The 54,892-nt window shown below is 57.7% G+C and carries 45 protein-coding genes, 2 rRNA genes, 1 pseudogene and 1 riboswitch; of the genes and pseudogenes, 19 read left to right on the plus strand and 29 right to left on the minus strand.

The window, feature by feature from the left end; genetic code table 11:
• A pseudogene (locus CKF42_RS21190) lies at positions 1–206 on the plus strand (hypothetical protein); the annotation flags it as partial.
• 924 nt (positions 207–1,130) lie between these two features.
• On the opposite strand, the gene CKF42_RS18375 reads toward CKF42_RS21190, so the two are convergent.
• Positions 1,131–2,090, minus strand: coding sequence for a DMT family transporter (locus tag CKF42_RS18375; protein WP_111208868.1), 960 nt, complete (start codon positions 2,088–2,090; stop codon positions 1,131–1,133).
• A gap of 76 nt (positions 2,091–2,166) precedes the next feature.
• Positions 2,167–2,994 (minus strand): AraC family transcriptional regulator, encoded by an 828-nt coding sequence (locus CKF42_RS18380; protein ID WP_111208869.1) that lies wholly within the window; start codon positions 2,992–2,994, stop codon positions 2,167–2,169.
• 122 nt (positions 2,995–3,116) lie between these two features.
• Between CKF42_RS18380 and CKF42_RS18385 the strand changes: the two genes are divergently transcribed.
• Complete coding sequence (locus CKF42_RS18385) at positions 3,117–3,638, plus strand: isochorismatase family protein (protein WP_111208870.1); 522 nt, start codon at positions 3,117–3,119, stop codon at positions 3,636–3,638.
• Between the two features lie 71 nt (positions 3,639–3,709).
• Here CKF42_RS18385 and ssb1 read toward each other — a convergent pair whose 3' ends face one another.
• Positions 3,710–4,252: a single-stranded DNA-binding protein SSB1 gene (gene ssb1 / locus CKF42_RS18390; RefSeq protein ID WP_009092599.1), complete on the minus strand. Its 543-nt coding sequence runs from the start codon at positions 4,250–4,252 to the stop codon at positions 3,710–3,712.
• A 224-nt stretch (positions 4,253–4,476) separates the two neighbouring features.
• On the opposite strand from ssb1, the gene uvrA reads away from it, so the two are divergent.
• Both uvrA and CKF42_RS18400 read left to right on the plus strand, forming a co-directional pair.
• Positions 4,477–7,305 (plus strand): excinuclease ABC subunit UvrA, encoded by a 2,829-nt coding sequence (gene uvrA / locus CKF42_RS18395; protein WP_046101018.1) that lies wholly within the window; start codon positions 4,477–4,479, stop codon positions 7,303–7,305.
• 233 nt (positions 7,306–7,538) lie between these two features.
• A complete protein-coding gene (locus CKF42_RS18400) occupies positions 7,539–8,603 on the plus strand; it encodes an NAD(P)-dependent alcohol dehydrogenase (protein WP_009092601.1) in 1,065 nt (354 codons plus the stop codon).
• A 38-nt stretch (positions 8,604–8,641) separates the two neighbouring features.
• On the opposite strand, the gene CKF42_RS18405 is transcribed toward CKF42_RS18400, so the two are convergent.
• The 6 genes from CKF42_RS18405 to dnaB form a co-directional block, all read right to left on the minus strand.
• Positions 8,642–8,977, minus strand: a complete 336-nt coding sequence (locus CKF42_RS18405; protein WP_009092602.1) for an MmcQ/YjbR family DNA-binding protein — start codon at positions 8,975–8,977, stop codon at positions 8,642–8,644.
• The gene (locus CKF42_RS18410) at positions 8,977–9,396 is read right to left on the minus strand and encodes a secondary thiamine-phosphate synthase enzyme YjbQ (protein WP_111208871.1); all 420 of its coding nucleotides are present in this window, start codon (positions 9,394–9,396) and stop codon (positions 8,977–8,979) included. Before CKF42_RS18410 ends, CKF42_RS18405 begins: the two co-directional genes overlap by 1 nt.
• Before the next feature lie 119 nt (positions 9,397–9,515).
• Positions 9,516–10,709 carry an amino acid aminotransferase gene (locus tag CKF42_RS18415; RefSeq protein WP_111208889.1) on the minus strand — a complete coding sequence of 398 codons (1,194 nt, stop codon included), beginning with the start codon at positions 10,707–10,709 and terminating at the stop codon, positions 9,516–9,518.
• A 38-nt stretch (positions 10,710–10,747) separates the two neighbouring features.
• Positions 10,748–11,362, minus strand: coding sequence for a YitT family protein (locus CKF42_RS18420; RefSeq protein ID WP_009092605.1), 615 nt, complete (start codon positions 11,360–11,362; stop codon positions 10,748–10,750).
• Positions 11,363–11,603: 241 nt separating this feature from the next.
• Positions 11,604–12,083, minus strand: coding sequence for an Lrp/AsnC family transcriptional regulator (locus CKF42_RS18425; RefSeq protein WP_111208872.1), 480 nt, complete (start codon positions 12,081–12,083; stop codon positions 11,604–11,606).
• A 129-nt stretch (positions 12,084–12,212) separates the two neighbouring features.
• Entirely contained in the window at positions 12,213–13,619 is a 1,407-nt protein-coding gene (dnaB, locus tag CKF42_RS18430) for a replicative DNA helicase (protein WP_009092607.1), read from the minus strand.
• Positions 13,620–13,715: 96 nt separating this feature from the next.
• Between dnaB and CKF42_RS18435 the strand changes: the two genes are divergently transcribed.
• Positions 13,716–14,699, plus strand: a complete 984-nt coding sequence (locus CKF42_RS18435; RefSeq protein WP_009092608.1) for a quinone oxidoreductase — start codon at positions 13,716–13,718, stop codon at positions 14,697–14,699.
• Positions 14,700–14,908: 209 nt separating this feature from the next.
• On the opposite strand, the gene pspG is transcribed toward CKF42_RS18435, so the two are convergent.
• The 3 genes from pspG to CKF42_RS18450 all read right to left on the minus strand — a co-directional run bounded on the left by pspG (position 14,909) and on the right by CKF42_RS18450 (position 17,698).
• The gene (gene pspG, locus CKF42_RS18440) at positions 14,909–15,175 is read right to left on the minus strand and encodes an envelope stress response protein PspG (protein WP_009092609.1); all 267 of its coding nucleotides are present in this window, start codon (positions 15,173–15,175) and stop codon (positions 14,909–14,911) included.
• A gap of 176 nt (positions 15,176–15,351) precedes the next feature.
• A complete protein-coding gene (gene dusA, locus CKF42_RS18445) occupies positions 15,352–16,344 on the minus strand; it encodes a tRNA dihydrouridine(20/20a) synthase DusA (RefSeq protein WP_111208873.1) in 993 nt (330 codons plus the stop codon).
• A gap of 106 nt (positions 16,345–16,450) precedes the next feature.
• Positions 16,451–17,698: a conjugal transfer protein TraF gene (locus CKF42_RS18450; RefSeq protein ID WP_111208874.1), complete on the minus strand. Its 1,248-nt coding sequence runs from the start codon at positions 17,696–17,698 to the stop codon at positions 16,451–16,453.
• A 450-nt stretch (positions 17,699–18,148) separates the two neighbouring features.
• Between CKF42_RS18450 and zur the strand changes: the two genes are divergently transcribed.
• Positions 18,149–18,670 carry a zinc uptake transcriptional repressor Zur gene (gene zur / locus CKF42_RS18455; protein WP_009092612.1) on the plus strand — a complete coding sequence of 174 codons (522 nt, stop codon included), beginning with the start codon at positions 18,149–18,151 and terminating at the stop codon, positions 18,668–18,670.
• 42 nt (positions 18,671–18,712) lie between these two features.
• On the opposite strand, the gene dinF is transcribed toward zur, so the two are convergent.
• The 3 genes from dinF to CKF42_RS18470 all read right to left on the minus strand — a co-directional run bounded on the left by dinF (position 18,713) and on the right by CKF42_RS18470 (position 21,224).
• Complete coding sequence (gene dinF, locus CKF42_RS18460; protein ID WP_111208875.1) at positions 18,713–20,035, minus strand: MATE family efflux transporter DinF; 1,323 nt, start codon at positions 20,033–20,035, stop codon at positions 18,713–18,715.
• 100 nt (positions 20,036–20,135) lie between these two features.
• Positions 20,136–20,750, minus strand: a complete 615-nt coding sequence (lexA, locus tag CKF42_RS18465; protein ID WP_009092614.1) for a transcriptional repressor LexA — start codon at positions 20,748–20,750, stop codon at positions 20,136–20,138.
• 105 nt (positions 20,751–20,855) lie between these two features.
• A complete protein-coding gene (locus CKF42_RS18470) occupies positions 20,856–21,224 on the minus strand; it encodes a diacylglycerol kinase (RefSeq protein WP_111208876.1) in 369 nt (122 codons plus the stop codon).
• A gap of 127 nt (positions 21,225–21,351) precedes the next feature.
• Between CKF42_RS18470 and plsB the strand changes: the two genes are divergently transcribed.
• Positions 21,352–23,775 carry a glycerol-3-phosphate 1-O-acyltransferase PlsB gene (gene plsB / locus CKF42_RS18475; RefSeq protein ID WP_009092616.1) on the plus strand — a complete coding sequence of 808 codons (2,424 nt, stop codon included), beginning with the start codon at positions 21,352–21,354 and terminating at the stop codon, positions 23,773–23,775.
• Positions 23,776–24,020: 245 nt separating this feature from the next.
• Here plsB and ubiA read toward each other — a convergent pair whose 3' ends face one another.
• The 4 genes from ubiA to CKF42_RS18495 all read right to left on the minus strand — a co-directional run bounded on the left by ubiA (position 24,021) and on the right by CKF42_RS18495 (position 26,703).
• Entirely contained in the window at positions 24,021–24,887 is an 867-nt protein-coding gene (ubiA, locus tag CKF42_RS18480) for a 4-hydroxybenzoate octaprenyltransferase (protein WP_369974609.1), read from the minus strand.
• Between the two features lie 28 nt (positions 24,888–24,915).
• On the minus strand, positions 24,916–25,428 hold the full coding sequence (ubiC, locus tag CKF42_RS18485) for a chorismate lyase (protein ID WP_058956993.1): 513 nt from the start codon (positions 25,426–25,428) through the stop codon (positions 24,916–24,918).
• A gap of 86 nt (positions 25,429–25,514) precedes the next feature.
• A complete protein-coding gene (gene psiE / locus CKF42_RS18490) occupies positions 25,515–25,925 on the minus strand; it encodes a phosphate-starvation-inducible protein PsiE (RefSeq protein ID WP_009092619.1) in 411 nt (136 codons plus the stop codon).
• Between the two features lie 70 nt (positions 25,926–25,995).
• The gene (locus tag CKF42_RS18495; protein WP_009092620.1) at positions 25,996–26,703 is read right to left on the minus strand and encodes a UTRA domain-containing protein; all 708 of its coding nucleotides are present in this window, start codon (positions 26,701–26,703) and stop codon (positions 25,996–25,998) included.
• Between the two features lie 206 nt (positions 26,704–26,909).
• Between CKF42_RS18495 and CKF42_RS18500 the strand changes: the two genes are divergently transcribed.
• The 6 genes from CKF42_RS18500 to CKF42_RS18525 all read left to right on the plus strand — a co-directional run bounded on the left by CKF42_RS18500 (position 26,910) and on the right by CKF42_RS18525 (position 33,170).
• Complete coding sequence (locus tag CKF42_RS18500; RefSeq protein WP_111208878.1) at positions 26,910–27,971, plus strand: ABC transporter substrate-binding protein; 1,062 nt, start codon at positions 26,910–26,912, stop codon at positions 27,969–27,971.
• A 19-nt stretch (positions 27,972–27,990) separates the two neighbouring features.
• Positions 27,991–28,803, plus strand: coding sequence for an alkaline phosphatase family protein (locus CKF42_RS18505; protein WP_111208879.1), 813 nt, complete (start codon positions 27,991–27,993; stop codon positions 28,801–28,803).
• Positions 28,800–29,645, plus strand: coding sequence for an ABC transporter permease subunit (locus tag CKF42_RS18510; protein ID WP_111208880.1), 846 nt, complete (start codon positions 28,800–28,802; stop codon positions 29,643–29,645). Before CKF42_RS18505 ends, CKF42_RS18510 begins: the two co-directional genes overlap by 4 nt.
• Before the next feature lie 10 nt (positions 29,646–29,655).
• Complete coding sequence (locus CKF42_RS18515; protein WP_111208881.1) at positions 29,656–30,441, plus strand: ABC transporter permease; 786 nt, start codon at positions 29,656–29,658, stop codon at positions 30,439–30,441.
• A 2-nt stretch (positions 30,442–30,443) separates the two neighbouring features.
• Positions 30,444–31,436 carry an ABC transporter ATP-binding protein gene (locus tag CKF42_RS18520; protein WP_111208882.1) on the plus strand — a complete coding sequence of 331 codons (993 nt, stop codon included), beginning with the start codon at positions 30,444–30,446 and terminating at the stop codon, positions 31,434–31,436.
• 108 nt (positions 31,437–31,544) lie between these two features.
• A complete protein-coding gene (locus CKF42_RS18525) occupies positions 31,545–33,170 on the plus strand; it encodes a Na/Pi cotransporter family protein (RefSeq protein ID WP_111208883.1) in 1,626 nt (541 codons plus the stop codon).
• Positions 33,171–33,207: 37 nt separating this feature from the next.
• Here the strand turns inward: CKF42_RS18525 and panS are convergent, their stop codons facing one another.
• The 3 genes from panS to lysC all read right to left on the minus strand — a co-directional run bounded on the left by panS (position 33,208) and on the right by lysC (position 36,594).
• On the minus strand, positions 33,208–34,125 hold the full coding sequence (gene panS / locus CKF42_RS18530; RefSeq protein ID WP_009092628.1) for a ketopantoate/pantoate/pantothenate transporter PanS: 918 nt from the start codon (positions 34,123–34,125) through the stop codon (positions 33,208–33,210).
• A gap of 181 nt (positions 34,126–34,306) precedes the next feature.
• Positions 34,307–34,999 carry an aquaporin Z gene (aqpZ, locus tag CKF42_RS18535; protein WP_111208884.1) on the minus strand — a complete coding sequence of 231 codons (693 nt, stop codon included), beginning with the start codon at positions 34,997–34,999 and terminating at the stop codon, positions 34,307–34,309.
• A gap of 242 nt (positions 35,000–35,241) precedes the next feature.
• Positions 35,242–36,594, minus strand: a complete 1,353-nt coding sequence (gene lysC, locus CKF42_RS18540; RefSeq protein WP_009092631.1) for a lysine-sensitive aspartokinase 3 — start codon at positions 36,592–36,594, stop codon at positions 35,242–35,244.
• Positions 36,595–36,713: 119 nt separating this feature from the next.
• Positions 36,714–36,904: riboswitch (Lysine riboswitch) on the minus strand.
• Positions 36,905–37,333: 429 nt separating this feature from the next.
• On the opposite strand from lysC, the gene pgi reads away from it, so the two are divergent.
• The 5 genes from pgi (at position 37,334) to CKF42_RS18570 (ending at position 43,448) form a co-directional block, all read left to right on the plus strand.
• A complete protein-coding gene (gene pgi, locus CKF42_RS18545; RefSeq protein ID WP_009092632.1) occupies positions 37,334–38,980 on the plus strand; it encodes a glucose-6-phosphate isomerase in 1,647 nt (548 codons plus the stop codon).
• Between the two features lie 565 nt (positions 38,981–39,545).
• On the plus strand, positions 39,546–39,794 hold the full coding sequence (yjbE, locus tag CKF42_RS18555; RefSeq protein WP_009092634.1) for an exopolysaccharide production protein YjbE: 249 nt from the start codon (positions 39,546–39,548) through the stop codon (positions 39,792–39,794).
• A 176-nt stretch (positions 39,795–39,970) separates the two neighbouring features.
• Positions 39,971–40,618 carry a YjbF family lipoprotein gene (locus CKF42_RS18560; protein ID WP_009092635.1) on the plus strand — a complete coding sequence of 216 codons (648 nt, stop codon included), beginning with the start codon at positions 39,971–39,973 and terminating at the stop codon, positions 40,616–40,618.
• Positions 40,615–41,358, plus strand: coding sequence for a capsule biosynthesis GfcC family protein (locus CKF42_RS18565; protein ID WP_111208886.1), 744 nt, complete (start codon positions 40,615–40,617; stop codon positions 41,356–41,358). Before CKF42_RS18560 ends, CKF42_RS18565 begins: the two co-directional genes overlap by 4 nt.
• The gene (locus CKF42_RS18570; protein WP_046100999.1) at positions 41,358–43,448 is read left to right on the plus strand and encodes a YjbH domain-containing protein; all 2,091 of its coding nucleotides are present in this window, start codon (positions 41,358–41,360) and stop codon (positions 43,446–43,448) included. Before CKF42_RS18565 ends, CKF42_RS18570 begins: the two co-directional genes overlap by 1 nt.
• Before the next feature lie 360 nt (positions 43,449–43,808).
• Here the strand turns inward: CKF42_RS18570 and metH are convergent, their stop codons facing one another.
• Complete coding sequence (gene metH / locus CKF42_RS18575) at positions 43,809–47,492, minus strand: methionine synthase (RefSeq protein ID WP_111208890.1); 3,684 nt, start codon at positions 47,490–47,492, stop codon at positions 43,809–43,811.
• A 194-nt stretch (positions 47,493–47,686) separates the two neighbouring features.
• On the opposite strand from metH, the gene iclR reads away from it, so the two are divergent.
• The gene (gene iclR / locus CKF42_RS18580) at positions 47,687–48,514 is read left to right on the plus strand and encodes a glyoxylate bypass operon transcriptional repressor IclR (protein WP_046100998.1); all 828 of its coding nucleotides are present in this window, start codon (positions 47,687–47,689) and stop codon (positions 48,512–48,514) included.
• Here iclR and aceK read toward each other — a convergent pair.
• The 6 genes from aceK to CKF42_RS18610 all read right to left on the minus strand — a co-directional run.
• A complete protein-coding gene (gene aceK, locus CKF42_RS18585) occupies positions 48,489–50,237 on the minus strand; it encodes a bifunctional isocitrate dehydrogenase kinase/phosphatase (RefSeq protein WP_111208887.1) in 1,749 nt (582 codons plus the stop codon). The two genes, iclR and aceK, sit on opposite strands and share 26 nt — an antisense overlap.
• Positions 50,238–50,298: 61 nt before the next feature.
• Positions 50,299–51,600 (minus strand): isocitrate lyase, encoded by a 1,302-nt coding sequence (gene aceA / locus CKF42_RS18590; RefSeq protein ID WP_009092641.1) that lies wholly within the window; start codon positions 51,598–51,600, stop codon positions 50,299–50,301.
• Positions 51,601–51,617: 17 nt separating this feature from the next.
• On the minus strand, positions 51,618–53,216 hold the full coding sequence (gene aceB, locus CKF42_RS18595; RefSeq protein ID WP_111208888.1) for a malate synthase A: 1,599 nt from the start codon (positions 53,214–53,216) through the stop codon (positions 51,618–51,620).
• A 263-nt stretch (positions 53,217–53,479) separates the two neighbouring features.
• A complete protein-coding gene (metA, locus tag CKF42_RS18600; protein ID WP_009092644.1) occupies positions 53,480–54,409 on the minus strand; it encodes a homoserine O-succinyltransferase in 930 nt (309 codons plus the stop codon).
• A gap of 179 nt (positions 54,410–54,588) precedes the next feature.
• Positions 54,589–54,704: ribosomal RNA gene (rrf, locus tag CKF42_RS18605) — 5S ribosomal RNA — on the minus strand.
• 99 nt (positions 54,705–54,803) lie between these two features.
• Positions 54,804–54,892: ribosomal RNA gene (locus tag CKF42_RS18610) — 23S ribosomal RNA — on the minus strand; the annotation flags it as partial.

Below are 54,892 nucleotides of genomic sequence, written 5' to 3' on the forward strand. Positions count from 1 at the left end.
AGAATGCGACGCGTGAGCTGCACACCCTCAACTCGGATAAAGAGATGCTGCAGAGCGTGCTTAAGCACTTCTTTACCACGAATGAAAAGCGTCAGGCTGTAGACTTCCTGCAGACCACGTTTGACATCGGCACCCGCCGCAGCTGCCGCTTACTGGATATCAGCCGCAGCGTTTACCATTATCCGTCAGGCACGGAGAACCGATAACCCCCATGCTACCGCGCTTACCAGACTTAACGCTGAGATTTGTTCTTACCAGAAGAGATGAAGATCATTTAACAGGACAATTGCGGCACCCCTTTCCGCTCCATTTATAACTAATGAATGGCTTCACGGCTAAGCTTCTTTTTTTGCGGTAAAATTGATTCACAACAGCAAAAGTCTCGCATTCTACGCCGATTCTTCCCCTCCCAATCTCGTTTTAGCGGGATTGGGCCTCCTCTTTTTTTGTTAAGTGCTGCTAAACCCCACTACCAAAGCGTCTGGATAACATTAAGACGCTTTAAACTTAGAACGAAAAATAATCACACTTCTTTTAAGTTAATCCTGGCCCTAACCCAAACTTTTTGCGGTTACGCTTTAATTCCTTTGCGTGCCTTTTCCGCAATAGTTTCTCCAGGATTAATCCGGCATAAATAGTTTATTGCTCCTTATCACTAACGTTATGTGGCTATCTTTTCACTCTCTTCATTGCGCATCATTGATGCCACAGATTAATCTTTAATTAAAAACGCAGCGGCGGAATTTTCTTACTCATTGAATGTGGAATGAAGTTAATAGTGGTTTTTAGCGGGCATAACTCAGGGTCACAATCCAATAAAATGCGGCAGAGAAAAGCGTAACGTCCATAATGCTGCGCTTTTTTTCCTGATTTATGGGCGCTATCTGTGCAGGAAATTGCATCCCGGCGGTAAACGATCTGCCTTCAGCGGGTGAAAAGTGCCGTTTTTTTGCTGACCGGGGGTGGATGGCAGGGGTAAACCCGACGAGATTTTCCCCCTTTGCATCGCATGAAATCGATTTCGCGGCAAAAATCTGTCGGACAGGGTGCAAATCGGGATAGGGTTTTGTCTTAAAAAGCCGGGCAAAGCGGGCTTCGCACGGCCAGTTTATTCCAGAGAACGGTGTGGGTTATCCGCTGAGAGCGACCACCCGCGGCTGTGGTTTGATACGCATTGCCCACAGCACGCCAGCCATCAGACAGGCAATGCCGATAACGGTGAGCAGGGGTGGCCAGCGTTGATGCCAGAGAAAAGTCCATAACAGACCGAACAGGATCTCAAAAACAATCAGCGGCCCCATCAGTACCGTGGGCAGACGCTGGCTGGCTGCGTTCCAGCACAGGCTGCCGAGCCAGGAGCAGAGCAGGCCAATCGCCAGCATCAGAGAGATAAAGAGTGACGGATGTGGCCCGAACGGCAGCGGGAAGTCAGGCTGTTGCCAGGCGATCTGAACGCTGACCAGCGCATACAGGGTCAGCGCCATCGGCAGCGTCACCAGCCCCTGCGCCGTCGCCCAGGTCGAGGGTCGCAGTGCGGGATGAGTGCGCAGCCAGCGGGCATTGCGCAGCGGATACCAGGTCCAGCAGAACACCGCCAGCAGTGCCAGCACGATGCCGGTCAGGTAACGACTAAGATCCAGCGTTGCGCCCTGGCTCCGCAACTCCGCCGCATTGACGCAGAGCAACCCGGCCGCCATCATCACCAGCGCCGGAAAGAGCCGCCGCCAGGGCAGACGTCCTTCAAGATGGCCGTAACAGAGATTGGCGGTAACGGCGATCACCACCGGCAGTGTGCCGATAATCATGGTGGAGACCGGCGCGCCGGTGCGCTGAATGGCATTGGCCAGAAACGCATAATAGAAGAGGTTACCCACCAGCGAGAGTTTCACTGCCTCGCGCCAGTCGGCCCGCCCCAGCTGGCGCAGCCGGCGGCGATCGTGCCAGGCCAGCGGCAGCGCAATCAGCCCGAACGCCACATAACGTCCCGCCGACTGCAGTGCACCAGGGTAGTCAGGCACCAGCAGCGGCCCGACAAAGATCAGCCCCCACATCAGCCCCGCGGTAACGGCAAACATAACACCAGCAAACATGACTTTTTCCCGTATAGCTTTTTTTCACAGTGTGGCGGGAGTGAAGGAGGAAGGCTTGTAGCAGATTGCGGTTGTGTCAGGGCTGGCGCACCTGTTTCTGATAGCGGCCAGGCGTAATGCCATAGCGGTTAGCAAAGGCGCGGGTCAGATGAGCCTGATCGGTTAATCCGACGGCCGCTGCGACACTGGCAGCGGCTTCGCCCTGTGCCAGTCGCTGTTTGGCATCATAGAGGCGGAAAGCCATCAGCATCTGATGCGGCGTGACGTGATAGTGCTGGCGGAAAGCGCGTAAAAAGTGCCACGGCGACAGCGAGGCCAGCGCCGCCAGCTCCTCCAGCCGCACCGGTTCCGCCAGATTTGCCCGCAGAAAATCACGCACCTGATCAAAGCGATGCCGTCCCTCGGGCCTGCCTGGTGACGACATCCGCGCCAGCGGGCGAATCTGCAACAGCAGTTCGGAAAGCAGACTCTGGCGCGCCAGTCCGGACTCCGCCTGCCAGAGTGCGGCCAGTGTGCGGGAGAGCGGCTGCGCGATGCGCGGATCGGTCAGCAGCGCCTCGTTAAACCACCAGCCGCGATCGCCGGTCAGTTCATCCATCAGCTGCGGCTGAATGTAGATCATCTGATAGCGCCAGCCCTCGTCACAGGCTGACTCACCGGTATGCAGCTCATCCGGATTCATGGTCACCAGCGAGTTCACCGGCGCGGTATATTCGGTGCCGCGATAGCGAAAACGCTGCGCACCCGCCTCAATCGTGCCAATGCCAAAGGCTTCATGGGTATGGGGTTCAAAAGCGTAGCGGGAGATGTGAGCCTGATAGAGTTCCACACCGGGCAACGCGGCCGGTTGCTGAAACTGTGCGCGGTCTTTTTCACAGGGAAAAACAGCCGGAACACCTTCCACTTCTCTCTCCTTATTTATCCGATGTCGGATTAGCATGCCTGCGACCGGGGGGAAAATGCAAAAGATTGCTATCCGCCGCGCCGCAGGTAACACTGTTTTTTTCTCATTCTGAGGGAGTCAGCATGGCACAGCGAGTCGTCATCGTCATTGATATGCAGAACGGCGTGTTCAGCACACCACGTTTTGATAAGGCAGGCCGGATCGCCCGGATCAACCGGCTGACCGATCGCGCCGATATCATCATCTTTATTCAGCATCGTGAAGGCACGATGTGCGAGGGCGACCCCAGCTTTGATCTGCTGCCGGAACTGGTTCAGCCTGCGGGCGCGCATTACGTGACGAAAACGGCCTGCGACAGCTTCTGGCAGACAGAGCTGGCCGCGCTGTTAAAGCGTCTGGAGGTGGAGGCGTTTGTGGTGTGCGGCTGTGCGACCGACTACTGTCTGGATACCACGATTAAAACAGGGGCCAGTGCGGGCTATGCGATAACCGTGGCGGCGGATGCGCACACCACCGCCGATCGCCGCTGGGTCGGGGCCGAAGCGCTGATTAATCAGCACAATGAGGTGTGGGCTTCGCTGCTGATCCCTGGCAACGTGCCGCGCGTGCTGAGCACGGATGCCGTGCTGGCGGAATGGTCATAGCCCCGGTCAGCCGGGGCCGCGCATAAAAAAGCCCGCATAGCGGGCTTTTTAAACGCGTCAGGCCAGATGAATCAGAACGGAATATCGTCGTCAAAATCCATTGGCGGTTCGTTGTTGTTGCTGGCAGGCGCACTCTGCGGCTGCTGCGGACGGGACTGCGCGCCGCCGCTGAACTGATTGTTGTTGCCCTGCGGCTGCTGCGGCTGGCCCCAGCCATTGTTGTTGCCACCACCCTGCGCGCCTGCACCGGCATTACCGCCCTGCTGACGGCCGCCCAGCATCTGCATGGTGCCGCCGACGTTAACCACAACTTCGGTGGTGTAACGTTCCTGGCCACCCTGATCCTGCCATTTACGGGTGCGCAGCTGACCTTCGATGTAAACCTGAGAGCCTTTACGCAGATATTCACCCGCGACTTCAGCCAGTTTGCCAAACAGCACCACACGGTGCCACTCGGTGATCTCTTTGTTTTCACCGGTCTGCTTATCACGCCAGCTCTCCGACGTAGCCAGCGTAATGTTGGCAACAGCGCCACCATTTGGCATATAACGTACTTCCGGATCCTGACCCAGATTCCCGACAAGAATCACTTTGTTAACGCCACGACTGGCCATGTTGCTGTCTCCCGATGAGTTAATGCATTCAGTCTAATCCATCAATTCTAACACGTCCTGCTCACTGTTTCCCACTTTCGAGCCGCGTTCCGGTTTTAATCCTTCGCACGTCCGGACCACAGAGTACTGGATATTTATTCAGTCTATTTTTTGTGCCATAATGACACGTTTATTCTGGCCGTGTCGGCAAGGCGCGGTGAGTGCTGCTAATCCGGGAAAGGTGAATGGATAAGATCGAAGTTCGTGGTGCCCGCACCCATAATTTGAAAAACATTAACCTGACCATCCCACGCGACAAACTCATTGTGGTGACCGGCCTGTCAGGCTCCGGTAAATCCTCACTGGCGTTTGATACGCTGTATGCGGAAGGTCAGCGCCGCTATGTGGAGTCGCTCTCTGCGTATGCGCGCCAGTTTCTTTCGTTAATGGAGAAGCCGGACGTCGATCATATCGAAGGTCTGTCGCCCGCCATCTCTATTGAACAGAAATCCACCTCGCATAACCCGCGCTCGACGGTGGGAACCATCACCGAGATCCACGACTACCTGCGTCTGCTGTTTGCCCGCGTGGGTGAACCGCGCTGCCCGGACCACAACGTACCGCTGGCGGCGCAGACCGTGAGCCAGATGGTCGATCAGGTTCTGGCTCAGCCGGAAGGCCGCCGTCTGATGCTGCTGGCACCGGTGGTGAAAGACCGCAAGGGTGAGCACACCAAAACGCTGGAAAATCTGGCGACGCAGGGCTACATCCGCGCGCGTATCGACGGCGAAGTGTGCGACCTGTCAGATCCGCCGAAACTGGAGCTGCAGAAGAAACACACCATCGAAGTGGTGATTGACCGCTTTAAAGTGCGTGACGATCTGGCGACGCGCCTGGCAGAGTCCTTTGAGACAACCCTGGAGCTTTCAGGCGGCACGGCGATCGTGGCGGACATGGATGACAGCGAGGCCGAAGAGCTGCTCTTCTCCGCGAACTTCGCCTGCCCGATTTGTGGTTACAGCATGAGTGAGCTGGAGCCGCGCCTGTTCTCGTTTAATAACCCGGCAGGCGCCTGTCCGACCTGCGATGGCCTGGGGGTACAGCAATATTTCGATCCGGATCGCGTGGTGCAGAACCCTGAGCTCTCTCTGGCCGGTGGCGCAATCCGTGGCTGGGATCGCCGCAACTTTTACTATTTCCAGATGCTGCGTTCGCTGGCGGATCACCTCAGTTTTGATATTGAAGCGCCGTTCGGCAGCCTGCCCGACAACGTGCAGAAAGTGATCCTGTACGGCTCTGGCAAAGAGAGCATCGAATTTAAGTACATCAACGACCGTGGCGACACCTCGGTTCGCCGTCATCCGTTTGAAGGCGTGCTCAATAACATGGAGCGCCGCTACAAAGAGACCGAATCCTCAGCGGTGCGCGAAGAGCTGGCGAAGTTCATCAGCAACCGCGCCTGTGCGAGCTGTGAAGGCACCCGTCTGCGTCGCGAAGCGCGCCATGTCTTTGTCGAAGATACCACGCTGCCGACCATCTCTGAGATGAGCATCGGTCACGCGATGTCCTTCTTTGAAAATCTGAAGCTCAGCGGCCAGCGTGCGCAGATCGCCGAAAAGGTGCTGAAAGAGATTAGCGATCGCCTGAGCTTCCTGGTGAACGTCGGCCTGAACTACCTGTCGATGTCGCGCTCCGCTGAAACCCTTTCCGGTGGTGAGGCGCAGCGTATCCGTCTGGCGAGCCAGATCGGTGCCGGTCTGGTGGGCGTCATGTATGTGCTGGACGAACCGTCAATCGGCCTGCATCAGCGCGACAACGAGCGTCTGCTCGGCACCCTGATTCACCTGCGCGATCTCGGTAACACCGTGATTGTGGTTGAGCACGATGAAGATGCGATTCGTGCCGCCGACCACGTAATCGACATTGGTCCGGGTGCAGGCGTGCATGGCGGCCAGGTGGTGGCAGAAGGCACCGTGGATGAGATCATGGCGCAGGAAGCGTCCCTGACGGGCCAGTTCCTGAGCGGCAAGCGTGAAATCGCCGTGCCGGAGGCGCGGGTGAAGGGCGATCCGTCGAAGGTGCTGAAGATTACCGGCGCGCGCGGCAATAACCTCAAGGATGTCACGCTGACGCTGCCGGTGGGTCTGTTCACCTGCATCACCGGTGTCTCCGGCTCCGGTAAATCGACCCTGATTAACGATACGCTGTTCCCGATTGCGCAGCGGGCGCTGAACGGTGCCACCATCGCAGAGCCGGCCCCTTACCGCGACGTGGCGGGACTGGAGCACTTCGACAAAGTTATCGACATCGACCAGAGTCCGATTGGCCGCACGCCGCGCTCCAACCCGGCGACCTACACTGGCATCTTCACCCCGGTGCGTGAACTCTTTGCTGGCGTGCCGGAAGCGCGATCACGCGGTTACACGCCGGGTCGTTTCAGCTTTAACGTGCGCGGCGGACGCTGTGAAGCCTGTCAGGGCGATGGCGTGCTGAAAGTCGAAATGCACTTCCTGCCGGACATCTATGTGCCGTGCGATCAGTGCAAAGGCAAACGCTATAACCGTGAAACGCTGGAAGTGAAGTACAAAGGCAAGAGCATTCACGAAGTGCTGGAGATGACCATCGAAGAGGCGCGTGAGTTCTTTGATGCGGTTCCGGCGCTGGCGCGTAAGTTACAGACGCTGATGGATGTGGGTCTCTCCTACATTCGTCTCGGCCAGTCCGCCACCACCCTCTCCGGTGGTGAAGCTCAGCGCGTGAAGCTGGCGCGTGAACTGTCGAAGCGTGGTACCGGTCAGACGCTCTACATTCTTGATGAGCCGACCACCGGCCTGCACTTTGCCGATATTCAGCAGCTGCTGGAGGTCCTGCATCAGCTGCGCGACCAGGGCAACACGATCGTGGTGATTGAGCACAACCTCGACGTGGTGAAAACCGCTGACTGGATTGTCGACCTTGGCCCGGAAGGCGGCAGCGGCGGCGGCGAAATCCTGATTGCCGGCACGCCGGAGACCGTGGCGGAGTGTGAGAAATCGCATACCGCGCGCTTCCTGAAGCCCCTGTTACAGAAGTAATGATGCCAGGCCCGCCCCGTGCGGGCCTGCTTATTTCTGCTGCCGGTTCAGCCAGAAAAATGCAGAATCAGGCAAGATTCAGACATGTATAGGCATATACGCCCTTCCCCACGCTGACTATCCTTAAGCGGTTCCTCTTTGGCACGCCCCTGGCGTCGCCCTGTTTTTTGCAGCACCTCTGCGCTGCTGCACTTCATCAAAAACACTCACGACACATCGAAACTGGAGACACCATGAATATTACGCATGCGTATGCTGCTCAGGATGCAAAATCCAAACTGGCACCGTTCGATTATAAGCCGCGTGAGCTGCGCGCCCATGACGTTCAGCTTGAGGTGCTGTTTTGTGGCGTCTGCCACTCAGACCTGCATCAGGCCCGCAATGAGTGGAAAAACACGATTTTCCCTGTGGTTCCGGGACATGAAATTGTGGGTCGCGTCACCGCGGTGGGCCCACAAACCCAGAAATACAAAGTCGGCGATCTGGTCGGCGTAGGCTGCATGGTGGATTCGTGCCGCAGCTGCCCGAGCTGTCAGCAGGGGCTGGAGCAATATTGTGAAAACGGTTTTGTCGGCACCTATAACGGTGAAGACCGCGAGACCGGTGCGATCACCTACGGCGGCTACTCAACGGCGATGGTTGTGGATGAGAGCTTTGTGCTGCGCATTCCGGAAAACCTGGATCTGGCGGGCGTCGCGCCGCTGCTATGTGCCGGTATCACGACCTACTCGCCGCTGCGCCACTGGAATGTCGGCCCCGGCAAAAAAGTCGGTATCGTAGGCCTGGGTGGCCTGGGGCACATGGGCGTGAAAATTGCTCACGCGATGGGGGCGCATGTGGTGCTGTTCACCACCTCGCCATCCAAAATCGAGGATGGCAAACGCCTGGGCGCCGATGAGGTGGTGATCTCCAAAGATCCAGAGCAGATGGCGCAGCACGCCAACAGCTTCGACTTTATCCTGAACACCGTTGCCGCTCAGCACGACCTTAACCCCTTCATCACCCTGCTGAAGCTGGATGGCAATATGACGCTGGTCGGCGCACCTGAGCACGATCACCCGGCTCCGCAGGTGTTTAACCTGATCTTCAAACGTCGCAGCATCGCCGGTTCACTGATTGGCGGTATCGCAGAAACGCAGGAGATGCTCGATTTCTGTGGCGAGCACGGCATCACCTCGGACATCGAACTGATCGCGATGGATCAGATCAACGAAGCCTATGAGCGCATGCTGAAAAGCGATGTGAAATATCGCTTTGTTATCGATATCAACACCCTGCGCGAGCAGTCGGCTGCCTGATCGGGTCGCCTGCACCCTCCTGCTCAGGCAGGAGGGTGTTAAAGCGCGGCCTGGCGCGCGGCGTCAACCTGCTGGAAGGAGGCATCGACCAGATAGTAGATCTGCGAATCCTTCAGCGACCCATCCAGGAACAGCGTGCTCCAGTGTGATTTATTCAGATGCTCGCTGGGAATAATGTCGCTATGCTCTTCGCGAAGCAGCTCTGCCAGTGCAGGCGTCGATTTCAGCGAAACCGCAGGCCGCCCTTTTACCTCATGTACCATCGCAAACAGCACGCCGTTGCTTTTAATCTGCGTGGCCTTCCAGTCACTGTGGACGCTCTGCTCTGCGCCCGGCTTGCTCATGCAATAGGTCAGTAAGTCTGAGTGATTCATCACGATTCCCCTTGTAAAGTGGCGACAATCCGCCTGGCACCGCCCTCAATGCGATGCTCGCCCAGCCAGATACCCTGCCAGGTCCCCATAACCAGGCGTCCCCGCTGAACCGGCAGCAAGAGCGACACGCCCAGGGTCGAGGATTTAATGTGCGCCGGCATGTCATCACGTCCTTCGTAGTCGTGCTGATAAGGCGCATTCTCCGGCACGTGCCGCAGGAAATGCTGCTCCATATCGCTGCGCACCGTCGGATCGCAATTTTCATTTAAGGTTAATGACGCCGACGTATGCTGCAACAGCAGATGCAGCAGACCGGTTTTGATATCACGCAATCCGGAGAGCGAGTCGGTGATCTCATCGGTGATGAGATGAAAGCCGCGCGGCTTCGCGCTCAGCGTAATAGTCTGTTGATGCCACATAGCTTATTCCTGAAACGGTTACCCCGTTTAAGTGTGCAGCATGTCGCCGAAAGGTAAACCCTGAGCCATAAAAAAACCGCCAGCGCGAGGCGGGCGGTTTGTTCACAGCAGGCGTGCCGTTACATCACCGCGGCAAAGGCTTCCGCTACCTGATGCACATTTTTGCTGTTCAGACCGGCCACACACATGCGGCCACTGCCCACCAGGTAGATGCCGAACTCATTGCGCAGGCGGTCAACCTGCTGCACGCTCAGGCCGGTGTAGCTGAACATGCCGCGCTGCTTCAGCAGGTAGTCAAAATTTTTGCCCGGCAGTGCCGTGCTCAGCACCCCGACCAGTGACTCACGCATCGCGAGAATGCGCAGACGCATCGTCTCCACTTCATCCAGCCAGCTCGCTTTCAGCGCGTCGTCGTTGAGGACGCGGGCCACGACCTGCGCACCGAAATTCGGCGGACTGGAGTAGTTGCGGCGAACGGTCGCTTTCAGCTGGCCCAGCACGCGCGCTGACTCTTCGGCGCTGTCACAGACGACAGAGAGCCCGCCTACGCGCTCGCCATAGAGCGAGAAGATTTTAGAGAAAGAGTTGCTGACCAGTGCCGGCAGGCCGGCTGCCGCGACGGCGCGCAGCACATAGGCATCCTGCTGCATGCCTTCACCAAAGCCCTGATAGGCGATATCCAGGAAAGGAATCAGCTGCTGTGCTTTCAGCACCTCAATGGTCTCATCCCACTGTGCATTGGTCAGGTCAGCGCCGGTCGGGTTATGGCAGCAGGGATGCAGTAACACGATGCTCTGCGCTGGCAGCGTTTTCAGGGTATGGATAAAGGCATCAAAACGCACTCCGTGAGTTTCGGCGTCATACCAGGGGTAGCTCTTTACCTCAAAACCTGCGCCATTAAAAATCGCGATATGGTTTTCCCAGGTGGGATCGCTGACCCAGACGGCCGACTGCGGGAAGTAACGCTTAAGGAAGTCTGCCCCGACTTTCAGCGCACCCGATCCCCCCAGTGTCTGAATCGAGGCGATACGACCCGCCTGCAGCACCGGATGGTCGGCACCAAACAGCAGCGGCGCGATTGCGTGGCGGTAGCTGTTCAGGCCTTCCATGGGCAGATAGAGCGATGCCTGCTTTGGCTCGGCATTGAGCTGCTCTTCAGCAGCCGCTACGGCCTTCAGCTGCGGGATAATGTTCTGCTCGTCGTAGTAAAGCCCGATGCTCAGGTTAACTTTGTGTTCGCGCGGATCTTGTTTAAAGGCTTCCATCAACGACAGAATCGGATCGCCCGCATAGGCATCAACGTTTTGAAACACGGTGTAGGTCTCCATGATTGGTCCAGAGGTAAAGAGGGCTAAACCCGATAGCGTCCCGGACGGTGGTTCATTGCAATAATCAGATTGAGGATCACGGCTCCTGCAATGGAGGCCAGCAGGATGGGGCCACTGACCACAAACAGGGACGCCAGCACGACGCAGGTGTCGACCGCCATCTGCAGTTTACCCGCGCGGATCCCAACGCGATCCTGCAGCCACAGCGCCAGAATATTGATGCCGCCCAGGCTCGCCTTATGACGAAACAACACTATAAACCCGATCCCCATGATGACGTTACCGAACAGTGTCGCATAGAACGGATTGAGATCGGAAAAGTGAACGAACAGCGGGTGCAGCTGCGTAAACAGCGACACCAGCCCGACGGCACAGAAGGTTTTCAGGGTAAATTCCCAGCCCATGCGTTTTACCGCCAGCCAGTAAAAAGGCAGGTTGATCAGGAAAAATGCGCTGCCAAAGGAGAGCGGGGAGAGGTAGCTCAGCAGAAAGGCGATACCGGCAGTGCCGCCCGTCAGGGCACCCGCCTGTTTCAGCATAATGACGCCGAACGAAACCATCAGGGTGCCCAGCACCATCGCCAGCGCATCTTCAATACGCGAATGCGGGACGCGGGAGGGTTCTGCGATGTTATCCATGGGGGTTGTCTCAGTGCAAATGATGCGGTTGCAATGCAAAAAACGCACCATCGCCGCAGCGTCAATCGGCTGCTAGCCGGAGGCTGGTGATATCCCGTTGATATCTAAGGCGCTTTATAACAGGATTTCGTGCATACCTTCCGGTTAAAACCGTCACTCCATGCGCAAAATCCCGTTACGATGCGTATTCTTTGCGTTTATGGTCGCCAGTCTGCACCAAAAACGCACAGCACGCACCTTTTTAGCGCGTTTTGCTCGCAGGCAGCATCATCAGGCCATTCTCTTTCATGCGCCCCAGCACCACGGAGGTTTTGACGTGAGACACGCTCTGATGGCCCGCCACTAACTGGCTGATAAGCGCACTGAGGGAGTTAAGATCGGCCACCGCCACTTTAAGCAGATAGTCAGCGTCACCGGTGGTTTTGTAGGCGTCGACAATCGCCTCTTCCTGCTCCACCATGCGGTGAAAGCTCTCCACATATTCGGTGGTGTGGTTGATTAAGCGTACCTCTATCAGCCCCACCATCCCCAGCCCGATGGCATCGGGCGAGAGCCGGGCGTGATAGCCCAGAATCAGATTGGCCTGTTCCAGATTGATGCGGCGGCGGGAACATTGCGAGGCGGAGAGGCCAACCAGGTCGCTGAGTTCCTGGTTAGTAAGACGGCCGTTAGCTTGTAATAAAGTCAGGATTTTCAGGTCGTAATCGTCTACGTGAGTCATTCCGTTTCCACAGCGTGAGAGGCGTCGCTTTGTTACAGATAACCCGATAACCGGAGAGGTTGTCCAACACTATTTTCTGATGATGGGAGCTGTCATGCACAGATCGTGCATGACAGCACAAAGCGCAGATTATTCGTCGTCGTATTGCGGGCCGGCGTAGTTGTCGAAGCGTGACCACTGACCGTTAAACGTCAGCCGCACCGTACCGATTGGACCGTTACGCTGTTTACCCAGGATGATCTCGGCGATCCCTTTGAGATCGCTGTTCTCGTGATAGACCTCGTCACGATAGATGAACATGATCAAATCCGCATCCTGCTCGATCGATCCCGATTCACGCAGATCCGAGTTAACCGGACGCTTATCGGCACGCTGCTCCAGTGAGCGGTTAAGCTGCGACAGCGCAACCACCGGCACATTAAGCTCTTTGGCCAGCGCCTTGAGCGAGCGGGAGATCTCCGCAATCTCCAGCGTTCGGTTGTCCGACAGCGACGGCACGCGCATCAGCTGCAGGTAGTCGATCATGATCAGGCTCAATCCGCCGTTTTCACGGTAGATACGCCGGGCGCGCGAACGCACTTCAGTGGGGGTCAGGCCGGAAGAGTCATCGATGTACATATTCTTCTTCTCCAGCAGGATACCCATGGTGCCGGAGATACGGGCCCAGTCCTCATCATCGAGCTGGCCGGTTCGGATGCGGGTCTGGTCGACGCGGGAAAGCGAGGCCAGCATACGCATCATGATCTGCTCGCTGGGCATCTCCAGACTGAAAATCAGCACCGGCTTATCCTGCAGCATCGCGGCGTTTTCACACAGGTTCATCGCAAAGGTGGTTTTACCCATCGAAGGACGGGCGGCGACGATAATCAGGTCTGAACCCTGCAGGCCAGCGGTCTTTTTATTCAGATCCTGATAGCCGGTGTCGACGCCGGTGACGCCATCGTGCGGGGTCTGATAGAGCGACTCAATACGGGAGACGGTCGATTCCAGAATCTGCTCGATGTTCTTCGGCCCGGCATCTTTATCTGCGCGCGCTTCGGCAATCTTGAAGACGTTCGATTCCGCAAAGTCGAGCAGCTCTTCGCTGTTCCGCCCCTGCGGATCATAACCGGCATCGGCGATCTCGTTGGCAACGGAGATCATCTCGCGTACGACCGCACGTTCGCGCACGATATCGGCATAGGCGCCGATGTTCGCTGCACTCGGGGTGTTTTTCGCCAGCTCAGCCAGGTAGGCGAATCCCCCCGCCATCTCCAGTTCGCCACGGGTTTCCAGTGACTCGGAGAGCGTAATCAGGTCAATGGGCTTGCTGTTTTCCAGCAACCGCTGCATCTCTGAAAAAATCAGCCGGTGCGAGCGGTTGAAAAAATCATTCGCAACGACGCGCTCAGAGACGTTATCCCAGCGCTCGTTATCCAGCATTAACCCACCGAGCACCGACTGCTCCGCTTCCAGCGAATGCGGGGGCATTTTCACGCCAGCCAGCTGGCGATCCTGCGTTTCGTTCGATTTGTTGGTGGGTTTATTTCCTGCCATAGTGAATGCATTACCGATCTTCTGTGGGGACGCGCAAGTATACCTTAGTTGGGGTGCGTGCCTCACCCTCATGATGAAACAATCACAGGAGTCAGAATGGCAAAGCGTATTCAGTTCAGCGCGCACGGCGGACCGGAAGTGTTAACGTGGACGGATTTTGACCCGGCTGACCCGGCTGAACATGAAGTGCAGGTGGAACACCGCGCGATCGGGATTAATTACATCGACACCTATGTGCGCAGCGGCCTCTATCCTGTGGCGGCGTTTCCTTCGGGGCTGGGTACGGAAGCCGCAGGCGTGGTGTCGCGGGTGGGCCGCGGCGTCACCCTGTTTAAACCCGGCGATCGCGTGGTCTACTGCCTGGCGTCAATGGGGGCCTACAGCGAACTTCATAACGTGGCCGAAGATCGCCTGATGCATCTCCCGGAGGCGATCAGCTTTGAGCAGGGTGCCGCCAGCTATCTGAAAGGGCTGACCACGCAGTATCTGCTGCGGCAGACCTATAAAATCAGCGCCGGCGAGACCTTCCTGTTTCATGCCGCCGCAGGCGGCGTCGGTTTAATCGCCTGTCAGTGGGCAAAAGCACTGGGCGCACACCTGATTGGCACGGTCGGCTCTGCGGAAAAAGCAACCATCGCCAGAAACGCCGGGGCCTGGGCGACCATCAACTATCGTGAAGAGAATATTGCCGCGCGCGTCAGCGAGCTGACCGACGGGAAAAAAGTGGGTGTGGTTTATGACTCTGTCGGCAAAGATACCTGGGAAGCGTCGCTGGATTCCCTGCGCCGTCACGGGCTGATGGTCAGTTTCGGTAACGCGTCCGGGCCGGTAACCGGCATCGACCTCGGCATTCTGAATAAGAAAGGCTCGCTGTTTGTTACCCGCCCTTCGCTGTTTGGCTACATCACCAACCGCCAGGAGCTGGAAACGGCCAGCGCCGAACTCTTCTCGCTGCTGGCAAGCGGCGCAATCAGGGTGGAGGTACCGGAGCAGCAGAAGTTTGCGCTGAAAGAGGCCAGCAAAGCACATCAGATTCTGGAGAGCCGCGCCACGCAGGGTTCCTGCCTGCTGATCCCCTGACCGGACAAACAAAAAGGGCTCCCCGCAGGAAGCCCTTCTCTTTTTTATTTTTTTGTTCGCGCTGGTGTAGGGACAGCGGCGATGAATTCCTGTCGCGTCGATGGCACATCGCGTTGACAAAGGCCATCCTGCCAGAAAACATAAGTAAAAAATATGTTTAATTGCAGATTGCGGCTTTGCAATCTCTGACTCTGTGATCACTCCCGCAATTATCGCCAGCTTTTCCGGTCTAACCTGTTGATCTTACGTCTTAGCTTACGTCGTGCCCGCGCCTCGCTGTCGCCAAAGAAGGCGCGATGCAGCCAGACCGCGATCACGGCCAGCACCAGCCACGGTAACACTTTGATAACAAGTGCAAACAGCCCGCCGACAAACATCACCAGGGTGGCGACCACCAGTGCTGCCAGCACGCCCAGCAGCGACACGCCGGTCAGCAACAGCATCAGGAAAAACCCCAATACAAATAAAATTTCCACGTCAGGACTCCTTTATCCACTTTCATACCAGGACAGTTACAAAAAGCGTGCCAACAGGTAACCCATTGAATAGTCGTGGTTTACGGGAAGGGAGTGTGAGATAACCTGGTGAAAAAGACCAGATGATGGCGTAAAAAAAACCAGCCCGAAGGCTGGTTTTCTGCGACGTGAGCGGATCAGGCTTCCTGTGGAATCTTATCCGCCACCAGCGCCAGCGCCGCTTCCAGCACGCGGACATCCGCCCCCGGCTTATGCGCATTTTCACTCAGATGGCGTCGCCACTGGCGTGCGCCCGGAATGCCCTGGAAGAGTCCCAGCATATGGCGCGTGACGTGGCCCAGATAGGTGCCCTTCGCCAGTTCCGCTTCAATATAGGGATACATGGCGCGTACCACCTCAACCGGGTTAGGCGCAGGATGCTGACGCCCGAACAGCTGCTGGTCGACCTGAGCCAGAATGCCGGGGTTCTGATAGGCTTCACGACCCATCATCACGCCGTCAAGGTGCTTCAGGTGCGCCTGTGCCTCTTCCAGCGTTTTTACGCCGCCATTAAGCGCAATCGTCAGATGCGGGAAATCGCGCTTCAGCTGGTAGACGCGGGGATAATCCAGCGGGGGGATTTCGCGGTTCTCTTTGGGGCTGAGGCCGGAGAGCCAGGCTTTGCGCGCATGGATGATAAATGTTTCGCACTCGCCGCGGCCCGCCACCGTGCCGATAAAGTCGGTCAGGAAGGCATAGCTGTCCAGCTCATCAATCCCGATACGGGTTTTCACCGTGACCGGAATCGACACCACGTCGCGCATTGCTTTCACGGCATCTGCGACCAGAGTGGCTTCGGCCATCAGGCAGGCACCGAAACGGCCATTCTGCACCCGATCAGAGGGACAGCCGACGTTCAGGTTAATCTCATCGTAGCCGCGCTGCTCCGCCAGCTTCGCGCACTGCGCCAGCGCCGCCGGATCGCTTCCGCCCAGCTGCAACGCAACCGGGTGTTCAGCGTCACTGTAAGCCAGATAATCCCCTTTGCCATGGATGATCGCGCCGGTCGTCACCATTTCGGTGTAGAGCAGGGTGTCGCCGGTCAGCTGACGATGAAAATAGCGACAGTGCCGATCGGTCCAGTCGAGCATAGGGGCGATGGAGAAGCGTTGCGAAGAAAAAGTAGCCATGTAGCGCAGACAATCCGGTAATTAAGGGTGATGGAATTCTGTGCAAGGATAACACAAGGGCGGGCGATATTGCATCGCCCGCCCCCGGAGAGCCGGGATAATCCGCTTAGAAGTTAAAGCCCAGCTGCATCATCGCGCCCCAGGTATTGTTAGCACCGACGGAGCCAGCCAGATCCAGATGGACAGCTTTGTTAAACGGTGACAGACCAAAACCTGCCGTGGCCACATTTTCGTCGTTAGACCGCATGTCCGCCCGATAACCCGCGCGCAGCTGCAGCCAGTCAAGTACGCGGTACTCTGCACCCACTGCCGCATACTGGCTGTTATCCTGGGTCTTGAAGCGTTTCGTTTCCGTGAGATCCACATCGCCGGTCACGGTAAACGGACCTTTATCCCAGGACAGGCCAGTGGTGACCAGCGGGCGAATCTGGTAGGTGTCGCGGAACCCGTTAACTTCCCGGGTCTGCAGATCGCGTGAAACCAGGTTCTGTCCGGTCACACCCAGCGTCCAGTTTTCAGCAAAGGTGGTCGCCAGACCGGCATCAACGTTAAAGCCGGTGTCGGTGCTGCGATACTGACTGTTGTTGATGTCATTTTTGTCGTAGTTATAGATGCTGGCAGTGTAGTTATAGAGCCAGGTTTTCTGCACTTTTGGCGTCACGCCCACCGACACCGGCTGACCGGCGACAGTGAACTCATGCGCCACCGCCACACCATAATCGGTAACCAGCGCCGCTAAGCCGTTCGCACTGGAGCGAAGGTTATTCTGATCGCCCGGAAGAGGAATCGCCCCGTTTTCTATACTACGCAGATAGTTAATATCACTCTGGACCACGTTGGCGCGGACGTGTGCCGTTCCGTAGGCTTTGGCAATAAAGGCGAAAGGCAGCGTTTCATTGGGGATTGTCACGGCGACAGCCGCACCCGCATTGCCGTCGGCTTTGTTACCGCGCAAATCGCTGAGCTTATCTGCCACATCACCTGAGGCCGCACGCAGTTCAGAGTTAGCACGGAAGAAATCCGCTGGTGTGAGGTTACCCAGCACCGTGCGGTAACGATCCACGGTGTCGGTAATATCATCGACTTTATCGATCAGCTTATCTTTGTCCGTTACCTGAATGCCTGCTGAAGGAATAATAATGCTGACATTATCGTCAGATTTAGCACGCGTCATTAATGCCGGGTTCGCCAGCACTGCAGAGCCATAAACAGAAGATGCCACGCCGGTGCCGCCCATGGCGTCATTACGTGCATCATACCAGGTCCCTGCCGCCATGGCGGAAGAAGAAAGGAAAAGCGCGGTCGCTGCAGCGGAACAGATCAGCGCTGAGCGTTGAGCGGATTTTTTCACCATTTGCCTGCCATCACCTGAGAAAGTGTAGTTGATACATTCAACAACTGAATAGTTTGTCAGCCCTATTGTGAACCCTGGCTAACGCGTTATTGCTGTGAATTCAAAGGAAACAGTGTCTTAATTCAAAGGATTGGACGTTTTACGACCAGAATTAGCGTGTAATTATTAAAAACGGACCGGCTAATTTCAAATAATGTCAGACTTTTATTAAGTCTTTCTGAACATTACTTCTTAACTCAGTGAGATGCAAAGCAAAAGGACAAAAAATTCTGCTCCGGTTGATTTACAGGTGGATCGGTTTTTTCGTCAGATTTGAGATAGAGAGGAGCGAAAATGCCACAGGCGCTGTTTTTTCAGGCTAATTGTGCTGTTTTAACAGACAGAAACGCGCTTCAGCACCCCGACAGGTTATGTGATAAAATAACATCACTTATTCAGCGGAGAATTTTCATGACTACCATGACGTCGCAGCAAATTTTGATTCAGGCCGAAAAAATGTGCCTGCAACGTGGTGTGCGTCTGACTTCGCAGCGCGCTGAAGTGTTGCGTCTGATGGCGGAACAGCCGGGCTCAATCAGTGCCTACGATCTGCTGGATCAGCTCCGGATCAGCGAACCTCAGGCCAAGCCTCCCACGGTTTATCGTGCGCTCGACTTCCTGCTGGAGCAGGGTTTTGTGCATCGGGTGGAGTCCAACAACAGCTATGTGATGTGTCACCATTTTGAGGCGCCGGCTCATACGTCGGTCATGCTGGTCTGTGACCGCTGCGCCGCCGTCACCGAGAAGCAGGCGCAGGGCGTGGAAAAGATTATCGCCACGCTGGCGGGTGAAGCGCAGTTTGCCCTGCGTCACAGCGTGATCGAAGCCCATGGCTTATGCGAAAACTGCGCGGAAGCAGACGCCTGTACGCAGCACGAAAACTGCGGACATGACCATCAGGATGAGGGTAAAAAGCGCGGACGACGGGGATAAGCGGCGGAACAATCACTATCGGACTAAAAACGATCTGCCTGCTCAGGCCGCAAACCAGCTGTTCTGACGCCAGTGCCTGCGCCAGATGAGCCACAGTGAGAGGCCGCGCAGCGCCAGGAAAACCGTTACCGCCAGCCATAAACCGTGATTGCCCAGCACCGGCACGCTCAGCAGCGTCAGAAAATAGCCTGCGGCTGCCACCACCATGCTGTTACGCATCTCACGTCCGCGCGTTGCGCCGATAAACATCCCATCCAGCAGATAACACCAGACGCCGATCAGCGGCATGATCACCTGCCAGACCAGATAGCGGTCGGCCGCCTGCTGCACTGTCTGAAGAGAGGTCAGCAGCATCACGATTTGCGGGCCGGTAAAGGCATAAACCAGCGAGAAGAAGAGCGCCACCGCCGCCGCCTGTCGGCAGGCAGAGTGCCAGACGCGCAGCAGTTTGCTGCCATCTTTTGCGCCATGCGCTTCGCCTGCAAACGCTTCGACAGCATAGGCAAAACCATCGAGCGCGTAGGCGGTAAAGGTAATGAACATCAGTAATACGGCATTCACCGCGACCACCTCCGGCCCCAGCCTGGCGCCCAGCACGGTCAGCGAGGCGAAACAGAGCTGCAGCATAAGAGAGCGCAGCATAATGTCCCGGTTGAGGCGCAGCAGCCGGGCGCTGTCACCGCGCCAGCTCTGTTTCAGCAGGCTGAACGAAATGCCACGCAGCTTCAGAACCCGCCAGACCATCATGCCGCCGACGCCCAGCGTGATATATTCCGCCAGTGCCGTGGCGGTGGCTGCCCCCGCAACGCCCCAGTGCAGCCCCATGACCAGCCAGAGGTCGAGCACGATATTCACCAGGTTCCCCACCACCAGCAGGATCACCGGCGCACGCGCATACTGCACGCCCAGCAGCCAGCCCAGAATCACCAGATTCGCCAGCGTGGCAGGCGCACTGAGCCAGCGGATCTGAATAAACAGTCCGGCCTGTGCCAGTACCAGAGGATCGCCGCCAACCAGATGGGTGGCCAGCTGAATAATGGGGTAACGCAGCGCGACAAACAGCAGACCCGCCAGCAACGCCATGATCAGCGGCTGGATCAGGGCGCGTGCCAGCGCCGCTTTGTCGCCTGCCCCGAAGGCCTGTGCCGTCAGGCCCGTGGTGCTCATGCGAAGGAAAAGCAGCAGCATAAAGAGGAAGCTGGTGACGGTCGTCCCGACCGCGACCCCGCCAAGATAGACGGGGCTGTCGAGATGACCAATCACTGCCGTATCGACCACGCCCAGTAAGGGAACGGTGATATTTGACAGGATCATGGGCAGCGCGAGCCGCCAGAGATTTTTATCGGTTGCCGTGATAAAGCGCATTCGCCATTCCGTGCTCAGTGTCGCTGCGCAGAGGCGGCAGCGACAAAATCAGGGCAGACAGAATAGCACCAGAAAAGGCGAATGCACGCAGGCGTCAGAATCAGAGCCATTCGCCGTTGCGTACGACACCCACGGCCAGACCTTCCACGGTCAGCGACTGGGCACGCGTATCGACAACAATCGGGTCGAAGTCGCTGTTTTCAGGCAGCAGATGCACGATAGCACCCTGCTTTTTCCAGCGTTTCACCGTCACTTCATCGTCAATGCGGGCCACCACGACCTGGCCATTGCGCACATCCTGCGTTTTATGCACCGCGAGCAGGTCACCGTCCATAATCCCGATATCTTTCATCGACATTCCGCTGACGCGCAGCAGGAAATCCGCCGAAGGTTTGAACAGGCCCGGATCGACTTTGTAATGCGTCTCGATATGTTCCTGCGCCATGATGGGCTCACCGGCAGCAACCCGGCCAATCAGCGGTATGCCTTCTGAGGCTTCTTCTTCCATTAACAGACGGATGCCGCGCGATGCGCCGGAGACAATCTCAATGACGCCTTTGCGCGCCAGCGCTTTCAGATGCTCTTCTGCCGCGTTTGGCGAACGGAAACCCAGCTGCGCGGCAATCTCGGCACGCGTAGGCGGCATGCCTGTTGAAGTAATATGGTCGCGAATCAGGTCATAGACCTGCTGCTGCCTGCTGGTTAATGCTTTCATCCCGCCCCCTGGTTGTTTATACAGTCGCTGTGAGTATATACAGGTATTGGCGAAATGAAAACCGATTGTCAGGGAAAACGCGGCCTGAGCCGCGTTATGGAAGGTTTATCGCAAATGTGTCCAGAGCAGCGCGATCCAGACAAACAGGGCCAGTAAGATAGCCAGCAGCACCGCTGCCGAACCCATATCTTTTGCCCGGCCCGCGAGCGGATGATGCTCCTGACCGATGCGATCGACCACCGCTTCAATGGCGCTATTGAGGATTTCGGCGATGACCACCAGCACCACCGACCCAATCATAAGGATGCGCGAGATCACATCAACGTCCAGCCAGCACGCGATAATGATCGCCGCCAGCGCAGCCAGGGCTTCCTGACGAAACGCCGCTTCATGTTGCCACGCGGCACGCAGCCCCTGCCAGGAGTAACCGGCGGCTTTTACTATTCTGATAAGTCCGGTGGCATTATTTGCCATGTGTGGGAACCCTTTTATCGGATTGACGTCAATGTCTGGGCTGCGTGCATTTGGCACCACCACAGATCTTCGCTGCACTTTCTGGTATGCTTGCGGCGCTTTGCTAACAAGAGGCTTCATGTTGTCTATGTCAGGTTGGCGTAAACTTTATTATAAATTGCTTAATTTACCACTCTCGTTTCTGGTAAAGAGTAAGGCCATTCCGGCCGATCCCGTGTCTGAACATGGTCTGGATCCGACCCGACCTATTATGTATGTTTTGCCTTACGATTCGAAGGCTGACTTACTGACTTTGCGCGCGCAGTGTCTGCGGCATCATCTGCCCGATCCGCTCTCTCCACTGGAGATTGATGGTTCCCTGCTGCCTCGCCACGTCTTTATCCACGATGGCCCGCGCGTCTTCCCCTATTTTGTACCCAGCGTGGAATCGGTGAAAATTTTCCACGATTACCTGGACCTGCATCGCAATAATCCCACGCTGGATATTCAGATGCTGCCCGTCACCGTGATGTTTGGCCGCGCACCGGGACGTGAAGTTCAGGGCGAAGCCACACCACACCTGCGGGTGCTGAACGGCGTGCAGAAGTTCTTTGCGGTCATCTGGCATGGGCGCGACAGCTTTGTCCGCTTCTCGCCGACCGTGTCGCTGCGGCGTATGGCCACGGAACATGGGACAGATAAGTCGATCGCGCAGAAGCTGGCCCGCGTCGCGCGTATCCATTTTGCCCGTCAGCGGCTGGCTGCGATTGGCCCGCGTTTACCGGCCCGTCAGGATCTGTTTAATCGCCTGCTGCAATCCAAAGCGATTGAAAAAGCCGTAGAAGATGAGGCGCGCAGCAAAAAAATCTCCCATGAGAAAGCGCAGCAGAATGCCGTCGAGATGATGGAAGAGATTGCGGCAAACTTCTCCTATGAAGCGATTCGCGTTACTGACCGGGTGATGGGCTGGCTCTGGAGCCGTCTCTATCAGGGCATCAACGTCAATGGCGGCGAAAAAGTGCGCCAGCTGGCGCAGGATGGTCATGAGATTGTCTACGTGCCCTGCCACCGCAGCCACATGGACTATCTGCTGCTCTCCTACGTGCTCTATCATCAGGGCCTGGTGCCGCCGCACATCGCAGCAGGCATCAACCTCAACTTCTGGCCAGCCGGTCCGATCTTCCGTCGTCTGGGTGCCTTCTTTATCCGTCGCACCTTTAAAGGCAACAAGCTGTACGCCACGGTATTCCGCGAATACCTCGGTGAGCTGTTCACCCGGGGTTACTCGGTTGAGTACTTTGTCGAAGGTGGCCGTTCACGCACGGGCCGTCTGCTGGACCCGAAAACCGGCACGTTAGCCATGACGCTGCAGGCGATGCTGCGCGGCGGCAATCGTCCCATCACGCTGGTGCCGATCTACATCGGATATGAGCATGTGATGGAAGTGGGTACTTACGCCAAAGAGCTGCGCGGCGCGGCAAAAGAGAAAGAGGGCTTCATGCAGATGGTGCGTGGCCTGCGTAAGCTGCGCAATCTCGGTCAGGGTTACGTTAACTTTGGCGAACCGCTGCCGCTGGTTAACTATCTCAACAAGCGCGTGCCGGAATGGCGTGACTCGATCGATCCGATTGAGCCACAGCGTCCCGGCTGGCTGACCCCGACCGTGAACGATATTGCGGCTCGCGTGATGGTGCGGATCAATGAAGCCGGCGCGGCTAACGCCATGAACCTCTGTGTTACGGCCCTGCTTGCCTCACGTCAGCGCTCACTTACCCGCGAACAGTTGATTGAACAGCTGGAGTGCTATACCCAGCTGCTGCGCAATGTGCCTTACTCGCCGAATGCGACCCTGCCCGATCTCTCTGCGGAAGCGCTGCTGGATCACGCCCTGGGCATGAACAAGTTTGAGAGTGAAAAGGACAGCATTGGCGACATCATCATTCTGCCGCGTGAGCAGGCGGTGCTGATGACCTATTATCGCAACAACATTCATCACATGCTGGTGATGCCGTCGCTGATTGCCGCCATTGTCCAGCAACACCAGACGCTGAGCGAAGCGGAACTGCTGCGTCAGGTCAGCCTGATCTATCCAATGCTTAAGAGTGAACTCTTCCTGCGCTGGGAGACGGATGAGCTGCCGCAACTGCTGACTGAACTGAGTCAGGAGCTGGCGCGTCAGGGTCTGATTACGCTTGAGGCCGGTGAACTGCGCTTTACCGCAGCGCGCTATCGCACGCTGCAACTGCTGGCCGCCGGTGTGCGTGAAACGCTGCAGCGTTATGCCATTACCTTCTCGATTCTCAGCGCCAAGCCGACAATTAACCGCGGCACGCTGGAGAAAGAGAGCCGGACGCTGGCACAACGTCTCTCCGTGCTGCACGGTATCAACGCCCCGGAGTTCTTCGACAAAGCGGTCTTTACCTCACTGGTACTGACGCTGCGTGATGAAGGCTATATCAGTGACAGCGGAGATGCGGATGTGGCGCAGACCCAGGCCACCTGGCACATCCTGGCTGACCTTGTGACCAGCGATGTCCGGATGACCATTGAAACGGCTGTCGCGCACGACTGATACCCGCGTAAAGCAAAAAAGGCGACCTCAGGGTCGCCTTTTTTATGTCGCACAGGGCTGTCTGGCAGGCTTCTTACAGCAACGAAGAACCTGACGCGCAGGGGACAGGGACAGAAGAGGAAAGCGTCCCGCGCCAGGGAAGGCGCGGGCCGAGCCGTCATGGATGACAGCTTTTGCGTCTTTCCGATCTGGCCCTGTCCCCTGCGCAGGCGCGGTCTTCCCGCTATGACAGGCTGCCTTTCCAGTCAGAACAGCTGAGTGAACGGCGGCGTATTCATTAAAATGCCGAGGAACAGCACCATCCCGACATAGTTGTTATTGAGGAAAGCCTGGAAACAGGGCTGACGTTCGCGCCCGGCTATCAGCTTCTGCTGATAAACAAACAGGGCGGCAGCCAGCAGCAGCGTCCAGTAGAAGGCGCTGTTCAGGTGCAGCATCGTCCCCACCCACGCCATCAGCAGCAGGGTCGCCAGTTGCAGCAGACCAATAATCAGCTTGTCGAAGCGACCAAATAAAATGGCGGTCGACTTCACCCCAATCTTCAGGTCATCGTCCCTGTCCACCATCGCATACTGCGTATCGTAAGCAACCGTCCAGCAGATGTTGGCAATGAACACCAGCCAGCAGACCAGAGGTAAGGACTCACTAACTGCACACCAGGCCATAGGGATCGCCCAGCCAAATGCGGCCCCCAGTACGACCTGCGGCAGATGGGTATAGCGCTTCATAAAGGGATAGACCCAGGCCAGCGCCAGCCCCACCACGGAAAGCATGATGGTCATCAGGTTCATGGTCAGCACCAGCGCAAAAGCCACCAGCCCCAGAATCACAAACAGCAGCTTCGCTTCTCTGGCACTCACCGCGCCGCTGGCCAGCGGCCGATGTCGGGTGCGCTCAACGTGACCATCCACTTTGCGATCGGCATAGTCATTGATGACACAACCCGCCGCCCGCATCACAAAGACCCCGGCCACAAACACCGCCAGCACCGGTAACGGCGGCATCGCCATGTCAGCCAGCCAGAGTGCCCAGAGCGTGGGCCACATCAGCAGCAGCGTGCCGATCGGTTTATCGATGCGCATCAGGCGGCTGTAGTCCCGCCATTTATTCATACTTAAGCTCTTTTCCACCACAAAATCCTCAGACCAGATCGCGATAGAGCGGCGATGCCGGTAAAAACAGTTCAGTCAGCAGCAGCGGCTTGCCGGAGAGGCGCAGACGCGACCGCCGTCCCCACAATGCATCAATCTGTCCGGGTTCAATAAAATCGCGGGTCAGCGTCGAAGAGGAGAAAAGATAGCGGCCCAGAGGACGGGTACCCAGCTGCTGCAGCATCGCCTCAGGCCCGTTGAGGGTGCTTTCCGGCACCAGGGTGCGGCCCGCCAGCCAGGGCTGATCGTCGCCGAACAGCAGCACTTCACGCAGCCAGAAGCGTTCATCATCCGGCAACAGGGCGCGTTCCTCGCCCAACTCGCTGGCGTCGATAAAGCCTTCGCGCAATGGCTGAACCGTCACCCGCTGACAATGCTGTTCAAAACGGCGCGTCATTGAATCCTCTTCCATCAGCCAGTCGAGCAACGGCGGCGCGAGGGCTGCCTGCGATGGAGAAAGCCAGTTGAGCGCACCTAATAAGCTGAGCGCGTCTTGAGACATAGCACCACTCCCGGTAATTTTGAGGTCGGTAGTTTAGCGCAGAGACGCGATGCGAACACCTGCCGTCGTACCAGACGGCAGGTGAATTATTCGCGTTTCAGCCGGTTGCTGTTTGCCAGCCACAGCGTAATGACCAGCATCAGTATCGCCGCCGAGTAGCAGAGCGTATCGAAGGGATTTTTGTGATCGACAATAATCAGGCGGATGATCGCCGTAATGCCGATGTAGACAAAATAGCGCAGCGGAAAGTGATAGCCGGACTGAAAGTACTTCACTATCAGGGCAATAAATTCGAAGTAGAGGAAATAGATCACGATTCCCTCAATCAGCAGATAGGAAGAGGCCTGCTCGCCGGTATTAAACAGCACGTTTGCCAGATGGATCGTCTCTTTGCCTAAAAAGACGATCAGGATGATCGCCAGACTCAGCAGGCCCACATTCAGCACCCATTGCAGTGCTGTTGCAAGGTGGCGGGCCAAAGGATTTTTGTCACTCATGTTGCGCCTTAAAATGGAGTTATCAGCGCGCATCATCATGCGCGAGTGTGATGTAAATCACAATAACTCCTCAGGCTTCGACATCCACACAGAGTGCATCATAGCGCCAGTATTCACAGTCGCAGTCGATCACCGCTTTTTGCTGATTGCGGTTGATGCGGGTGATCAGCAGGCCGGGGCTGCCGGTCGCCACATTTAGCGCAGGTGCGGCAACGTCCGGCAGCGGGCCGGGCAGAATGGTAAAGCGCGCGCCACCGTAACGAATACCGTAGCGCTGGTCATAGAGGTCGGTCAGGGAGCGCGTCAGATCTTCCTCCAGCAGGCCAGGGAAAAAGTGCGGATTCAGGTAGTGTTCCACATAGAGTACCGCGCGCCCATCAATGCGCCGCAGACGGCGGATGCAGTAGACCACCGAGCCAGGGGCCAGACCCAGTGCTGTCGCCACGGCGTCCTGCGCGGCTACCTCGCCAGCCGCAATAACCTCCGTCGTCGCTCGCCGCCCCTGCTCCGTCGCCATCGCATGAAAGTGGCTGTGGTGCAGCGGGTTGTAGACCAGCCGCGGCGGCGCGATAAACCAGCCCCGACGCAGCTCACGGTAGATCATCCCCTGCGCTTCCAGCTTGCCCAGCGCTTCACGCAGCGTGATCCGCGTGGTGCTGAAAGCCTCGCTCAGGGCGCGTTCCGCCGGCAACCGCCCGCTCTGAAACTCGCCATCCCGGATACGGCTCAGCAGTGCACTGGCGATCGCCTCCGCCGTTTTGAGTGCGATTGACTCCACAACAGTAGCCTCATTCTGGTGCGACTCCGCACTATAACTGTTCAGGTTAACGCGCCTGTGACGGGCGGATGACCCGGGTCTGCTGCCTTTCTTCCCCCGTATCGCGCGGTTCTGTCATAAATCGTTCATATACAGGGGATACATTGGCTCGGTTCTTGCTGGACTAGACCAGTCAGGCCCCTCAACTTACACCCGGAGCAACTGAGATGAAAGCGTTTATCGCCTCTGTAGTAGCCAGTGCTGTAGTGCTCACCCTGCCCGTCGCGCAGGCCGCCGATAACGACCTCGCCGCGCTGGAAAAAGCGGCGCGCAGTGAAGGCCAGGTCAACAGCGTCGGGATGCCGGACAGCTGGGCCAACTGGAAGGAGACCTGGAGCGATCTCAACAGCAAATATGGCCTTAAGCACAGCGACACCGATATGTCATCGGCGCAGGAGCTGGCGAAATTTGATGCGGAGAAAGATAACGCCAGCGCTGACATCGGCGATGTCGGCGCGGCCTTTGGCCCCATCGCCGTGGCGAAAGGGCTGACGCTGCCATATAAACCGACCCACTGGGATCAGATCCCGGCCTGGGCCAAAGATAAAGAGGGTCACTGGGCGCTGGCCTATACCGGCACCATTGCTTTCCTGATCGACAAGCAGCAGGTTAAGGATATCCCCCACAGCTGGGCCGATCTGAAAAAAGGTAAGTATGTGGTTACTATCGGTGATGTCGGCGTGGCAGCTCAGGCAGCCAACGGTGTGCTGGCGGCAAACTACGCATTAGGCGGCGACGAGAAGAACCTGAAACCGGCGCTGGCATTCTTTGCTGACCTGGCAAAACAGGGGCGTCTTGGCGTGACCGATCCGGTGATCGCCAACATCGAAAAAGGGGAAGTGCAGATGGCGGTGGTGTGGGACTTTAACGCCCTTAACTACCGTGACCAGATTGATAAAAGCCGCTACGAAGTGGTGATCCCCTCTGACGGTTCTGTGACTTCCGGTTACACCACCCTCATCAACAAATATGCGAAACATCCTGCCGCGGCAAAACTGACGCGCGAATATATCTTCTCAGACCAGGGTCAGATTAACCTGGCGAAGGGCTATGCCCGTCCGATTCGTGCCGAGCATCTGACGCTGCCTGCGGATGTTCAGGCTCGCCTGCTGCCGCAGTCAGAGTATAAAAATGCCCGTCCGGTTAAAGATCAGGCCGCCTGGGATAAATCGTCAAAAATGCTGCCGCGCCTGTGGCAGGAAAACGTCATCATCAACATGCAGCAGTAACCTGCGGCGGGGAGAGGAAATGAAGACTATCCTGGTGGTGCTGGATGGGCTGAGCAATCAGGTCGCACAACATGCAATGGGTTATCTGCATGCCGAATGTTCGCAGGGCAACGGCTTTTACTACCGTCTGACCTGTGAACTGCCCTCGCTGTCGCGGCCGCTTTATGAGTGCATCCTGACCGGCGTCCCGCCGGTCAGAAGCGGCATTATTCACAATGGCGTCAGCCGGTTAAGTCGCGAGCGCAGCATCTTTCACTTTGCCCGTGCGGCGGGCCTGACCACCGCGGCGGCGGCCTACCACTGGGTGAGTGAACTTTATAACCGCACCCCGTTTGTTCCGGCGCGCGATCGTCATACGGACGCGCCGGAACTGCCGATTCAGTATGGTCATTTTTACTCTGACGACAGCTATCCCGATTCGCATCTGTTTGAAGACGCAGAGAGCCTGCGGCTGCGTCACGATCCCGACTTCCTGCTGATCCACCCGATGAACATCGACGACGCCGGTCATAAATCGGGACTCTCCTCACCGCAGTACCGCAACCGGGCGCGCATCGCCGACGGCCTGCTGTCGCTGTGGATGCCGCTGTGGCTGGCCGAGGGCTATCAGGTGATGGTGACCGCCGATCACGGTATGAATGACGATCGCTCCCATGGCGGCATTCTGCCTGAGGAGACCACGGTGCCGCTGTTTGTCTTTGGCCGGGCCTTCTCGCTGCAGCCTGATCTGGCACCGCAGCAGACCGATCTGTGCGGCACCCTGTGCGAACTGCTTGAGGTGCCGCATGACAAACCGGTCTGCCGCGGGCTGCTGGCGGAGCCACAGAGATGAGAAGAAAAGGCTTTGCCCTGCTGCTGCTGCTGCCGTTTGCCCTGTTCTGGGTCGCCTTTCAGCTGGCACCGCTGCTGTGGATCGCCATCAACAGCTTCTGGAGTGAGATGAACAGCCAGTGGGGCTGGGATAACTATCACGACATCCTGACCTCGCCCTTTTATCAGCAGGCGTTTCGTTTTTCGCTCGATATTTCGCTCTGGTCAAGCGTCTATGGATTAGTGATTGCGCTGGTTACCGGCTACTCCCTGCATCAGCTCGGCGGCGGGCGACTGCAGCGTTTCCTGCTCTCCTTTACCAACATGACCAGCAATTTTGCCGGTGTCCCGCTCGCCTTCGCCTTTGTGATCCTGCTGGGGCTGAACGGCTGTCTGACGCTGCTGCTGCGTCACTACGGGCTGATTGAGAGCTTCCGGCTCTTTTCGCGCAACGGCATGGTGCTGGTCTACACCTGGTTCCAGATCCCGCTGGGCGTGCTGCTGCTCTACCCGGCGTTCGACGGACTGAAGAAAGAGTGGCAGGAGTCAGCGGCTCTGCTGGGGGCCAGCCGCTGGCACTACGGGTGGCACATCGCCCTGCCGATTCTGTTTCCGGCGCTGCTTGGCACCTTTGTCATTCTGCTGGCGAACGCGCTGGGGGCGTACGCCACCATTTATGCCCTGACTACCGGAAACTTTAACGTGGTGCCGGTGCGCATCGCCGCGCTGGTCTCCGGGGATATCTCGCTGGCCCCCAACACCGGCAGCGCGCTGGCGATGCTGCTGGTGGCGATTATGGCGCTGATCACCCTGGTGCAGCAGTATCTGGTGCGCCGCAGCTATCTCAACGCGAAACAGCCCTGAAGGAGCCGTCATGTCATCTGCTGAGCGCCTGTATCACCGGATAATGGTGGGGGTACTTTTTCTCCTGCTGGCCCTGCCGCTGGCGGCCACGCTGCTCTACGCGATCGCCTCTGACTGGAGTAATACCATTCTGCCGCAGGGCTATAGCCTGAAGTGGTTCATCCAGCTCTGGAGTGACCCGCGTTTTCTGACGGCACTGGGCCATTCCCTGCTGATTTGCTTTGGTGCGCTGCTCTTCTCGCTGCTGCTGGTGCTGCCTGCCATGTTTGTAATCGCTTACTACTATCCACGGCTGGATGCGGTGATGAACATTCTGATCCTGATGCCCTTTGCCGTACCGCCGGTGGTCTCATCAGTGGGTTTGCTGCAGCTCTACTCTTCCTCCCCGCTGATGCTGACCGGCACACCGTGGATACTGATTGGCTGTTATTTCACCATCGCGCTGCCCTTTATCTATCGGGCGCTGGCGAACAATATGCAGGCCATCAACCTGAAAGAGCTGATCGACGCCGCGCAGCTGCTGGGTGCCAGCACCTGGCAGGCGGCACTCTGGGTGGTGCTGCCCAACCTGCGCAAAGGGATGCTGATTGCGGTTCTGCTCTCCTTCTCCTTTCTGATTGGCGAATTTGTCTTTGCTAACCTGCTGGTCGGCAACCGCTATGAAACCCTGCAGGTCTATCTCTACAACATGCGCAACGGCAGCGGTCACTTCACCAGCGCGCTGGTGATCTCCTATTTCTTTGTGGTGCTGCTGGTCACCTGGCTGGCTAACGCCCTGAATCCCGAACGAGGCTGAGTATGAGTTATCTTGAGGTCAGATCGCTGAATAAACGCTATGGACCCACCCCCATTTTCGAGGAGATCGATTTCAGCGCGGCAGAAGGTGAGTTTGTTACCCTGCTCGGCCCCAGCGGCTGCGGTAAATCGACGCTGCTGCGCTGTCTGGCCGGTTTAACCGGCGTCGACAGCGGCGAAATCCGGCTGGCGGGTCAGGATATTGTGCCGCTGGCGCCGCAGAAGCGCGCCATCGGTATGGTGTTCCAGAGCTACGCACTCTTTCCCAACATGACGGTAGAGAAAAACGTCGCGTTTGGCCTGAAGATGCAGAAGCTGCCCGACGCAGAGATCCGCCAGCGGGTGCCGGAGGTGCTGGAGCTGGTGGAACTCAGCGACTATGCGCGCCGTTATCCGCATCAGCTGTCGGGCGGGCAGTGTCAGCGCGTGGCTCTGGCGCGTTCGCTGGTGACGCGTCCGCGTCTGCTGCTGCTGGATGAGCCACTGTCGGCGCTGGATGCGCGAATCCGTCGCCATCTGCGCGATCAAATCCGCCGCATCCAGCGCGAGCTGAACCTCACGACCCTTTTCGTCACCCACGATCAGGAGGAGGCGCTGACGCTCTCCGATCGTATTGTGCTGATGAACCGGGGTAAAATCGTGCAGAACGGCGATGCCGAAGCGCTCTACACCCAGCCGGCTGACCTCTTCGCCGCCGGGTTTATCGGTAACTACAACCTGCTCAGCGCTGAGCAGGCGACGCGGCTGACCGGCCAGCCTTTTCACAGCCAGGTAGCGATTCGTCCGGAATCGATGCAGTTCACGGCGCAGGGCCAGGGCATTCCTGCGGTCATCCTCAGCCACAGCCTGCTGGGCAACGTCATCCGCTACCGTATCCGGGCGCAGGATGTGGAACTTTCGGTGGATGTGCTTAACCGATCGGCGGCGGATTTGCATCCCGCTGGCAGTCAGATTGGTCTACAATTAGCGATGTCGACTTTGCGCCAGGTGGCTTAAAACACAGGAAAAAATCAGGCAAAGCACGGCAATCCCTTTTCACAGATTGCTCTCTCCGTCAGGCTGGCAGTCTGTGCTTTAAGCCTGACTCTGGAGGATCAACCCCCCGTGTTAACTCTGCTTAATTTACTCTCCGCTGTGGCCCTGCTGGTCTGGGGCACGCATATCGTCCGCACCGGCATCATGCGGGTTTACGGCGCCGATCTGCGCCGCGTCCTCAGCCGCAGCATAGAAAAGAAACCGATGGCCTTTCTGGCGGGCATTGGTGTGACCACGCTGGTGCAGAGCAGCAATGCCACCACCCTGCTGGTCACCTCCTTTGTGGCGCAGAACCTGGTCAGCCTGACCCCCGCGCTGGTAGTGATTCTGGGGGCGGATGTCGGCACCGCGATCATGGCGCGTATCCTGACGTTTGATCTCTCCTGGCTCTCGCCGCTGTTTATCTTTTTTGGCGTGGTCTTCTTTCTCAGCCGTAAGCAGACCCGAGCCGGACAGCTAGGCCGGGCCAGCATCGGACTGGGTCTGATCCTGCTGGCACTGCAGCTGATTGTTGAAGCCGCCCGCCCGATTACCCAGGCCGCCGGGGTCCAGGTGCTCTTCTCCAGCCTGACCGGCGATGTGATGCTCGATGCCCTGCTGGGCGCGGTCTTCGCCATTATCAGTTACTCCAGCCTGGCTGCGGTGCTGATCACCGCCACGCTGACCGCCACCGGGGTGATCTCTTTTAAGGTGGCGCTCTGTCTGGTGATTGGTGCCAACCTGGGCAGCGGCCTGCTGGCCCTGATCAACGCCAGCGGCTCCAATGCGGCGGGCAAGCGTGTGGCGCTCGGCAGCCTGCTGTTTAAGCTGATCGGCTGCGTGGTGATCCTGCCCTTTGTCGATATCGTGGCGACATGGCTGGATAAGCTGCCGGTGAACGATGAGGAGCTGGTGATCTTCTTCCACGTCTTCTACAACCTGGTTCGCTGCGTGGCGATGGTGCCCTTTGCTGACCTGATGGCGCGCCTCTGCCGTCGTCTCATCGCCGACGATGTGGACACCACTCTGCAGCTGAAACCGAAGCATCTGGACCGCAGCGCGCTGGATACCCCGGCGCTCGCCCTGGTGAATGCCGCCCGCGAGGCGCTGCGCATGGGCGACGTGCTGGAGCAGATGCTGGAGGCGTTTAATAAGGTGATGCATGGGGAATCGCGCGAGGAGCGCACGGTGCGGCGGCTGGATGATGATGTCGATGTGCTCTACACCGCCATCAAACTCTATCTGGCGCGGATGCCGAAAGAGGATCTGCCGGAAGAGGATTCGCGACGCTGGGGGGAAATCATTGAGATGTCGCTCAATCTGGAGCAGGCCGGCGACATCATTGAACGGATGAGCGGCGATGTGGCGGATAAGTCGCTGGCGGCGGGCCGCGCCTTCTCAGCCGAGGGACTGAAAGAGCTGGAAGGCCTGCAGGAGCTGCTGATTAGCAATCTCAGAATGAGTCTGTCGGTGTTTCTGTCGCACGATGTCACCAGTGCCAAACGGCTGCGCCGCGCGAAACATCGTTTCCGTCTGATGATTCGCCGCTACTCGCACGCGCACGTTGACCGCCTGCATCAGCAGAACGTGCAGAGTATTGAGACCAGTTCGCTGCACCTCGGTTTGCTCGGTGACATGAAGCGTCTCAACTCACTGTTCTGCAGCGTCGCCTATACCGTGCTGGAGCAGCCCGACGATGAGCGTGATTATGAATAAGCGCGCAGAGGAGGGAAACCTCTGCGCGCCATCGGTGTTACGGCTTCTTGATCGGCTTTCCGGACCAGTAGCCCGCCAGCAGTGAACCTGACAGGTTGTGCCACACCGAGAACAGCGCGCCCGGCAGGGCCGCCAGCGGCGAGAAGTAGAGCTTGCCCAGCGTCGCCGCCAGACCGGAGTTCTGCATCCCGACCTCCAGCGCCAGCGTGCGGCAGGTTGACTCATCAAAGCCAAACAGCTTGCCTCCCCAGTAACCGCCCAGCAGACCAATGGCGTTATGCAGGATCACAGCGGCGATCACCATCAGGCCCACCGATCCGATAAAGCTCTGACTGCCCGCCACAACTGCGCTGATGATCAGCAGAATACAGATCATTGAAAACGCAGGCAGCCAGGGCTCGACCCGGCGAACCACGCTGTTCATGCTGTGATGAATGATCAGCCCGAGGCTGATCGGGATCACCACGATTTTCACGATGCTCAGCAGCATCCCCACCACATCCACCTGAATATGGGTGTCCACATAAAAGCGGGTCAGCAGCGGCGTGGCGAATACGCCCACCAGCGCCGAGACGGAGGAGATCGTGACCGACAGCGCCACATCCCCCTTCGCCAGATAGATCATCACGTTGCTGGCAGTGCCGCTGGCGACGCTGCCGACCAGAATCATCCCCGCAGCGAGATCGGGCGGCATATGGAACAGTTTTGCCAGCGCCCAGGCAGCTAACGGCATCACCAGATAGTGCAGAAAGGTACCGGCAATTACGGGTGCGGGGCGGGTCAGCACGCGTTTAAAATCGTCAATATTGAGCGTCACGCCCATGCCAAACATGATCAGCATCAGCAGATACGTGACCCACGGCCCGATGCCAAGAAACGTTCCGGGCGAGTAATACGCGGCGACAGATAACAGCACGGCCCAGAGCGGGAACAGGCGGGTTAAAGTGGCGAGCATGGCCAGACTTCCTTATAAGAGTGTTGTGTTTTATGCAGAGTTGCCCCTGAAGCACGCCATACAGGAACGACTGCTGACGCGGGCGGGATCATAACATTTCGTTATCACGACGTAAGGCGAACATGCGGCGGGGCGGGAAAATGCGGATCGACTGCTGCCGATCCGCTGCAAATCGACGAAATTACGCTGCTTTATCCTCTAAACTGCGGTAGATCACACCACCCACCACACCACCGATAACCGGCATCAGCCAGAACATCCACAGTTGTGAGAGTGCCCAGTCCCCCTGGAACAGGGCTACTGCCGTGCTGCGAGCCGGGTTAACCGAGGTGTTGGTCACCGGAATCGTCACCAGATGAATCAGGGTTAACGCCAGGCCAATCGCAATCGGCGCAAAGCCTTTCGGCGCGCGTTCGCTGGTGGCCCCCATGATGACGATCAGGAAGATGGCGGTCATCATGACTTCGCTGATCATGCCCGCCTGCAGGCTGAAGCCGCCCGGCGAATGCGCGCCGTAACCGTTAGCCGCGAAGCCGCTGGCGGCGGCACTGAACTCGCCTCTGCCGCTGGCGATCAGCCAGAGCACCGCACCAGCCGCAATGCCACCCGCCAGCTGCGCGAGGATGTAAGGGATAGCCTGCGCCGCGGGAAAACGTCCGCCTGCCACCAGGCCCAGGGTGACCGCCGGGTTAAAATGACCGCCTGAAATGTGTCCGACCGCATAGGCCATGACCAGCACGCTCAACCCGAACGCCAGCGCCACGCCCAGAAAGCCAATGCCCAGCTGCGGAAACGCGGCAGACAGCACGGCACTCCCGCAACCGCCCGCCACCAGCACAAAGGTGCCCAGCGCTTCTGCGATTAACCTTTTCATGATATTTCCTGTGATTGGGTGAATGGATTTTGCGGCGGGATTATAAAACTGCGCAGGCTGATAGCAACGCAAGTACATGAAATGGCAGGATAAAAGGGTTGCCATTTGGCAACAGGAAATAATAACCCTTTGTAAAAAGGGGATTTATCCGGGATGACTTAACGCGGGGGAAAACCGGCCAGGGTGACCCGGCCGGACGCTTTTTCAGGCCGCGCTGAGGCGGCCTGAGAAAACAGAGAGGCTTACTCGAACAGATTGCGGTGCAGCGTACGCACCACGCTTTCTGCATCGTTGCCCGGCACCAGGAAGCAGAGGTTGTAGCTGCTGGCACCGTAGCAAATCATGCGCAGGTTGAATGGGTCGAGCACACCAAACACCTCTTTGCCAACGCCGCAGGCTTTAGAGAGCTGGTTGCCGATAATCGCCACCAGCGCCAGATCTTCTTCTACTTCTACGCGGCAGAGCGACGAGAGTTCCGTCAGCAGCGCCTGGGTCAGCAGGCTGGCACTGGTAGAGGTGGAGCCGGTGGTGTCGAGCGTCAGCGCCACGCTCACTTCCGAGGTGGTGATCAGATCGACCGAGACGTTGTGGCGCGCCAGAATGTTGAACAGTTCGGCGAGGAAACCAAACGTATGCAGCATGTTCAGGCTGTGCAGCGTTAACAGCGTCTGCTTGCGACGCAACGCCAGCGCCCGGAACAGCGGCGGGTTGCGGGTTTCGTTGCAGACGCGGGTTCCTCCCGCGGCCGGATCCTTGCTGGAGCCGACAAAGACCGGGATACCGCGGCGTACGGCGGGCAGCAGCGTGGCCGGATGCAGCACTTTCGCGCCAAACGTCGCCATTTCAGCGGCTTCTTCAAAGGTGATTTCATCAATACGCTTCGCGGTCGGCACCACGCGCGGATCGGTGGTGTAGATACCCGGCACATCGGTCCAGATATCCACGCGCGCCGCGTGAAGGGCTTCGCCAAGCAGCGCTGCGGTGTAATCACTGCCGCCACGGCCTAACGTGGTGGTGCGTCCTTCACTTTCACTGCCGATGAAGCCCTGGGTCACAACCAGCGCCTGCGCGATGCGCGGCTGCAGCTGCTCCGTCGCCTGCGTTGCCAGCACGTCGACGTCCGGTACAGCCCGGCCAAAGCGATCGTCGGTGCGCAGCACTCTGCGGACGTCAAACCACTCCGCATTGACCTGGCGTTCACGCAGAATTTCAACAAACAGCAGGGAGGACATGAGCTCGCCGTGACTGACCAGTTCATCGGTCAGGGCACTTGAGGTGGCCAGCGAAGCGGCTTCGGAGAGCATACTGATATTGTCGATCATCCGATCGATTTCATCACGGATCACATCCGGACGCTGCAGACGATCCACAATGGCATACTGGATACGGCGGATATCATCGAGCAGAACGGCACGCTGGGCAGCGGGCTGGCCTTCAGCCAGCGAAACCAGCAGATTGGTGATGCCCGCCGAGGCGGAAAGCACCACCAGACGGGTGCTGGCATCCTGCAGCACCACATCAGCGCTGCGATTCATCGCTTCAAAATCAGCGACGCTGGTGCCGCCAAATTTTGCCACAATCAGTGTTTGAGACATGTAGTAGAACCTCGTGTCAGGTTATCTTGTTCCCGCCATTGAGAAAGGGGTCGGGAAACATTCTTTCAGCCAGGCACAAGGAAAGAGCAGAAACGGGCAGACCAGATCGGGTAGACGAGTCACCCAGAAGCGCCCCACCTTGCGAAACGTCGACTGCACGTTTCTGGTGACAACCCAGAGGATTCAGCCCCTGTAGCCGACAGGCAACACACCGCGTGCTGACCCACCTCGGCGTCGCTCCCCATCATGTGTTTTCGCCGGATACGGTTCCTCCAACACACTGCCTGGGCGACGCGCCTCTTCTGGCTTGCGCACAGGTGCGCAAGTAGGCGCATACATTTAGCCTTTTCTGGCCCTGCTGTCAATGTCAGCATGGCTGGCGCGCCGCATCAGAAAACAAATCTGCCTGCGCCACAGCGTCTAGAGTGCTGGGTGGGTTCAGTCCGACGCGCCCTTTTTTCTGCGAAGCTTAATGGGTTCAGCCGTTGCATTCATTCCTGATTCGGCACAACGTTTTGTATGGCCTTTCGCGTCACACTCGGTCGGACGTTGTCACTGCCCTCTCCGGCTGTTCGCGCCAGTGAATGCTGGCGACAGGATGCGGGCTTTCCGCTCCCCTGCCCGGAGCGCGCTGACAAAATTTTTCCTTTCAGTTACAACTGTGGTCATACTGAAACGCTAAACGGGGTCGATGTGACCCGATGGGATGACGGTTCTTTTTATCAACAAGAGTGTTGCCATGAAAAATATCAATCCGACACAAACCGCAGCCTGGAAAGCGCTGCAACAGCATTTTGAGCAGATGAAATCGGTGGAAATTGCCGATCTGTTTGCTGAGGATGCCGATCGTTTTGCCAAATTCTCTGCCACCTTTGATGATCAGATGCTGGTGGATTTCTCCAAAAACCGCATCACCCAGGAAACCCTCGATAAGTTACAGGCTCTGGCGAGAGAGACCGATCTCAGCGGTGCCATTAAGTCTATGTTCTCGGGTGAGAAGATTAACCGGACCGAAGATCGTGCGGTGCTGCACGTCGCGCTGCGTAACCGCAGCAACACCCCAATTCTGGTGGATGGCAAAGATGTGATGCCGGAAGTGAACGCGGTGCTGGATAAGATGAAAGGCTTCTCCGAGCGTATCATCAGCGGCGAGTGGAAAGGCTATACCGGTAAAGCGATTACGGACGTGGTAAACATCGGTATCGGCGGCTCCGACCTCGGCCCGTTTATGGTGACTGAGGCGCTGCGCCCGTATAAAAACCACCTGAACATGCACTTTGTTTCTAACGTTGACGGCACCCACATCGCCGAAACGCTGAAAGATCTCAGCCCGGAAACCACCCTGTTCCTGGTCGCATCGAAGACCTTTACCACGCAGGAAACCATGACCAACGCCCACAGTGCGCGTGACTGGTTCCTGAAAACGGCTGGCGATCAGCAGCACGTGGCGAAACACTTTGCGGCGCTCTCCACCAACGCCAAAGCGGTGGGCGAGTTTGGCATCGACACCAACAACATGTTTGAATTCTGGGACTGGGTAGGCGGTCGCTATTCGCTCTGGTCTGCCATCGGCCTGTCGATCATTCTCTCTATCGGTTTCGATAACTTCGAGCAGCTGCTGAGCGGCGCGCACGCTATGGATCAGCACTTCGCCTCGACGCCTGCTGAACAGAACCTGCCGGTGCTGCTGGCGCTGATTGGTATCTGGTACAACAACTTCTTTGGTGCCGAAACCGAAGCGATCCTGCCTTACGACCAGTACATGCACCGCTTTGCGGCCTATTTCCAGCAGGGAAATATGGAGTCAAACGGCAAGTATGTGGATCGCGACGGTCACCCGGTGGACTACCAGACCGGTCCTATTATCTGGGGCGAACCGGGCACCAACGGTCAGCATGCGTTCTATCAGCTGATCCATCAGGGAACCAAGCTGGTGCCGTGCGACTTTATTGCACCCGCCATCAGCCATAATGCCCTCGCCGACCACCATCCGAAGCTGCTTTCCAACTTCTTTGCGCAGACCGAAGCGCTGGCCTTTGGTAAGTCACGCGACGTGGTGGAGAAAGAGTTTACGGATGCCGGTAAATCTGCAGAGTCCGTGGCCCATATCGTGCCGTTCAAAGTCTTTGAAGGTAACCGCCCGACCAACTCTATCCTGCTGCGTGAGATTACCCCATTCAGCCTGGGTGCGCTGATTGCCCTGTATGAACATAAAATCTTCACTCAGGGTGCCATCCTGAATATCTTCACCTTCGATCAGTGGGGTGTGGAATTAGGGAAGCAACTGGCGAACCGCATTCTGCCGGAACTGGAAAATGATGAACAGATTACCAGTCATGACAGTTCCACTAATGCCTTAATTAATCGCTATAAGTCCTGGCGTTAATCGGCTTTAAATTAATCAGGCGGCACATTTGCCGCCTTTTTTTGTCTCTGTTTACGCCCTGTCTGGCGCTTTATGGATACACAGACCGTCACTGGCGCGGGAAAATTCCGAAAGTCACCTAAGACAATTCTGAACATTGCCGGATCATACCCGCCAATACCCAGTATAAAATGGACCTGAAAAGTGTCGTTACCCTGGGTTAACCCTTGATTCATAATCCTATTTAATTTTAGCAATCCTGAGTAAATTCTGATTATTCTTATTCCGTACCAGATATTAATAAAAGAGAACATTACGCTTTGCAATTCTTTAACCCGCAGCGAAATATCTGGCATCAGGCCGAAATACTCCGATATAAAAGGCGGTTATCTCCAATCCGACTGATTAAATCACGCCATCACCTCCCCCGCAGCCCTGGTTTTTATAGCGCTGAACTCTGATATTTTGTTGCCCTATAATGAACGCGCCCGCAATGGGACTGCCTGTCGCTCTGGTCATAGCTTGTCTGTATAGCCAGGGTCGTCAGGCGGAGATCCTTCATTCACTCAATGCAGGAAACGTTGTTATGAAAAAAACTATGGTTGCCGGTGCAGCCCTGATCCTCGTTGCCGCCTCATCCAGCGCCTTTGCCGCGCCGGAAGAAGCGGGTTCCGCAGCTGGCGCGCAGGCGGGAGCAATCTCGTCCGGCACGTCGACCGCTGTCGGTATCGGTGCGCTGGGCGCGCTGGTCGGGATCGGGATCGCCGCTTCTGGCGGTGGTGACGGTGCAAATACCGGTACAACAACCACAACCACGACGAGCACAACTCGTTGATGGAAACCCGAAACGCGTCTGATTGCTGACCGGTGACTCACGGGCAACGCTGACGTTTCAGCGACGCCACACAGTCCGCCGTTTTGCCGCCAGACGTAACGGGCAGAGCACCTTTAAACATAACCACACGTCTGTGTGGTTATTTTTACTTTGGCATGACTTATCAGGGACACACAGTGCGCCAACTTCCTCTGCTGCTCGCTTGCCTGCTGCTGCAGGCCTGTACACAAACGCAAAAAGGTCTTGAACAGACCCTGCTGCTCGCGGTTAACGGTCCTGACGACGTCACCGTAACCGATCAACAGGTCAACAATCTGCCCTACGCCAGTCTCTATGCCCGGCTGAATGAGGGACCGCGTATTTTCGTGGTGCTGGGCTACAACGAGAATGGTCAGCAGAAATGGGTGACTCAGGATCAGGCGATGCTGGTCACACAGCATGGGCGCCTGGTAAAAACCCTGGGCTTACCGGATAACCTGCTGAGCGTCAGCAATCTGCAGCAGGACCCGCTGGCTGCCCCCCTTCACCTCAGCAATGGCGCAGGCTGGACCCGCATCGTGCAGTGGACCGAACAGGGCAAGGTTCGCGGCGCGACCGTGCGTTCCACCTTTGCGCGCGGCACCGATGAAGTCCTGACCCTCGCGGGCAACCGCATTCCCTGCCGCGTCTGGCATGAGCAGGTGAGCATCGACAGCAGTAACCGCACGTGGGAAAACACCTTCTGGATCGATAACAGCAGCGGCGATGTGGTGCAGGCCCATCAGATGCTGGCGGCAGATGCCTTCCCTGTAGACACCACTATTCTGAAGCCGGCGAAATCATGAAAAAAATAACATTTTTGCTGGCCGGGCTGAGCCTGCTCAGCAGCGCAGGCGCGCAGGCGACGGCGCAGGTGATTGTCCACGCACCGCATAATGGCGGTCAGGCTGAACTGAGCCAGATTGCCGATCTCGCCCAGCTGGTGACGCTTCCTCCGCTGCAGGCGAACACGGACTGGCGCCGTACTTTTATTGCCGAGCGCGGTGCCAGCGCCGTGGCACAGCAGCACTATCAGCAGACGCTGGGCGAGCTGCGCGCGTGGCGTGCCGACAGCAGTGGCGACCGGGCGGCGGCCATTGATGAGGTGATCCGCCAGCTGAGTGCGATCAGGGTAACAGGCCGCCAGTTTACCTCGCTCGACCCGGACTGGATCCGTCTGCATCCGGCAGACAACCGTCGTCTGGAAGGCAGCTATGACCTCTGGCTGCAAACCCCGTCCGATTCCGTGCTGCTGCTCGGCGCGCTGAGTGGGGCAGGCAAAGTGAGCTGGCAACCGGGAAAATCCGTACGTGACTATCTTGCGGAGCATTCGTTACTTTCCGGGGCAGAACGCAATTTTGTTACGGTGATTGCCCCGTCGGGTGCCACGCAGCAGGTGCCGGTAGCGTACTGGAATCATCGCCATGTGGAAGTGGAGCCAGGCAGCATTATCTGGCTCGGCTTTTCATCGTGGAGCCTGCCAGGCGCCTATGAAGATCTCAACGATCGCCTCCTCTCCGTACTGACTCACCGGATACCAGACTGATGAAAAAACGTTATCTCTTCAGCCTGCTGGCTGTTTCCGTGGCGGCAGCCTGTCAGGCGCAGGCTGACACCTGGCCTGCGCCGGTGGGACCTTCACAATCTGATTTTGGCGGCGTGGGCCTGATGCAGGTGCCGACCGCGCGCATGGCCAGAGAGGGGGAATTCAGCCTCAATGCCCGCGACAACGATCAGTATCGCTACTACTCCGCATCGCTGCAGCTGTTCCCGTGGCTGGAGACGACCGTGCGTTACACCGACGTGCGTACCCGCCAGTACAGTGCGGTCTCTGAATTCAGCGGCACGCAGAGCTATAAAGATAAAGCCTTCGACCTGAAACTGCGTCTGTGGCAGGAAGGATTCTGGCTGCCGGAAGTGGCGGTCGGCACCCGCGATCTCGGCGGCACAGGCCTGTTCGACAGCGAATATCTGGTGGCGACCAAGGCCTGGGGGCCGTTCGACTTTACGTTCGGTCTCGGCTGGGGCTATCTCGGCAACAGCGGCACGGTGAAGAACCCCTTCTGTTCCTACAGCGACAGCTACTGTCAGCGTCCACGGGTCGGCGAAGCGGGTTCCATCAACGGCTCGCAGATGTTCCACGGTCCGACGGCGCTGTTTGGCGGTATTGAGTATCAGACCCCCTGGCAGCCGCTGCGCCTTAAAATGGAGTATGAGGGTAACGACTATCAGAATGACTTTGCTGGCCGTCTGGAGCAGCGCAGCAAGCTGAACGTCGGGGCGATTTACCGTGTGACCGACTGGGCGGATATCAACGCCAGCTACGAACGCGGCAACACCTTTATGTTTGGTGTTACCCTGCGCACGAACTTTAACGATCTGCGCCAGGCGCACATCGACAGCGAGAAGCCCGCCTACAATCCGCAGCCGCAGCCGCGTCTGCTGGAGCCGACCGTGGTGGGGAATCAGCTTACCGACCTGAAATATAACGCCGGTCTCGATGGCCCGCGTATTCAGACACAGGGGCATACGCTCTATGTCTCCGGTGAGCAGACCAAATATCGCGATACCCGCGAAGGCGTCGATCGCGCTAACCGCATCATCATGAATCATCTGCCGGACGGCATCGACACCATCAATGTCACCGAGTCGCGCTTTAATATGCCGCAGGTCACTACGGAAACGCAGGTCGCCAGCCTGCGTAACGATCTGCAAGGCTATCCGCTGGGCCATGAGCAGCCGCTGCAGCAGACGCGCAAAGATCCGGTCGATCCGGGCACTACTGAGCAGGGGATGTTTATCCGCAAAGATCGCCTGAATTACAGCCTGTCACCGGTGCTGAATCAGTCGGTGGGCGGCCCGGAGAGTTTCTATATGTATCAGGTCGGCGTGATGGGTAACGTCGATTACTGGCTGACCGACCACCTGCTGGTGGGGGGCAGTCTGTTTGGCAACCTCGCCAACAACTACGATAAGTTCAACTATAACGGCGCACCGGCCGACTCATCGCTGCCGCGCGTGCGTACCCACATCCGTGACTACGTCGAGAATAACGTCTACGTTAACGATCTGCAGGCCAACTATATGGGCCACCTCGGTAACGGCTTCTATGGTCAGGTCTACGGCGGTTATCTGGAGACGATGTATGGCGGCGTGGGCGGCGAGGTGCTCTATCGTCCGGTCGATGCGAACTGGGCGGTGGGCGTCGATGCCAACTACGTCCGGCAGCGTGACTGGGACAACATGATGCAGTTCAACCGCTATAAAGCCTCAACCGGCAACCTGACCGGCTACTGGCGTCCGTGGTTTATGCAGGATGTGCTGGTGAAAGCCAGCGTCGGTCAGTATCTGGCGAAAGATAAAGGCGTGACGGTTGATGTTTCCAAGCGCTTTGACAGCGGCGTGATGGTGGGGGTGTATGCCACGAAAACCAACGTCTCCTCGGAAGAGTATGGCGAGGGTGACTTCACCAAAGGCTTCTATATCTCCGTGCCGATGGATCTGTTCACCGTGACGCCAACACGCGGTCGCGCGCAGGTTAACTGGGTGCCGCTGACGCGCGATGGCGGTCAGATGCTGGGTCGTAAGTACCAGCTGTATGATCTGACGTCCGATCGCGACGCGCGCTTTAACTAAGCAGAGGCGGCCTCGTTCAGACGGCGGCCGGACGTAAAGCGATGGGAGCATACGCCTGAAGCAAAGCATAGCGGGCCAGGGATGGCCCGCGCTGAGCCTGCCATGGATGGCGTTAAGGCGACTTTGCGCAAGGCGTATGCTCCCTGAGCCTGCTCAGCGGTAAGCGGGTGCACGCACAGGAAACCCGGTCAGATCGGAAAGGCGCTAATGCCAATCCCTGGCCGCTCGGCCCGCGCCGTCCCTGGCGCGGGACGCTTTCCTCTTCTGACCGGGTTCCCTGCGCATTGAGCTTATTCATTGCAGTAAGATTCGCCCGGATTTAAATTTCCAGCTGTCTGAAACGGCCTTCAGCCCGCTTTTTTACTCTTCGTCGTAGCCAAGATGCGGTGCCAGCCAGCGTTCCACTTCGCTGACCGACATGCCTTTGCGGGCCGCATAATCCTCCACCTGGTCACGCTGGATCTGCGCCACGGCGAAATATCGACTGTCAGGATGGCTGAAGTACCAGCCAGCGACGGCGGCGCCCGGCCACATGGCATAGGATTCGGTGAGCGTCATGCCGATCTGTTCTTCCACCCCCAGCAGCGTCCAGATGGCCGCTTTTTCGGTGTGATCCGGGCAGGCCGGATAGCCTGGCGCCGGTCGTATCCCCTGATAACACTCGCGAATCAGCTCGTCATTGCTGAGATTTTCATTGGGGGCGAAGCCCCAGATCACCTTACGCACCCGCTCATGCAGATATTCGGCAAACGCCTCCGCCAGACGGTCCGCCAGCGCCTTCACCATAATCTTGTTGTAGTCGTCATGCTGCAGGTCATACGCCGCCGCCAGCGCATCCTCTTCCAGCCCGCCGGTCACCGCGAAAGCGCCAAGATAATCCGCTTTTCCCGTTGATTTGGGTGCCACGAAATCGGCCAGGCAGTAGTTTGCAAAGTCGGTTTTCTCTGTCTGCTGACGTAAGTGATGACTCACACACAAAACTTCATCGCGCCGCTCATCGCTATAGAGATGGATATCGTCACCGACCCGGTTAGCCGGGAAAATACCGACCACGCCACGGGGTGTCAGCAGCGACTGCTCACTTAATCTGTCGAGCATCGCACTGGCATCGGCAAACAGACGCTGTGCCTCTTCACCCACCACCTCATCTTCCAGAATGCGGGGATATTTGCCCGCCAGCGACCAGGTCATAAAGAACGGCGTCCAGTCGATATAGTGGCGCAGCGTGTCGATACTGGCCTCAACCTGACTGACGCCAGGGCGATGCGGCACCGGTGGCGTGTAGTTTTCCCACGCGATCAGGCTGGCGTTATCGCGCGCGGCCTGCAGCGACACCGGCGGCGTGCGCGGTTTTTTGCGTGCGTGCTGAATGCGCACGGTTTCATACTCCCGTCGGGTTCGGGCAATAAAATCGGCTTTCAGCGTGTCGGAGAGCAGCGATGACACCACGCCGACGGTGCGTGAAGCGTTCTGCACGTAAACCGTCGGACCGCTGTAGTGCTGCTCGATTTTGACGGCGGTATGCGCCTTTGAGGTAGTCGCGCCGCCTATCAGCAGCGGCAGCGTAAAGCCCTGACGCTCCATCTCCTTCGCCATGTTAACCATCTCATCCAGCGACGGCGTGATCAGGCCCGACAAGCCGATGATATCCGCATCGACTTCCCGCGCGGTTTTCAGGATCTTCTCCCCTGGCACCATCACGCCCAGGTCGATAATTTCGTAGTTATTGCACTGCAGCACCACGCCAACAATATTCTTGCCGATGTCATGCACATCCCCTTTCACCGTGGCCAGCACGATTTTGCCGTTGCTGCGCCCGGCCTCTTTACTGGCCTCGATAAAGGGTTCCAGATACGCCACTGCCTGTTTCATGACGCGTGCCGATTTCACCACCTGCGGCAAAAACATTTTGCCTTCGCCGAACAGGTCGCCGACCACATTCATGCCCGCCATCAGCGGCCCTTCAATAACCTCTATCGGGCGGGACACCTGCTGGCGCGCCTCTTCGGTATCCTGCTCAATAAACTCCGTTATTCCTTTAACCAGCGAATATTCCAGCCGCTTAGCTACCGCCCAGCCGCGCCACTCCGCCAGCTGTTTCTCCTGCGCGCCGTCACTTTTGCCGCCACGGTACGTTTCCGCCAGCGCCAGCAGCCGCTCGGTGCCCTCTTCGCGCCGGTTGAGGATCACATCTTCGACGGCATCACGCAGTTCAGCGGGCAGATCGTCATAGATAGCCAGCTGGCCAGCGTTGACAATCCCCATCCCCATGCCGTTGCGGATAGCGTGATAGAGGAACACGGCGTGGATCGCTTCGCGAACCGGTTCGTTGCCGCGAAAAGAAAATGAGACGTTGGATACGCCGCCCGAGATCATCGCATGGGGCAGTTCACGCCGGATATCTTCGCACGCCCCGATAAAGTCCATCGCGTAGTTGTTGTGCTCCTCTATGCCGGTCGCCACGGCAAAGATATTGGGGTCAAAGATGATATCTTCCGGCGGGAAACCGACCTCCTGTGTGAGGATCTGATAAGCCCGGCGGCAGATCGCGATCTTACGGGCGCGGGTATCCGCCTGCCCCACTTCATCAAAGGCCATCACCACCATGGCAGCGCCGTAGCGCCGCACCTGACGGGCATAATGGATAAAGGCCGCCTCGCCCTCTTTCATCGAAATCGAGTTAACAATCCCTTTGCCCTGAATGCACTGTAACCCTTTTTCGATCACCGCCCATTTCGAAGAGTCGATCATCACCGGCACGCGGGCGATATCGGGTTCGCCCGCAATCAGATTCAGAAAACGCACCATCGCTGCTTCAGCGTCGAGCATCCCTTCGTCCATATTGATGTCGATAATCTGCGCGCCGCTCTGCACCTGCTGCAACGCGACGTCCAGCGCCTCGTGATATTTCTCTTCTTTAATCAGTCTTTTAAATTTTGCCGAGCCGGTGACGTTGGTGCGCTCCCCGACGTTCACAAACAGTGATTCGGCGCTGATGTTAAGCGGCTCCAGACCGGAGAGACGACAGGCCACCGGAATAGCCGGTGGCTTCCGCGGTACGACGCCTTCAACAGCGGCGGCCATGGCGGCAATATGCTGCGGCGTCGTGCCACAGCAGCCGCCAATAATATTCAGGAAGCCGGCACGGGCCCATTCCCCCATCTGCCGGGCCATCACTTCCGCATCGAGATCATATTCGCCAAACGCATTGGGCAGACCCGCGTTGGGGTGCGCGCTGACGTAGCCCTCAGCGATGCGCGACAGCTCCGCCACATACTGACGCAGCTCATCCGGGCCGAGCGCACAGTTCAGGCCAAAAGAGAGGGGTTCTGCATGACGCAGAGCGTTATAAAAGGCTTCGGTGGTCTGGCCGGAGAGCGTCCGCCCGGAGGCATCGGTAATCGTCCCGGAGATCATCAGCGGCAGCGTCACGCCCAGCGCCTCCATCTCGCTCTGCACCGCATAGACCGCGGCTTTCGCATTCAGCGTGTCGAACACCGTTTCAATCATGATGAGGTCAACACCGCCCTCCACCAGCGCGCGGGTCGACTCCCGGTATGCGTCCACCAGCTGACTGAAGGTGATGTTGCGAAAGGCGGGATCGTTTACATCGGGCGAGATAGAGCAGGTGCGGTTAGTCGGGCCCAGCACGCCCGCCACAAAGCGCGGACGATCTGGCGTTTTTGCCGTCCATGCATCGGCGCAGGATCGTGCCAGCCGGGCCGCTTCACGGTTGATTTCTGCCGAGAGGCTTTCCATGCGGTAATCTGCCATCGCAATCGACGTGGCATTGAAGGTGTTGGTTTCGAGGATGTCAGCGCCTGCGGCCAGATAGGCGTCGTGGATCGCGCGGATCACCGCCGGCTGACTCAGCACCAGCAGATCGTTGTTGCCTTTAAGATCGCAGGGCCACTCGGCGAAGCGGCTGCCGCGAAAATCCGCCTCCTCCAGCCGGTAGCTCTGGATCAGGGTGCCCATGGCACCGTCCAGCACCATAATGCGTTGTGCGAGCTGCTGATATAACGCGTCGATTTTCGTGCTCACCGTTGCCCCACTCACGTCAGTCTGCTGGCGAAAAAGCCTGTTTTTCATTCTGGCACAAGCTTAACTGGCGACAAAGTCACCTTATCCGGGACGGATAACGATCGCGGGCTGAGAGGTCTGACCAGAAAAGCAGCGTTTGCAAACGTCACGATTAAAACGAAAATGATTTCCACAATGCAAAAGAGGAGTTTCCCATGGCAACGCCGGTTCCCGCTAAGCGCGGCAAAAAACCCCGTAGCACGCCTGTCGCCGCACCAGCGGGCGGTCAGGTCCAGTCGCTGACGCGCGGCCTGACCCTGCTGGAGCTGATTGCCGATTCACACGGCAGCGTGGCACTGACCGAACTGGCTCAGCAGGCGGGCCTGCCAAACTCCACCACCCATCGCCTGCTCAGCACCATGCAGCAGCAGGGTTTTGTCCGTCAGGTGGGCGACCTGGGTCTGTGGACTATCGGCGCACACGCCTTTGTGGTCGGCAGCAGTTTTCTGCAAAGCCGTAACCTGCTGGCGCTGGTGCACCCGGTGCTGCGCAGGCTGATGGAGCAGTCCGGCGAGACGGTCAATCTGGCGGTGCTGGATCTCAGCGATCATCAGGCCGTGATCATCGATCAGGTGCAGTGCACGCAGCTGATGCGGATGTCCGCGCCGATTGGCGGCAAGCTGCCGATGCACGCCTCCGGTGCCGGCAAAGCGTTCCTGGCACATCTGGGCGATGAGCAGGTCACGGCGCTGTTGCATCAGAAGGGCTTGCACTACTACACCGCGAAGACGCTGATGTCGCCGCAGAGCCTGAAGGAGAATCTGGCACAGGTGCGTAAAGCGGGCTTTTCCTTTGACGATGAAGAGCATGCGCTGGGTCTGCGCTGTGTCGCCGCCCCCATCTATGACGAACATGGCGACGCCTTTGCGGCGCTCTCCATCTCCGGCCCGATTGCCCGCATGACGGATGACCGCATTACTGAACTCGGCGCGCTGGTCATCCGCGAGGCGCGACAGGTTACGCTGGCGTACAGCGGTCGTTAACGGTTTCTGCCGCGTAGCAGACGCTGAAACGCTGCGTCTGCCGCCAGGCAATCACCTCTTCCACATGGCCCTGAGCGATGCGCTGCTGCTGAGCGCGCCACCAGCCGGGGTCAAAAAGCTCCGGATGCAGTTGCAGCAGCAAGGCGCCGGTCGCGGCTTCGCTGCATAACGCATAGCGGAAAGTCTCCGGAAACACATCGTCCGGCCCGACGCTGTACCAGGGCTCTGCGCTGAGTTCATCTTCCTCATAACGCGCGCGCGGCACCTCCCGGAAGTTCAGTTCGAGCATCGGGCGGATCTCATCGTAGTCATAAAAAATGACCCGGCCATGGCGGGTGATGCCGAAGTTTTTAAACAGCATATCGCCGGGAAAGATATTGGCGGCCGCCAGCTGCCGGATGGCGTTGCCATACTCCTCGATTGCATGATGCCGCTCTGCCGCGCTGGCCTGCGCCAGATAGAGATTAAGCGGCTGCATCCGTCGCTCCAGCCACAGATGACGAATAATCAGACGGTCGCCCTGGATCTCCACTTTTTCTGCCGCACAGGCGTTCAGCTCAGCCAGCAGCGCCGGTGAGAAGCGCGCCAGCGGCAGCGCAAACTGCTCAAACTCCTGCGTATCGGCCATGCGTCCCACGCGATCATGCTCTTTGACCTGCTGATAACAGGCGCGCACCTGCGCTTCCGTCACCTCTTTCTGTGGCGCGAAGCGATCCTTAATCACCTTAAACACCCGATCAAACCCCGGCAGCGTGAAAACCAGCATCACCATGCCGCGCACGCCAGGCGCGATCTCAAAGGCCGCATCACTCTCTGCCAGCGCCTGAAGATATTCACGGTAGCTTTCCGTTTTGCCATGTTTCTGGCAGCCAATTGCCCTGTACCGTTCCGCCAGGGTTTTGCCTGGCAGAATCGGTTGCAGCCAGGCGACCAGCGCAGCAGGCACCGGGGCATAGACCATAAAACAGGCGCGGGCGAACCCAAAGACAATGCTGGCGTCATTCACATCGGTGAGACAGGTGTCTATCCAGAGTTCGCCGGCGTCAGTGCGCTGAATCGGCAGCAGACAGGGAGCGATGCCTTCCGGCAGATGCAGGCGCGCCACCAGCCACGCGGTTTTGTTGCGATAAAAAAGCTCACTGTTGACCTCTAGCCAGCCCTGATCCAGACCGGCAAAGTGCGACGTCAGGTGACGGACAATCCAGCCGACATCCCGGGCGCGATGCTGCCACGGCAGGGTCAGCGGTAAATCGGCCAGAGCCTGATCCACCACGGTCCGCCAGCCTCTGTCCGGCAGATAACGTCGCGACAGGGGCCGCAAAGGGGTAACCGGCGTAGCCTGGGATTGAGAGCTGAAGATAAACAGGCGCTCCGGCTGCAGATCGGCATGGCCATGTAACCGGCAGTAGACGGAGTTAAAAAAGCTTTCGGCAATCTCATGCCGCGGGTAGCCGGGAAGCAGGCTCTGATAGTGATCCTTGATCCGCAGCCAGAATGCCTGATCCCAGTCTGCCGCGCCGTTCAGCACCCGCAGCTGGTCAGCAACCAGAGAGACATGATGGTCGTAGAGGTGGATGCGAGCCTTCATGGCGTGCTGCACCGCCTGCCATTCCGCCTGTTCAAACCGCTGCTGCGCCCCGGCGGTGATATCCAGAAAGCGGCCATACTGCGCATCTGACCCCTGCAGAATCGTGTGGGCGATTAAAGATTCACGTGGCGGCATAATCAGCTCCGGCAAAGGCCCGCCCGCAGCGTGCGGGCGGGGGATCCGTCAGGAAAGCGCGTCAGAACTGATGCTCTTCGGTCGAACCGGTCAGCGCCGTGACCGACGATTTACCGCCCTGAATGGTGGTGGTGACCTGATCGAAATAGCCGGTGCCTACCTCCTGCTGATGCGACGAGAAGCTGTAACCGCGATCGCGCGCCGCAAACTCAGGTTGCTGAACCTTTTCAACATAGTGACGCATCCCTTCGCCCTGAGCATAGGCATGGGCCAGATCGAACATGTTGAACCACATGCTGTGAATGCCTGCCAGCGTGATGAACTGGAAGCGATAACCCATGTCGCTGAGCGACTGCTGAAACGTCGCGATGGTGCTGTCGTCGAGATTTTTCTTCCAGTTGAATGACGGCGAACAGTTGTAGGCCAGCAGCTTACCGGGAAAGCGCGCATGAATGGCGTCGGCAAAGCGTTGCGCCATCGCCAGGTCCGGCGTCGAGGTTTCACACCACAGGATGTCAGCATAGGGTGCATAGGCCAGACCGCGACTAATCGCCTGTTCTATCCCCGCATGGGTGCGAAAGAACCCTTCTGCCGTCCGGTCGCCCCGGATAAAGGGACGGTCATATTCATCGCAGTCTGAAGTGATCAGGTCAGCGGCATCGGCATCGGTGCGGGCCAGCAGCAGGGTGGGCACCCCCATCACATCGGCGGCCAGCCGGGCCGCCACCAGTTTCTGAATCGCCTCCTGGGTCGGCACCAGCACCTTACCGCCCATATGGCCGCATTTTTTCACCGCAGCCAGCTGATCCTCGAAGTGAACCGCCGCGGCACCCGCCTGAATCATCGCCTTCATCAGTTCAAATGCGTTCAGCACGCCGCCAAAACCCGCTTCCGCATCGGCAACAATCGGCAGAAAGAAATCGGTGTACCGGCTGTCACCCGCTTCGATACCCGCGGACCACTGAATCTGATCGGCACGCTGAAAGGTCTGATTGATGCGCGTCACGACCTCCGGCACTGAGTTGACCGGATAGAGCGACTGGTCGGGATACATCTGCCCGGCAACGTTGGCATCTGCCGCCACCTGCCAGCCAGAGAGATAGATCGCTTCAATGCCCGCTTTCGCCTGCTGAAGGGCCTGACCGCCGCTCAGCGCGCCCAGACTGTTGATGTAGCCCTTCTTTGCCTTGCCGTTCAGCAGTGCCCAGAGTTTCTCTGCACCGCGCTCCGCCAGCGTACAGGCGGGTTGTAATGAGCCGCGCAGATTAACCACCTCTGCTGCGCTGTACGGGCGGGTAATCCCATGCCAGCGTGCGGTCTGCCAATCCTGTTCAAGTTGCTCGATTTGTTGAGTGCGTGTCATGGCAATAGCTCCTCTGTTCAGGGGATCAGGCGGTAGCCTGGCAGGGTAAGAAAGGAAACCAGTTCGCGTTCGGTGGTGATCTGCGCCATCAGCTGCGCCGCGTCGTGGTAGCGACCGCCGCTGAAACGGGATTCACCCAGCGTGTTTTGCAGCAGATGCAGCTCTTCGTTCAGCCAGCGCAGAAACAGTTCAGCGGTGACCGGCTGGCCGCTGTCCAGGATTTGCTGGTGGCGAATCCACTGCCAGATAGAGGTGCGCGCAATCTCCGCCGTAGCGGCATCCTCCATCAGTCCATCAATCGGCACACAACCGTTACCGCTAATCCAGGCCTCAAGGTATTGCAGCGCGACGCGGATGTTGGCACGCATACCCGCCTCGGTGCGTTGCCCTTCACAGGGCGCAAGTAACTGCTCTGCCGTGATCGGGGCGTCCGCTTCACGCATGACATGCAGCTGATTAGGCCGATCGCCGAGAGCGGCATTGAAGACGGCCATCGCACTCTCTGCCAGGCCAGGATGCGCTATCCAGGTGCCGTCGTGTCCATTGCCCGCCTCACGCTGCTTATCTTCCGTTACGCGTTGCAATACCCAGGCATTGCGCACCGGATCTTTGTGGGGAATGAGGGCCGACATGCCCCCCATCGCAAATGCCCCCCGGCGATGACAGGTTTTAATCAGCAGTCGCGAATAGGCATCCAGGAATGGCTGCGACATGGTCACCGACTGGCGATCCGGCAATATCCTATCCGGATGCTGTTGCAGGGTTTTGATATAGCTGAAGATGTAATCCCAGCGGCCGCAGTTCAGGCCGACGATATGATCGCGCAGATTCCACAGGATCTCATCCATCTGGAAGACCGCAGGCAGGGTCTCGATCAGCACTGTCGCTTTGATCTTTCCGCGCGGCAGATCGAACTGATCCTCGCTGAAACGAAAGATCTCACGCCACCAGGCGATCTCCTGCCAGCTTTCGGTTTTCGGCAAATAGAAGTAAGGGCCGCTGCCTTTCGCCAGTAAAGCGCGAACGTTGTGGAAAAAGTAGAGAGCGAAATCGAACAGGCCGCCCGGAATCGCCTTACCCTGCCAGCTGACATGTTTTTCTGACAGATGCAGACCGCGCACCCGGCACATCAGCACCGCCGGATGGGCGTTCAACTGATAGATTTTGCCCTTGTCGCTGGTGTAACTCAGCGTTCCCTGCACCGCCTCGCGCAGCGTGAGCTGACCGTCGATCAGTTTTGACCACGCCGGGGAAAGCGAATCCTCAAAGTCAGCCATAAAGACGTTCACGTCAGCATTCAGCGCGTTGATCACCATCTTCCGATCGGGCGGCCCGGTGATCTCCACCCGGCGATCCGCTAAATCGGCCGGAATGGATCGAATATGCCATTCACTTTCTCTTATAGAAGCGGTTTCCATATCGAAGTCTGGCAGCGTGCCCTGGTCATAGCGTTGTTGTCGCCGCTGGCGGTCGAGTAACAGTGCTTCGCGTTGCGGCGCAAAGCGTGTCACCAGAGTTTCTAAAAACGAGATGGCTTCAGGGGTAAACAGGCTCTCTGCTGCCTGGTTCAGGGGCTGGCTGAAGGTCAGGGTATGGCTGATCACGGAATCTGTCATGCTGGCGCTCTCCTGTATTCAAAAGATCGAATGCAGCGGATCCACTCGCTGTTTGTTTTGTGAGCTACAGATCCAGAGCATAAGCATTTATTTTATTAAATCAAAAACTATTTCCATTTTTGAATTTAAACGGCGATATCTCTTTGTTTCAGAACGGATTAAAGCTTCATCTTTTAAAGGAATGCTTTTCATCTGGCTTTTTACAGGCGAAAAAAAACCGTGCTGCCATCGGCTAACACGGTTCAGTTGAAGATTAAGCGGGACTATTCCAGCGTCGGATTCATGTGACGCAGATCGAACGGCGTGATCTGATAGACGTAGTAGTTGAGCCAGTTCGAAAACAGCAGATTGCCGTGGCTGCGCCAGGTGGCCCGCGGTGGCAGCGCCGGATTATTCTGCGGGAAATAGTTATATGGAATCTCCGGTTTCACGCCCGCCTCATAATCGCGATGGTACTCACCGGCCAGGGTCAGGGCATCATACTCCGGGTGACCGGTAACAAAGACCAGTCGCTTGTCCCTGCTCGCCATCAGATACGCCCCGGTTTGTTCCGATTCAGCAAACAGCTCAAGATCGGTGTAATCGGTGATCAGCTGGGTAGGAAAATCAGCATAGCGTGAGTGCGGAGCCAGGAAATTATCATCAAAACCCCGGGTCAGTAACGCGTGCGGATGCAGTATCTGATGCTCATAGACGCCAGACAGTTTGTTCTGTCGGGTTTGTTTCGGAATACCATACAGAATATTCAGCGCAGCCTGCACCGCCCAGCAGACAAACAGGGTTGAGGTAACATGCTCATTTGCCCAGTGCAGCACGCGCTGAATCTGTGGCCAGTAAGCGACATCGTTAAAATCAACCAGTCCGAGCGGCGCACCTGTCACGATTAAGCCATCGTAGTTGTCGTGCTGAATATCTTCGAAATTGCAGTAGAAGTTGTTGAGGTGCTCGCTGGGGGTGTTGCGCGACTCACGGCTGTCGATACGCAGCAGCTGAATATCGATCTGTAAGGGTGAGTTGGACAGCAGACGCAGAAACTGATTCTCCGTTTCGATCTTCTTCGGCATCAGATTCAGTACCAGCACTTTAAGCGGACGGATCTCCTGAACACTGGCGCGCGATGATGTCATGACAAAGACATTTTCATCACGCAAAAAATTTACTGCCGGTAATTCGTCGGGAACCCTGATTGGCATAACCTGCTCACCTCATACAACCGTATAAACGTTTAGACATCTGGATGCCCAACATTAGCCTGATTGGGGTGAGTTGTCGAGGTTTCATGCAGAAAATGAAAATGTTTCAGCTTAAACTGGCAAACAGCAGACGTAAAAAAGCCCCGCACGTCAGTGCGGGGCTTCTTCACTTATATAATGCCTGGCAGTTCCCTACTCTCGCATGGGGAGGCCCCACACTACCATCGGCGCTACGGCGTTTCACTTCTGAGTTCGGCATGGGGTCAGGTGGGACCACCGCGCTAAAGCCGCCAGGCAAATCTTGGTGCACGAAACGAAAAATTCTTCGCTTCTGCTAATTCTTTATCCGTCACAAACTGAAAATCGCGTCTCTCAAAAACGCCTCTGGCGTTGTAAGGTTAAGCCTCACGGGTCATTAGTACCGGTTAGCTCAACGCATCGCTGCGCTTACACACCCGGCCTATCAACGTCGTCGTCTTCAAC

This window comes from Pantoea sp. ARC270 (genome assembly GCF_003236725.1).
Taxonomy (GTDB): Bacteria; Pseudomonadota; Gammaproteobacteria; order Enterobacterales; family Enterobacteriaceae; genus Pantoea; species Pantoea anthophila.

Bases quoted from the DNA above. Each gene is read 5' to 3' on its own strand.
- CKF42_RS18570 (WP_046100999.1), top strand. From the start codon at position 41,358: ATGAAAAAACGTTATCTCTTCAGCCTGCTGGCTGTTTCCGTGGCGGCA.
- panS (WP_009092628.1), bottom strand. From the start codon at position 34,125: ATGCTCGCCACTTTAACCCGCCTGTTCCCGCTCTGGGCCGTGCTGTTA.
- CKF42_RS18420 (WP_009092605.1), bottom strand. From the start codon at position 11,362: ATGGATAACATCGCAGAACCCTCCCGCGTCCCGCATTCGCGTATTGAA.
- CKF42_RS18410 (WP_111208871.1), bottom strand. From the start codon at position 9,396: ATGTGGCATCAACAGACTATTACGCTGAGCGCGAAGCCGCGCGGCTTT.
- plsB (WP_009092616.1), top strand. From the start codon at position 21,352: ATGTCAGGTTGGCGTAAACTTTATTATAAATTGCTTAATTTACCACTC.
- aceB (WP_111208888.1), bottom strand. From the start codon at position 53,216: ATGACAGATTCCGTGATCAGCCATACCCTGACCTTCAGCCAGCCCCTG.
- aceK (WP_111208887.1), bottom strand. From the start codon at position 50,237: ATGCCGCCACGTGAATCTTTAATCGCCCACACGATTCTGCAGGGGTCA.
- metA (WP_009092644.1), bottom strand. From the start codon at position 54,409: ATGCCAATCAGGGTTCCCGACGAATTACCGGCAGTAAATTTTTTGCGT.
- CKF42_RS18425 (WP_111208872.1), bottom strand. From the start codon at position 12,083: ATGACTCACGTAGACGATTACGACCTGAAAATCCTGACTTTATTACAA.
- lysC (WP_009092631.1), bottom strand. From the start codon at position 36,594: ATGTCTCAAACACTGATTGTGGCAAAATTTGGCGGCACCAGCGTCGCT.
- iclR (WP_046100998.1), top strand. From the start codon at position 47,687: ATGGCAACGCCGGTTCCCGCTAAGCGCGGCAAAAAACCCCGTAGCACG.
- CKF42_RS18470 (WP_111208876.1), bottom strand. From the start codon at position 21,224: ATGGCAAATAATGCCACCGGACTTATCAGAATAGTAAAAGCCGCCGGT.
- uvrA (WP_046101018.1), top strand. From the start codon at position 4,477: ATGGATAAGATCGAAGTTCGTGGTGCCCGCACCCATAATTTGAAAAAC.
- ubiA (WP_369974609.1), bottom strand. From the start codon at position 24,887: ATGAATAAATGGCGGGACTACAGCCGCCTGATGCGCATCGATAAACCG.
- CKF42_RS18435 (WP_009092608.1), top strand. From the start codon at position 13,716: ATGGCAAAGCGTATTCAGTTCAGCGCGCACGGCGGACCGGAAGTGTTA.
- CKF42_RS18520 (WP_111208882.1), top strand. From the start codon at position 30,444: ATGAGTTATCTTGAGGTCAGATCGCTGAATAAACGCTATGGACCCACC.
- zur (WP_009092612.1), top strand. From the start codon at position 18,149: ATGACTACCATGACGTCGCAGCAAATTTTGATTCAGGCCGAAAAAATG.
- CKF42_RS18510 (WP_111208880.1), top strand. From the start codon at position 28,800: ATGAGAAGAAAAGGCTTTGCCCTGCTGCTGCTGCTGCCGTTTGCCCTG.
- CKF42_RS18405 (WP_009092602.1), bottom strand. From the start codon at position 8,977: ATGAATCACTCAGACTTACTGACCTATTGCATGAGCAAGCCGGGCGCA.
- CKF42_RS18505 (WP_111208879.1), top strand. From the start codon at position 27,991: ATGAAGACTATCCTGGTGGTGCTGGATGGGCTGAGCAATCAGGTCGCA.
- yjbE (WP_009092634.1), top strand. From the start codon at position 39,546: ATGAAAAAAACTATGGTTGCCGGTGCAGCCCTGATCCTCGTTGCCGCC.
- CKF42_RS18450 (WP_111208874.1), bottom strand. From the start codon at position 17,698: ATGGTGAAAAAATCCGCTCAACGCTCAGCGCTGATCTGTTCCGCTGCA.
- CKF42_RS18565 (WP_111208886.1), top strand. From the start codon at position 40,615: ATGAAAAAAATAACATTTTTGCTGGCCGGGCTGAGCCTGCTCAGCAGC.
- aceA (WP_009092641.1), bottom strand. From the start codon at position 51,600: ATGACACGCACTCAACAAATCGAGCAACTTGAACAGGATTGGCAGACC.
- CKF42_RS18385 (WP_111208870.1), top strand. From the start codon at position 3,117: ATGGCACAGCGAGTCGTCATCGTCATTGATATGCAGAACGGCGTGTTC.
- dusA (WP_111208873.1), bottom strand. From the start codon at position 16,344: ATGGCTACTTTTTCTTCGCAACGCTTCTCCATCGCCCCTATGCTCGAC.
- CKF42_RS18400 (WP_009092601.1), top strand. From the start codon at position 7,539: ATGAATATTACGCATGCGTATGCTGCTCAGGATGCAAAATCCAAACTG.
- aqpZ (WP_111208884.1), bottom strand. From the start codon at position 34,999: ATGAAAAGGTTAATCGCAGAAGCGCTGGGCACCTTTGTGCTGGTGGCG.
- CKF42_RS18500 (WP_111208878.1), top strand. From the start codon at position 26,910: ATGAAAGCGTTTATCGCCTCTGTAGTAGCCAGTGCTGTAGTGCTCACC.
- ssb1 (WP_009092599.1), bottom strand. From the start codon at position 4,252: ATGGCCAGTCGTGGCGTTAACAAAGTGATTCTTGTCGGGAATCTGGGT.
- dnaB (WP_009092607.1), bottom strand. From the start codon at position 13,619: ATGGCAGGAAATAAACCCACCAACAAATCGAACGAAACGCAGGATCGC.
- lexA (WP_009092614.1), bottom strand. From the start codon at position 20,750: ATGAAAGCATTAACCAGCAGGCAGCAGCAGGTCTATGACCTGATTCGC.
- CKF42_RS18375 (WP_111208868.1), bottom strand. From the start codon at position 2,090: ATGTTTGCTGGTGTTATGTTTGCCGTTACCGCGGGGCTGATGTGGGGG.
- psiE (WP_009092619.1), bottom strand. From the start codon at position 25,925: ATGAGTGACAAAAATCCTTTGGCCCGCCACCTTGCAACAGCACTGCAA.
- ubiC (WP_058956993.1), bottom strand. From the start codon at position 25,428: ATGTCTCAAGACGCGCTCAGCTTATTAGGTGCGCTCAACTGGCTTTCT.
- dinF (WP_111208875.1), bottom strand. From the start codon at position 20,035: ATGCGCTTTATCACGGCAACCGATAAAAATCTCTGGCGGCTCGCGCTG.
- pgi (WP_009092632.1), top strand. From the start codon at position 37,334: ATGAAAAATATCAATCCGACACAAACCGCAGCCTGGAAAGCGCTGCAA.
- CKF42_RS18515 (WP_111208881.1), top strand. From the start codon at position 29,656: ATGTCATCTGCTGAGCGCCTGTATCACCGGATAATGGTGGGGGTACTT.